Genomic DNA, 51,347 nt, shown 5'->3' on the forward strand with positions numbered 1-51,347 from the left:
TCACTTCATGGGTGTCGGCGTTGTGCACGACGGAAATTGAGGGGTCTTCCTCCACCAGCTTGTTCAGCGCCTGCCCGAGCTTGACGTCGTCCTTGCGCTCTCTCGCCGCAATCGAGATGGCGAGCACCGCAGGATACGGCACGACCTCGACGAGGCGTTTCGGATTGTCCTTGCCGGAGGCCAGCGTGTCGCCGGTTCTGGCATTGTCGAGCTTGCCGAAGGCTACGGTTTCGCCGGTTTGAGCCGCCCCGCGCTTCTCGAAGGCCTGGCCCATCATCTTGAACACGCCCGAGACGCGTCCGGCGTCGCGATCCTGCGAGTTGAGCGTTACACCATCCCCGACCTGACCGGCCAGCACGCGCGCAACCGTCATCTTGCCGCCATGGGATGTGTTGATCGACTTCAGCGCGTAGGCTGCCACCTCGTTTCCGCCGGCCTTCACGCCGAGCCGCTTCGCCGTCGTCTCCACATCCGGCGCCTCATGCCGCAGCGCCTTCAGCAGCCGCAGCACGCCGTTGGTGCGGGTAGCGACGCCGATCAGAACCGGGCAGACCTGCCCCTCGCGCAATTCCTTGGCGAGATCGTCGAACACCTTGTCGCGCGGCGGCGGAATGTCCTCCAGCAATTGCTCCATCAATTCGTCGTCGTGATCGGCGAGCGTCTCCAGCATGGTGAAGCGCGCCGTCTTCTCGCGCTCAAGATCTTCGCCCGAAAGCTCGATCACTTCGGATGCCGTGTGCTCCTTGTAGACATGCGCCCGCTCCAGCGCGAGATCGACGAATCCGGTGATGATGTCGTTCTTCCAGATCGGTATCTGCCGCAGCAGAAGCGGGATGCGCGATGCCGGCTGCAATATCTGCAATGTTTCGCGCAGCCGCTTGTCGGCCTTGTCGATCTTGTTCAGGAACAGGAAATGCGGAATGTTCTGATCTTCCAGTTCGCGCAGCACGAGCTGCAATTGCGGCACCTTCTTCTCGTCCGCCTCGCAGACCACGACCGCGGCATCGACCGCGGGCAAGGCGGCGCGCATGTCGTGGATGAATTCGATCGAACCGGGGCAATCGATGAAGGTAAAGCTTTCGTCCATGAAGGTCGTGGTCGCGACCGACAATTCCACGCTCATGGCGTGATGGCGCGCTTCCTTCGAATTGTCGCCGACCGTCGTGCCGGCCTCGACGCTGCCCTGGCGCTGGATCGCGCCGGTGCGCGCCAGAATCGCCTCGAGCAGCGTGGTCTTCCCACTCTGGAAGGGGCCCACCAATGCAATGCACCGGGGACCCTTCGGCCTATTGCCGTTGGTTCTGGTGCCGTTGGCATTCGCTTCCGTCATCGACGCCTCCCTTTGCCGGAAGGGCGCGATGCATTCCGAGAACCGCGTTGCATGTCTTCGGCATCACGCCCGGTTTGGGCGCCTGACCCGAAGGGCCGGTCATTCCGGCCACAGTCAGACGCCGGAAGGCCTATGGTCTGCGCACTTTGCGGCGAAGGCAAGGGCAATCGGAAGCCTTATCCCGGACCCCGTGGAGCACCAGCGTGGCGACCGCGCTCAGATCCGGCGCAGGGCAAGCAACGGACAGCCTTCGGCAAGCTCGTAATGTCCGGACGGCAGAAACCGCGGACCGGTGAAATGCGCGGCGGGTACGACGTCGAGCAATTGGTCCCGCGAGGAAAAACTGTATCGCGCAGTGGAACCGTCGTAGAAATCAATCGTGTCGATATGTCCGCGTTGCCATCCTGTGCGCCGCACAAGATCCGAACGATCCGGAAACATCGCATTGAATGTATCGAGAATGTGCTGAACCGGGACATTCGGATCGCGGCTTTCGCATGCGAGCGGGGTTGCCGGCAGCCGCATCATGGTGATGACTCCGGACGCCTCAAAACCTCGGAATATCGGGAAACGCGACCTTCCCGGCCCTCACATGCATCCGCCCGAGCTCCGCACAGCGATGCAAGGTGGGGAAAACCTTGCCGGGATTGAGCAGCCCCTGCGCGTCGAAGGCGCATTTCAGGCGCTGCTGCTGGTTGAGGTCGATCTCCGAAAACATTGCCGGCATCAGATCGCGCTTCTCGATGCCGACGCCGTGCTCGCCGGTGAGGACACCACCCACCTCGACGCATAGCCGCAGGATGTCGGAGCCGAACGCTTCCGCCTTGTCCAGTTCTTCCGGCACATTCGCGTCATAGAGGATCAGCGGATGCAGATTTCCGTCGCCGGCGTGAAACACATTGGCCACCCGCAGGCCGTATTGCTCGCTCATCTGCCGCATGCGCGCCAGCACAAGCGGCAGGGCCGCGCGCGGGATGGTGCCGTCCATGCAGAGATAATCGGGCGAGATGCGCCCGACGGCGGGGAATGCCGCCTTGCGCCCGGCCCAGAACAGCAGGCGCTCGTCCTCGTTCTGCGAAACCCGGCAGGTGCTGGCATTGCAGCTCCTGGCGATTGCATCGACTCTCTCGATGAGATGATCGACCTCGGCCTGGCCGCCATCCAGCTCCACGATCAGCAGCGCCTCGACATCGAGCGGATAGCCGGCCTGCACGAACTGCTCGACCGCATGGATCGCCGGGCGGTCCATCATCTCCATGCCGCCGGGAATGATGCCGGCCCCGATGATGCGTCCGACACAGGCACCGGCATCCTCGGAGCTTGGGAATCCGACCAGCAGCGCACGCGCGGTTTCAGGTTTCTTCAGGATGCGCACGGTGATTTCGGTGACGACGCCCAGAAGCCCCTCCGAGCCGTTGATGACGCCAAGCAGGTCATAGCCACCGGCATCGAGATGCTTGCCCCCGATCCGCACGATCTCGCCTGAGATCAGCACCATTTCGACGCCGAGGACGTTGTTCGTGGTCATCCCGTATTTCAGACAATGCACGCCGCCGGAATTCTCCGCGACATTGCCGCCGATCGTGCAGGCAATCTGCGAGGACGGGTCGGGCGCGTAATAGAAGCCTTTGTGGCCAACCGCGTTCGAGATTCCGAGATTGGTGACACCCGGCTCCGCCACGACCACGCGATTGTCGAAATCGATCTCGCGGATGCGGCTGAATTTCGACATGCCGAGCAGGACGCCGTCTTCCAGCGGCAGCGCGCCGCCGGAGAGCGAGGTGCCGGCGCCGCGCGGCACCACCTTGACGTTGTTGTCATGGCAATAACGCAAGATGTCGGATACCTGCTGCGTGGTCGACGGCAGAACGACGACCAGCGGCAATTGCCGATAGGCCGTAAGCCCATCGGTCTCGAATGGCCGCATCTCGCGCTCGCCTGCGATCACGCCTTCGCCCGGCACGATCGCCTGCATGGCGGCGATGATGGCTTCGCGCCGCAGCAAAACCGCGCGGTCGGGGTCAGGCATGCGCACTGACATGAGTCAATCCCACGTCCGGAAATCCGGCATACAGCTTATCCAATTGCGGTCGCCGCCGCGAGGGCGCAGAATGCTGCGCCGGTGCCAGGCTGATGCCCGCCCCCCGCATTCTAATCTCCCGACGCTGCAATCCGGAGCGCTTCATGATCAAGGATATCGTCGTCAACCTGACGCCGGGGACCGAGGACGACCCCGCCTGCCGCTACGCCATCTCGCTTGCCGAAGCCTTCGACGCGCATGTAACCGGCGTCGCCTTCTCCTATGATCCGCCGTGGCCCCCCGCCATTACCGATCTTGGCGGCGCCGACATTCTCCGCTCGCTCATCGAGCAAAACCGGACGCAGGCGAAATCCACCGCGGCGCAATTCCAGGCTGCCGCAAAGCGGTCGCAGATCTCGGCGCATTCGCTGACACCCGAGGGCTCCCTGTCCGTGGCCACGGAAGCCTTCGCAAATCTGGCGCGGGCGTACGACCTCGCGGTTCTGAAGCAATCGGAATCCGACGACGACGTCACCGCGCAGAACATGATCGAGGCTGCGTTGTTCAATTCGGGACGTCCGGTCCTCATCGTACCCTATATTCAGAAAGCCGGTTTCTCCGTGAAGCGCGTGGTGGTGTGCTGGGACGGCAGCCGCGCCGCGGCGCGGGCCATCGGTGACAGCCTCCCGCTGATCGCCAGGGCCAACAACGTGCAGGTCCTGACCGTGGTGACCGGGAAGTTCGACGAGAATGACGTCACCGGTGCCGATATCGCCGAGCACCTTGCGCGCTACAAGCTCAGGACCGAGCTTTCGCGGCTTCCGGCGCCCGATATCGATGTTGCGAATGCCATTCTCTCGCATGCCGCGGATATCGACGCGGACCTGATCGTGATGGGCGGGTACGGTCATTCCCGGCTGCGCGATTTCGTGCTCGGGGGGGCCACGCGCTCAATCCTGCAATCCATGACAGTTCCGACCTTCATGTCGCACTAGACGCCCTGACCGCCTGGAACCAAATCACCCTTGCTGAATTTGCTTGCGTCCTGCGCACGGCCGTACAGACCGCGACGGCCTGCGTCGGACGACCGGATGTGAGGCGTGAATGTCGTTTTCCTTTGGCATCGAGGAAGAGTATTTTCTTGTCGACAGCGAGACAGGGTCCGTAACGCGCAGAATGCCGGAGCGCTTCCTTGCCGCGGCCAAGGCGGCACTCGGCGAACGGGTGACCGGCGAGTTCCTGCAGTCACAGATCGAGATCGTGACCGCGCCGCAGACCGACATGGCGGCTGCGCATGAGGATCTGCGCCTGCTCCGACGCAGGCTTGGGACGATCGCGAACGATCATGGGCTCGCAATCCTGGCCGCCGGAACGCACCCGACCGCGATATGGGAACGGTCCCGGCAATCGCACGGCGAGCGCTACGACAGCGTGATGGACGACCTGCAGATGATCGGACGGCGCAACATGCTGTGCGGCATGCATGTGCATGTTGAATTGCCGGATCCCGACGACCGTATCGACGTGATGACGCGGATGCTGCCGCATCTGCCGCTCTTCATCGCGCTCTCCACGTCGTCGCCGTTCTGGCGCTCGCAGCCGACCGGGCTGCTGGGGTACCGGCTCGCGGCCTATGACGAGTTGCCGCGCACCGGCATTCCGGAGTTGCTCAGGACCAAGGCGGAGTTCGATGCCTATATCGATGCGCTGGTGCAGGCCGGCGTGATGCCGGATGCAAGCTATATCTGGTGGGCGGTACGCCCGTCGCTCAAACACCCGACCCTGGAATTGCGGGCCCCCGACGTCTGTACCCGCGTCGACGATGCAATCGCGGTTGCTGCCCTCTATCGGGCGGTGACGCGCAGGCTCACGCTTAATCCATCGCAGAACCGCGACATGAATGCGATCACGCGTGCGATCGTGGTCGAGAACAAGTGGCGCGCGCAGCGCTATGGGGTGCGGGGAAGCTTCGCCAGGCTTGAGCGCGATGGGCCGATCACGGTCGCAGAGATGCTGGAGCACGTCATCACCGAGGTGGCTCCGGACGCCAAGGCGCTCGGTTGCCTCGACGCGGTGCTGCATTGCCGGCGCATCGTCGAACGGGGTACCTCGGCCGACCGTCAGCTCGCGATTTTCGAGCAGCATGCCGATAACCCGGAGCTTGCGCTGCGGCGGGTGACGGAATGGCTCGCAGAAGCGACTGTCCTCTGACGCTGCCGGCGCGGTGATCCCGGGTCACCCCTCCTCCGCCGCCGGCAGTGCGACCTGCACCACAACGCCCCGCGCGCGCGCATCGACCACGCCGAGTGCACGCAGCGACAACAGGGTCAGCGCCTGCACCACGTTGCGAGCACCCGCCGCATCATCGTGACTGTCCGGCGCCAGCGGCCCGATCAATCCCTCGAGCAAAGCGCCGAACAGCGCCGCAGCCGCAAGATTCACGTCCTGCGCCGGCAGATGACCGGCCTGCATCGCAGCCGCGATGCGCATTTTAAACTCCTCGGCGAGGGCGCGGCGGAACGCAGTCCGCCCTGCCTCAACCTCGGGTTCCGCAGGATCGGCGATGATCGCCCGGACGAGCCTGCGCTGCCGTAACACGCGTGCGGCAAATGTGGCAATCGCAGCCGCCAGCGCCGACAATGGCCCCGGTGCGGACCTGCCGGCCTTGCGGATGGCAGCAAGCTCGCGCTCGGACATCGCCGAAACCAGCGCGGTGACCAGCTCGGCCTTGGATGGAAAATACCGGTAGACCGTGCCGGTCGCGATCCCGGCGCGCTGCGCCACGGAAGCGATCTGCACTGCCACCATGCCGCCCTCGGCCGCTGCCGCCACCGCGGCAGCGATGATGGCCTGATGGCGGGCGGCCTGTTTGCGAAGAACCTGCGGCGTGCGCCGATAGGGCATAAATGGAGTGAATCATGATTCACGCCATGTAGACAAGCGGCGTGGGTGCCGCCCCAATCCGCGCCGCGTATTCAGCGACGATGCCCGATCGCCTTTTCCCGGATCGCCTCCAGGGTCGTTGCCGGGGTAATCGCGCTGGGATCGACCCTCAGATGGATGATGGCGGGCTGGCCGGACGCGCGCGCTGCAGCATAGGCCTTCGCAAAATCCGCGGTTTTCTCCACCGTCACGCCGAAGCCGCCGAAAGCGCGGGCATAAGCTGCGAAATCCGGGTTCTTCAGCGCAGTGGCCACCACGCGGCCCGGATATTCACGCTCCTGATGCATGCGGATGGTCCCGTACATGCCATTGTCCACGATCGCGATCACCACCGGCAGATCATATTGCACGGCGGTCATGAATTCCTGCCCATGCATCAGGAAGTCGCCGTCACCGGCAAGACAGAACACGTTGCGCTCCGGGTGGAGGCGCTTCATCGCGATTGCGGCCGGTACGCCGTATCCCATCGAACCGGATGTCGGTCCGACAAAGGTGTTGAAGCACCGCAGACGATAGAAACGATGCAGCCAGCCTGAGAAATTTCCGGCCCCGTTGCAGAGAATGTCGTCGGCTGAAAGATTGTCGCGCAGCCACACCATGATCTCGCCGAGATTGACCGCGCCTGGCACCTCGGTCGCCTGTTCGCTGAAGGCGATGTAATCGGCGTGCGCGGCACGGGTCTCGTCCGACCAGCGGATCGTGTTGGGAGCCTGCAGTCCTTCCAGTGCGGCGGCGAAGGCAGTCGGGGAGGCATTGATCGCCAGACTGGGGCGGTAGACCCGCCCGAGTTCGTCGACACCGGGATGCACATGAACAAGCGGCTGCCGGGGCTGCGGAATCTCGAACAGCGTATAGCTCTGGCTCGGCATCTCGCCCATGCGGGAACCGACCAGAACGACCAGATCGGACGCCTTGATCCGCGCGACGAGCTTCGGATTCGGGCCGACGCCGAGATCGCCGGCATAATTCCGGTGGGTCTGGTCGAACAGGTGGCCGCGCCGGAAAGTGGTCGCCACCGGGACATCAAAGCGCTCGGCGAAGCGTTGCGTCGCCGCCCAGGCTTTCTGCGACCAGCGGCTGCCGCCGAGGATCATGATCGGGCGCTGCGCGGACCAGAGCATCTTCTGCAGTCTGGACATGTCGGTAAGGCCCGGCCAGGTCTCGACCGGCTCGAAGGGCGGCGCGTCGGCAACCACCGCGCGCTCGGTCAGCATGTCTTCCGGCAGCGCGATCACCACCGGTCCCGGCCGGCCATTGGTCGCGGTATGGAAAGCACGCGACACGATTTCCGGGATGCGCGCGGCATCGTCGATCTCGGTCGCCCATTTCGCCATCGTGCCAAACACCGCGCGGTAGTCGAGTTCCTGAAACGCCTCACGTTCGCGCATGTCGCGCGCCACCTGACCCACGAAAACGATCATGGGAGTGGAATCCTGCATCGCGATATGGATGCCGGGCGACGCATTGGTGGCGCCGGGCCCGCGCGTGACGAAGCAGATGCCCGGCCTCCCGGTCGCCTTGCCCGCCGCTTCCGCCATCATCGCCGCGCCGCCCTCCTGCCGGCAGACGGTGAGCGCGATGTTGCGATCATGGAAGGCGTCGAGCGCGGCGAGATAGCTCTCGCCGGGCACGCAGAAGGCATGCTGAACGCCATGCGCGACGAGCTGATCCACAAGGATTTCGCCGCCGGTTCGCGATCCGTCATTGCTGCGCATGGCGTTTCTCTGCAATCAGCGGATGATGGGCGCGAACTTCGCGGGAATCATCAGCTTGGTGACCTGATTCTCAAGGTACCCCGCCTCGCTGTTCAATTTGAGATAGTTCCGCCATTCCGGATCGGCAGCCATCGCCGCGCGTTTTTTTTCGCGGTCGGTCGCGTTTTCATAAGCCCAAATATGCACGATGGTATTCAAATCACCGCTCTCGGCGAACATATAGGCAACAGGCTTGCCGAGATGCCGGGTCTGGGCGGCGTATCCATGCTGCTCGTAGATATCGAGATGGGGTTGAACACAACCCGGCCTAATACGATAGGTTCGATGATCGATGAGCACTGTGATTCCTCCGCCAGATAGCAAGAGCGCCCGCGGGCGCGACGGCGGCATTCTCAGCGCAGACGCGTCCGGGTCAAGCCCGACGCAGTGACAGGTTCGCACACCGATCATGCCAGACAGCCACAGCAAAAGTTCGCAGGATGCGGTATTCGCGTTCCTGTCCGATCCGGCGGCGCATGGCGGCGCCGAAGTGACGCGCATCGACACGCACGGCGCGGCGGTGTTCCTCGCCGGCGACCGCGTGCTCAAGGTCAAGCGCGCCGTGAAGTTTCCGTTCCTGGACTATTCGACGCCGGAAAAGCGCAAGGCGGCTTGCGAGGCGGAGTTGCGGGTGAACCGGCTGTTCGCGCCCAACATCTATCGCGGTGTCGTGCCGATCAGCAAGGACGGCTCCGGCCGGCTCTCGATCGGTGGTGGCGGCGAAGCCGTCGAATGGGCGCTGGAGATGCACCGTTTCGACGAGAATGCAACGCTCGACCGGCTGGCGGAGAAGGGCGGCATCGACAACGCGCTGGCCGATGCGCTCGCGCGGACCGTGGTGGCGGCGCATCGACAGGTGCCTTCGGTCGAGGCCGAACCATGGATCGAGGCGCTCGAGAGCTATATCGGCCAGAACGAGGAGGCCTTCGCGGAATTTCCGGGCCTGTTCGCACCGAACAAGGTCGAAGATCTGATCGAGGCGAGCCGACGGGCCATTGCGCAATTGCGGCCAATGCTGCGTCGCCGCGGCGACATGCTGCTGGTGCGGCGCGGGCATGGCGACCTGCATCTCGGCAATATCGCGATGATCGACGACAGGCCCACATTGTTTGACGCGATCGAGTTCGATCCCCTGGTCGCATCGGGCGATGTGCTCTACGACCTTGCCTTCCTTCTGATGGACCTGGTCGAGCGCGGACTGTCGGACGCGGCCAATATCGTTCTCAACCGCTATCTCGCCGAAACCGGCCGCATGGACGATCTCGATGCGCTCGGCACCCTGCCCTTCTTCATGTCGATGCGCGCTGCGATCCGCGCCAAGGTGACGGCGGCGAAGCTTGAACATGCCGAAGACAAGGACAAGGCCGGTATTGAAGCGAGTGCGAAGGCGTATTTCGAGCTTGCGGTGCGGCTGATGGCGCCTCCGCCACCGATGCTCGTTGCCGTCGGAGGCCTGTCCGGCACCGGCAAGTCGGTGCTTGCGCGTATGATGGCGGCGGATATCCCGCCGGTGCCGGGCGCCGTCATCCTGCGTTCCGATACCATGCGCAAGACGCTGTTCAACTATGCCGAGACCGAAAAGCTCCCGGAACAGGCCTATACGGAGGCCGTTACTGCAAGAGTTTACGCAGCACTCGGCGAGCGTGCCGCGCACGTCCTGCGAGCCGGGCATTCGGCGGTGGTGGACGCAGTATTCGCAAAGGCAAGCGAGCGCACGAATGTCGCGGCAATCGCGGCAGACGAAGGCGTTCCGTTCCGCGGATTATTCCTGACCGCCGATATGGAAACCCGCATCGCCCGCGTTGGCGCCCGCGTCGGCGATGCGTCCGATGCGGATGCCGATGTGGCGCGCAGGCAGGCCGGTTACGATCTTGGCGCGATCGACTGGGTCGAGGTGGATGCTTCGGGAACGCCGGAGGAGACCCTGGCGAACGCGAAAGCGGCGCTGTCGTCCGTGGCCTGAAAGGCAACCATTTCCTTGTTCTGCCTTTCGAATGCGGGCATCACTATGCGACAGAAGCGCCTGCGACGACCGGATCGCGCTTTCGCGGACGAACACCGAACTGGATCACCACCCGGTCGCGCGCATGGCAGCGACGATTCCGATCCCGCAGGCGAGCGCCAGAAACTCGTTGCGCCGCCAGATCATCATGAGAGCCACGGCCGCCATCGCCACCGCCGCGGACAATCCCTCCTTCAGCACGACCGGCACGATCAGGGCGGCCACTACCGAGCCGGGCAGCGCTTCCAGCATGCGCATGACCCGCGGCGTCAGCGTCACCTTGCCCATCATCCAGAATCCGGCAAAGCGCAGGAAGACCGTGACCGCGGCCATGGCCGCGATGACGGCGAAGACGCCATGCGGCAGCGGTTCATTCATCGCCGAGCAGGCCTCCGGCAATGGCGCCCGCGATGGTGCCGGCGATGATATACCAGAAGCCCGGAACCACGAGCTGAACCGCGATCGCGACCAGTCCGGCAATCGCCCACGGGGCCGATCGGCGTGTGCTCTCGAACATCGGCGCCAGCAGCGCCACGAAATAGAGCGGCAGGATCATGTCGACACCATAGGGGCGCGGGTCGGACAGGAGCTTGCCGAATACCTGGCCGACCGCAGTCGACGGCACGAATGTCAGCCAGATCGCGAATCCGCCGCCGAACACGAAGCCCGCATCGGCGCCGCCTTCGCGGCGATAGCGCAGCGTCGACATCCAGTTGCTGTCGGTGAGGATGTAGAGCGCAGGAAAGACCTGCAGCGGCGGCGCGCCGGCCAGCCAGGGCCGCATTGATGCGCTCATCAGCAGCATGCGCAGATTGATGACGAAGGACGTGAAAGCGATGGTCAGCACCAGTGCCGGCGTGATTTGCGGCGACCAGAGTTCCATCGATGCAATCTGCGACACACCGGCGAAGACGATACCGCTCATCAGCACGGCATCCAGCAGCGACAGCCCGCGCTCGGCGGAAAGCGCCCCGAATGCCGCACCGAACAGCGCTACGCCCGGCAAAGCCGGGACGATCGCCATCGCGCCCTGGCGGACGCCTTCAAGGCTCCAAGTGGGCGCAGGACCGCCATCGCTGGGTTCGGATTGCATGGAGGTCATGCCGGGAGTGGGGGCTTGCGCTCTAGCAAAGCCGCCCCGGCTGGGCAATCTTGGCGGCTGCAATCCACCCCTGCCCCAGCCCCTTCATGCTCCGTCCCATGCCCCGCGTCGCGATTGCGACGGCCGGCCTCACCGCGATGCTCAACATGTATGCACCGCAGGCGGTGCTGCCATTGATGTCGGAGGAGTTCGGCGTGGGACCGGCCGCCATCAGCCAGATCATGACCGTGAATGCGCTCGCGGTCGCGATCACCGCGCCGTTCACGGGCGTCATCGCGGACGTGCTGGGGCGGCGCTTCATCATCGCGGTCGCGATCGCGCTGCTGGTGGTCCCATGCGTGATGATGGGCTTTTCGCAGAGCCTGGAGGCGCTGCTGTTCTGGCGATTCGTGCAGGGGCTGCTGCTGCCGCCGATCTTTGCGGTGTCGGTCGCCTATATCGGAGCCGAATGGCCAACGAGCGAAGCGACGGCAGTCAACGGCACCTTCATCGCCGCGACCGCGGTCGGCGGCTTTGGCGGACGCATGGTGACGGCAGCGCTGGCCGAACCGGTCGGCTGGCGCAATGCGCTGCTCGCCGATGCCGGCATCACGGCGCTGTGCGCGCTGGTGGTGATTGCGCTGTTGCCGCGCGAACGCAGCTTCGTGCACGGAACGACGCTCGCGACCTCGCTTCGCCAGATACTGGCGCATGTGCGCAACCCGCGCCTGCTCGCGACCTTCGGGGTCGGCTTCGGCATCATGTTCAACTTCCTGTCGGCCTTCACCTATCTCGGCTTCCGGCTTGCGGCCCCGCCCTTCAGCCTCTCGACCGCCGCGATCGGCGCGGTATTCGTCACCTATCTGATCAGCATCGTCACTGCGCCGTTCACGGGCCGCCTGGTGTCGCTGTTCGGCCGTCGCAGATTCGGACTGATCGCGCTTGCGGTCTGGATGGGTGGCATCCTGCTGACGCTCGCGCCGTCACTCCCGGTGATCATCGTCGGTCTGTTCATGATCACGGGATCCGGGTTCTATGTGCAGGTCTGCTGCCAGAGCTTTGTCGCGACCAACGCGCGCGAAGGCAATTCGTCCGCGGTCGGCCTCTATGTCACGTCATTCTATATCGGCGGCAGCTTCGGCGGGCTGATCCCAGGCCTGCTCTGGAGCAGCACCGGCTGGCCCGGCGTCGTAGGACTGATCGCAGGCATGCTGCTGATCATGGCCGGCTTCGTCCGCTTCGCCTGGCGGGAGGCGTGAGACCCGCCCGTCAGACGGCAGCAGCGCTCGGGTGCCAGCACGGCGCGTAGCCGTTTGCCAGCACAGCGACGATCGACGGCGGCGTGAGAGCATCGACAGAACCCGACAAGGGGCGCGCGCGCCTTTCGACATATCCGGCGGGTGACCAGCGCAGCAACACGCCGCCTTTCACGGCAAAGGCCGCGCCCTCGATCGCAATCATCGTACCATCCGCAAGGGCTGCGATATCGTGCCGGTGAATTCGCTTGGCGCGGCCATTGATCCGCTCTTGGTGAAGACTTCTGTCCATCTCCGCCGCGCGCGGACGCTGGCCGAACGCGCGTTGCCATGCATCGGCGAAAGCATCCGCATCCGCTCGCCGGCACTCGAAACACGGCCGGTGCCCGGCGGCCAACGCGGTCACCTCGTCGAGGAAGAACAGTTCGGTGTAGCTGTCGCCCCAGACACTGCGCCTCCGCCCCTTGAAATCGAGGGCGCAGCAAATCCACTGCTTCGAGGCGAAGCGGCGCGCCGTCAGTCGCCGCGCACCATCGTGAATGCGTCCGCCGCGATTGCCCATGAACATGCCACGGACGGGATCGGCAACAAGATCGCCGAACGGCGTGACACGGGACTGAAGGGGACCGATTTTTCTACTTTTGATTGAATTTATCAAGTTAAACGCTAAGATTGTATTGAGCCGTACAGCGTGAGGCACCCCCCCATGGCCGATTTTTACCAATTCCTCGCGAGCGTGGTAGCGCGGCTCGATCCAAACACGCCCGCAAGCAGAGCCGATATCTATGTTCGATCGCGCGATGCGCTGGAGACGCAACTGCGCCAAAGTTCTTTCACCCATGCGCAACTTTCAGCCCAAATGAAGCTGCTGGACGACGCGATCGATCGCATCGAGTCCGGATACCGTATCGAATCGAAGGCCGTGGTGGAAGAAGCGGGCGTGATCTCGAGTCCGACACCCCGCGTTGATCAAGCCCGGCTTGAACACAGCAACTCGGAGTTGCGCGGCAATGTCCGCATGCCATCGCCCGATGCGCCGAACGGCGCAACCCTCATTGATGCGGTGAGCGAGCTTGCAGCCGGCGCGCCGGTCGCAAAAGACACTGGCGCGCCAGTCCAGAGCGCCGCGGCAAACGGCAATGCCATGGCCGCATCCGAATTAACCGATGCGATCGAAGGCATCGTCCTGCACTATTCCCAGATCAGCTGGCAGGGACGCATCCGTGTACATGGCGAAGCGGAGCCCTATTACTTCGACAGGAAGTCCGTTCAAGGCCAGCAGCACCTGATGAAGGACGAGCGGGTCCGCTTCTCACCCTCCAAGGGGCCACGCAGACCTCGCGCCAGGAACGTCGAACTGATCGGAGAAACGCCATGGGTGCGCGGCGAGGTCAAATGGTGGGACCTCGAAAAGGGTTTCGGGATCATCGCGTCCAAGGGCAAGGATTTTTTCGCCCATTACAGCGATGTGTGTATGGGCATGGGCGGCGAACGCTACCTTGACGAGGGCGAAGCCGTGATCTTCCGCCCTACCATCGAAAAGAAGCAGGGAGAGACGCGCGACCGCGCAGCCGATATCACCGTCTTCACACCGCGCCACCCGTGCATGCGCTTCGCGATCATGCGGAGCCTGAAAGAACTCATCCCGCACCTGGCGGAGATGGCCGTGGACGAACCATGGGAATACAGTACTCGGCGCCACAACGAAGACACCGAGGCGACGGCAGCCATCACCGATTCCGAAACGCGCGCGAAGGAAGGGCGCACTTACCTGGTCCTCGAGCAATACGTCATCTACACCCTCAACCGCCTCGTTGAGGAGAACAAGATCGTAATCGATGGCAAGTTCGCCTATGCCAATATCGGATTGCAGACCAAGGAATTCTATGCGGACATTGTCGCGCAATTTACAAAGTATACGGGCGCCGCGCCGCAGGAATGGGAGCTGAAGGAGTTTGTAAAAGCGTCCAATGTCCAGATCGCCCGACTTCCAAAGCGTCCCGAACTCGCCGAGTATATCACCAATCCGTCGCACCTGATCTTCGACTGCAAGGCTTCGCTCGCAATCGAAGCCGAGCACATCATTCGGGACAACCGCAAGCGCCTTGAAAGCATCGGAATTCAGCCCGGAAGCGCGCTGCGTGAAATCAACGATGCCAAGAATGTCGCAATCGATCGTGTTCGCCGAAATTACAAGATCGCGATTCCGTCCTGGCGCCGCGGACAGATCCAGCTCTTGCTGCCGCTTTGCCTGAAGGCCGATTACACCAATCCAGAACTGGCGCTGGTGGTGAACCGCGCTGGTGACAACTATCACGCACCAACCGCGCTTACGATTGCCCAGGCCTATACAAATGCCCGGCTCATCGCTCGGCCCGATCCGGAGTGGCTGCGACCTTAACGAGATCGCCGAACGGCGTGACACGGGACTGGAGGGGCATCGGCTGTCTCTACAGGCACGCAGCCGGCGAATCGCCGGCCATGCGGATTGATTTCGCCACCGACTGCAAGGTCTCGAGAAAATTGCGAACCACCGGCGGCTGCACCGGGGTTTGCCGCAGAAGCGCCCCGACCGGCGGCAGGGCGTCATCCAGCCTGACCTTCAAGATGCGGAGAAGACCGCGTTCGGCATAGTCATTCGCAAGCCCCGCCGGCCAAATGCTGAGAAAGTCGGTCCGGCGCAGCAGTGCCTCCACGGCAATGAAGGACGAGGACTGAACTTTCGGCGTCGGCGGCTGCAATCCTTCGCGCACGAACATGCCGTCGATCTGCGCTTTGAGAAAGGCATCGGTCTGCGGGTAGATCCAGGATTCGGACACGACCTTGCGCAGGGTAAGCGCCTTCTTTCGCAATACCGGATTTTGCGGCCCGCACACCACGCAGATGCGTTCGTGGTAGAGCGGCATATGGACCAGATCGTCCGCCGGCGGCTTCTCCGGCACGCGCCCCAGCAGACAGTCGATCTCGCCGCGCCGCAAGGCGAGCAGCATCAGCTCGCTGGTGCCCTCCTCAATCGAAATCACGGTATGAGGAAATTTCGCAAGCATCGTCATGATCGTGCGCAGCAAAAGCTGCGGGATCGCCACCGGATAGACACCGACCCTGATCCGTCCGCGATTGCCACCCGCCTGATCCAGCAATTCGTCGCGCGCGTGATCGATCTCGGCAATCACCGCAGCGGAGCGGCGAACCAGGATGTTACCCGCCGGAGTAGGCACCACGCCCCGGTTGGTCCTCGTGAACAGTTTCGCGGCAAACATCGTCTCCAGCTCGACCAGCAACTTGCTCACGGCCGGCTGCGTGAGCCCCAGCACGCGGGCGGTCCGATGCAGGCTGCGCGTCTGGTCGAGCGTCACCAGCAGCAGCATGTGGCGCATCCGCAGACGATCGCGAAGCGTTTGCCCGGCCATGAAGCGCCTCCGCGCCTGTTGCGATAACCTCCGGTTATCACAAATCCCCAAAAGGTCAGCAATTGATCTTTGCCCGCCAATCCGTCTGATTTGGCCGGACCGCGAAAGCAAGGGAGCCATCATGCCGCTGAAAATCCGCCGTCTCTCCTATGCACTTGGTGCCGAAATTATCGGCGCCGACCTCACCAAGCCGATGAGCGAGGAAGCTTTCGCCGAGATACGGCATGCGTTTCATGAGCATCTGGTCCTGCTGTTCCGCGATCAGGTCCTGACACCCGAGCAACATATTGCGTTCAGCCGCCGGTTCGGCGAACTCGATGTCCACCCATTCAGCCGCTACAATCTGCCGGGCTACCCGGAAGTCCTGCAGATCACCAACCATGTGATCGACGGAAAGCCGTCGGACACCAGAAATACCGGGCGGCAATGGCATTCGGATCTGTCATTCACCACGCGCCCTGCGCTCGGCTCCCTGCTCTATTGCAAGGAGGTCCCCGAGGTCGGCGGCAACACCATGTTTGCCAACATGTACATGGCCTACGAGACGCTGTCCCCGGGTCTGCGCGAGATGCTCGACAGGCTCTGGGCCGTGCACGACATGTCGATGGGCAAGGACATCGCCAATCGCGATCCCGCCTTCATGGCGGAAATGAAGAAGAAGAATCCGCCGGTCGCGCAACCGGTCGTGCGGATACATCCCGAGACCGGGCGCAAAGCGCTTTATGTAAGCGAAATGGTGACGAGTCATTTCGAAGGATGGACCTTCGACGAAAGCCGCCCGCTGCTGAACTATCTGTTCGCGCATTCGGTGCAGCCTGAATTCACCTATCGGCAGCAATGGCGACCGCACGACCTTCTGATGTGGGACAATCGCTCCGCCATGCATCTGGCCGTCGCGGATTTCGATCACTCGACACCCCGCCACATGCTGCGAACCCAGATCAGCGGTGAGGCGCTTGGCCGCGTGGCCGGTCAGCCGGCGGCGCAATCCACTTCCGCGGCGGCCTGACATGACCTCACCCTTCACAATGCAAGAACCACGTCGCTTCGCCACTGCGGCGACGCTCGCCGCGGCCCTCACATTCGGCCTTGCAACGCAAGGTCTGGCACAGGTACCGGAGCCGCAACAGCCTCCGAAGCAGGTCCGGCTCGTCGTTCCCTTTGCACCCGGCGGCGCGGTCGACGCGCTGGCCCGCGTCCTGTCGCAGAGCTTCGCGGAAGACCTGAAGCAGACGGTCATCGTCGAGAACAAGCCCGGTGCCGGCGGCAATCTTGCCGCGGAACTTGTGGCCAAGTCAGCGCCGGACGGATCGACGATCCTGCTCGGGACCAACGGCACGCATGCGACGAATGCCGCCCTGTTCAAGTCGATCCCGTTCGATCCGGTGGCGGACTTCACTCCGATCGGCCTTGCCGTGTCCATACCCCATGTCGTCGTCGTGAACGCCGACCTTCCGATCCGCTCGATCGCCGAACTGATCCAATACGGAAAGGACAAACCCGATGCGCTGCTCTTCGGCTCGGCTGGCAACGGCAGCTCGCTTCATCTTGCCGGAGAGCTGTTCGGCTCCATGGCGCAGATTCAGCTGCGTCATGTGCCCTATCGCGGCGGCGCGCCTGCGGTAATCGATCTGATCGCAGGCCGGACATCGCTGATGTTCGGTGTCGTGCCGCTGGTCCTGCCCCATATCAAATCGGGGAAACTGAGGGCACTGGCGGTGACCGGGAAGAACCGGATCACCCAGCTTCCGGACGTGCCGACCGTCGCGGAGGCAGGACTGCCGGGCTATGAGGCAACGGCGTGGATCGGGCTGCTGGCACCTGCCAAGACGCCGCAACCGATCGTCAATGCCGTCAATCAGGGCCTGCGAACCGCAATCACCAGAAGCGATGTGAGGAAGAGTCTGGAAGCACAGGGATTCGAGATCGATCCCGGGACACCGGAGGATTTCGCTGCCTTTATGCGAAACGAAACCGCAAAGTGGGGCGAGGTGGTGCGGCGGTCGGGTGCGAGCCTCAACTGAGGCCACACGCCTTTCGACGCGCCAAATCGCGTGAGTGGTTCTGCAAATGCATCGGAGTTCACGGCGCGCCGCGCAGCGTCTGCGTCAATGCGCGGTTTGCTGCCAGACCGGCGGCTTTCGGATCAGGAGCGGCCCGTAGCTCGCCGCGAAGGCGCCGAAGGCGAGCACCCACAGCGTTGCCGCGCCATGCAGCAGGCCGATGCTGCCGGTCATGGCCGCGGCGATCCGCATCAGCGCAGCGGCGAACAGGCACAGATAGATCGCCTGCGTCACCGGCGAGGCGGCAAGCGGCTGCTTGGTGTGGCCCAGACTCGCGCGCGTCATGACCGCAATTGTCATCATGCCGATCGCTCCCGCGGTCCAGGCGTGGATTCCGGCACTTGCGGGCGCTATGTCGGGCCAGACGATGGCCGCGCCGGTCAGCAGGAAGCCCGCGGGTACGAAGGCATAGGCGACATGCAGCACCAGCACGAGCCGGTCGCGCCAGGTGCGGTCACCGGCCCAGCGCGCGAGCCGCACAATGTGCAAAAGACCCGCGGCGATCAGGAGCGCGCCGCTCCACAGCGCGGACGGCGCCACGATCCACGAGACGAACGCGATCGCCGACACCGCAAGCGTCACCATGTCGTAACGGCCGAACGGTATCGGCAAGCGGCCGGGATTCTCGCGCACTAGCCAATTGTTAGTGAAGCTCGGAACGATGCGGCCGCCGACCAGACTGATGAGCAAAATCACCGCCGCGATCCCGACGCGAGTGCCGTAATCGGCGGCTCCGGTCCGGATGATCTCGACATGAAACGCGATATTGCCGAGCGCCAGCACCGAGACGATCACGAGGACCCGGAGGTTGCGCCAGTTCCGGCCGGCGATCACCTCGCGTGCTGCGACGCCCAGCAGAACCAGCAGAAAGGTGGCATCGATTATCGCCGCGGCCGGAAGGCCGACCCCGGCGGTCGACACCATGGCGACGCGCCCGGCGATCCACAGCGCGAACAGGGCGGCAAGCGAGGCGCCGCAGACCGGCAGCCGCCCGGTCCAGTTCGGGATAGCGGTCAGTAGGAAACCGGCCACGATTGCTGGAACATAGCCGTACAGCATCTCGTGGACATGCCAGTCGAGCGGTGCGATCGCCGAAGGCCATTGCCAAGCCTCTGGCCACGCGCCGGAATGCAACGGAATCCAAATCAGAATCGTCAGCGCCGCCCATACGGCGCCGCCGACGAAGAACGGACGGAACCCGTAAGAGAACAGCGCGGGGCCGGCATAATTGCGCCGGCGCTCAAGGGCGGCCGGGATGCTCATGGAAATAGACTAGCAGTCGCCGGCAGGAGCGACTTGACCTAAGTCATGCGCCCAAAACAGTCGTCCCCGCGACAGCGGGGACGACTCAAATCTAGCCCTGCGGCTGCGGCGCGATATCGCCGGCCGGCGGCTCGGGCCGCGGGCGCGTCTTGCCGGCCGGCGGCACGGCGGACGCGCGCGGCTGCGACGGCTCGGTGAAGCCCTCGCGCACCGGCGGCTTGCCGTCGAGCAGATCCTTGATCTCCTCGCCCGACAGCGTCTCGTATTCAAGCAGACCCTTGGCCAGCGTCTCGAGATCGGCGCGCTTCTCGGTCAGAATCTGGCGCGCCTCGGAGAGGCCTTCTTCGACGAGACGACGAACCTCGACGTCGATCTTCTTCGCGGTCTCCTCGGAAATGTTCTGCTGGCGCGACACCGAATGGCCGAGGAACACCTCTTCCTGGTTTTCGCCATAGGCGACGGTGCCGAGTTCCTTCGAGAAGCCCCAGCGCGTCACCATCATGCGGGCGAGCCGCGTCGCCTGCTCGATGTCGGATTGCGCACCCGAGGTGACCTTGTCGTGACCGAAGATCATCTCCTCGGCGATACGGCCGCCCATCATGATCGCAAGCCGCGAAGTCATCTGCTCGAAGCTCATCGACAGCTTGTCGCGCTCCGGAAGCTGCATGACCATGCCAAGCGCGCGGCCGCGCGGAATGATGGTGGCCTTGTGCACCGGATCGGTGGCCTTGACGTTGAGAGCGACGATCGCGTGGCCGCCCTCGTGATAGGCGGTGAGGAGCTTCTCCTCCTCGGTCATCACCAGCGACTTGCGCTCGGCGCCCATCATCACCTTGTCCTTGGCGTCCTCGAATTCGTGCTGGGTGACCATGCGCTTGTTGCGGCGCGCCGCCATCAGCGCCGCCTCGTTGACGAGGTTCATCAGGTCGGCGCCGGAGAAGCCGGGCGTGCCGCGCGCGATGGTCTTGAGATTCACGTCCGGCGCCAGCGGCACCTTGCGGACATGCACCTTCAGGATCTGCTCGCGGCCGACCACATCCGGGTTCGGCACAATGACCTGGCGGTCGAAGCGGCCCGGACGCAGCAGCGCCGGATCGAGCACGTCGGGGCGATTGGTCGCGGCAATCAGGATGATGCCCTCGTTCGCCTCGAAGCCGTCCATCTCGACCAGCAGCTGGTTCAGGGTCTGCTCGCGCTCGTCGTTGCCACCGCCGAGGCCGGCGCCGCGATGACGGCCGACCGCGTCGATTTCGTCGATGAAGATGATGCAGGGCGCATTCTTCTTGGCCTGCTCGAACATGTCGCGCACGCGCGAAGCGCCGACGCCGACGAACATCTCGACGAAGTCCGAACCGGAAATCGTGAAGAACGGCACATTGGCTTCGCCGGCGACGGCGCGCGCGATCAGCGTCTTGCCGGTGCCGGGAGGTCCGACCAGCAGCACGCCACGCGGAATGCGTCCACCGAGGCGCTGGAATTTCGAAGGGTCCCGCAGGAATTCAACGATCTCCTGCAGGTCCTGCTTGGCCTCGTCGACCCCTGCGACATCCTCGAAGGTCACCCGGCCATGCGCTTCCGTCAGCAGCTTGGCGCGCGACTTGCCAAAGCCCATCGCCTTGCCAGCACCGCCCTGCATCTGGCGCGACAGGAAGATCCACACGCCGAACAGCGCAATGAACGGCAGCCACGACACCAGCAACTGGACGAACCACGGCACCTGCTCCTGCGGAGAGCGCGCGGTGATGGTGACGCCCTTGTCGTAGAGCCGCTTCACCAGCGTCGGGTCGCTCGGGGCGTAGGTGCTGAAGGGCTTCAGGTCGGTGAAGGTGCCGTGAATTTCCTGGCCCTGGATGACGACGTCGCGCACGCGGCCGGCATCGACCTCGGTGAGAAGCTGCGAGAAGGAAATATCCTGCGCCGCCTGGCGCTGGTTCGGAGACTGGAACAACGTGAAGAGGGCAAGGACCAACAGGACGATGATCACCCAAAGGGCAAAGTTCCGAAGATTTGCGTTCATCACGTGTCCTTGTTGAACCGCGCCGGTAAAGCTACGGCTGGCATCCTACGGCTGGCATCGTCAGACGGCGGGAAAAGGCTTCAATGGCGCTTCCCCCGCCGGTCCAATGTATGTCTGCGGTCTGCGCCTGCCAAGAGAACCACCCCCGGTCCGGCGGCGAATCCATCCACCCCGGGGGCGATCATTCTAGCGTGTCCCGGCCTCTTCGATTGCGCCAGTTTTCCGCGTGGTTAAGGCCGGAATACGGCGTTTGGCAGCCTTTTCCGACCGCAGCCGGCGCGCAGGAGCACGCTCGACCGTCAGTTTCGTTCTCGTCAGCGAAATCATTGCCCCGGCCAGCGTCCGGCGAAACGGGCGGGGCGGCGTCCCCGCCAGCGCTGCGTCCGACAGCGGCCCGGACAGCGCCGCGAACAGCTTTTCGAGCTTGGCCAGTTCGATGGGACCTTCGTTCCCGGTCCAATCGATCATGCTGGCGAGCAGCCTCAGCGCGATCTCCTCGCTCAGGCCGGAAAATTCAATGGCATCGACCGCCACCGGTCCCCTGACCGGCCACGGACCAGGAGCAAGTCGCCGCAGGGCGGCGTCCAGAACCTCGGCGATGACCCGATCGGCCCGACTCATCCGCTCTGCGAGCAGCGCGAGCCGCTGCGTCGACAGCCCTTCCGCGGCAAGCGCCGGCATCAGCTTCCGCAGCCTTGGGCGTGCGAACCTTGGATCAAGGTTCGACGGGTCCTCCGAGAACGGGATCGCCGCGGCCGCGAGGGTTGCAGCGAGACGCGATTTGGCGATCGACAGCAGTGGGCGAAACAACGTGATCTTCGTTCGGCCATGCGCGAGCAACGAGCCGGCCGCCATGCCGCGGAGACCGGACGGCCCGCTGCCCCGCAGCAGCCGGAACAGCACGGTCTCAGCCTGATCGTCGAGCGTATGCGCGGTCATCACAATCGCGGCGCGCACGTCGCGCGCAACCTCTGCAAGCAGACGATAGCGTTCGTTGCGGGCGGCTTCCTGAATGCCGGTTTTCGGCTTGGCGCCGCGCCAGTGCACGGTTCGGTGCTCGACCTTGAGCTTGCGCGCGAGCGTGGCAACCGCGCGGGCCTCCCGCGCGGATTCCTCACGCAGACCATGATCGACTGTGACGGCGACGAGTCTCGGCGGATCCTCGAGGCCGTCGCGCCAGCGCGATGCGAGCCACAGCAGCGCCGTGGAATCCGGCCCGCCCGATACCGCAATCACGATCGCGGGCTGATCCGCAAATGGCGCAAACAGCTTGCGCGCCTCGGCGAGCGTGACCGGCCGCTCAGCAGCGGGCACGCTTCTGTTCCCGCTCGACCGCCTGCTTCACGGCGACCGACGAGCGCGGATACTTGCGGCCGACCTCCGCGAAAGAGGCGCATGCCATTTCCTTCTGCCGAATTGCGGCGAGCGACTGACCGAGCCGCAGCAGCGAGTCGGGCGCACGCGCAGCGGTCTCGTATTTGGTCGTGACCACGAGAAAGGCTTCGGCAGCGTCCTGGTATTGGCGGCGATGAAACAGACTCTCGCCGAGCCAGTAATTAGCATCGGCCGCCAGCCGGTCGCTCGGAAAGCGCTGGAGGAAATCGCGAAAAGTCTGTTCGGCCGACGGATAGTCCCGCTGCCGGATATATCCCACACCCAGATCGAAATAGTCCTTTGGCGAATTGCCCGGCGGCTGCACGGCCGCGACGCCGGTGCCGCTCATCTGCCGCTGCGGCGGCGGGGGCAACGCAATGCCGCGCCGCGACGGGTCGTTTGCCGCCATCGTCGACAAATCCATCGGGGCGCCCGGCGCCCGGCCGTCGTCCTCGGCAGGCGGCGCCGAAGGCTGACCGGGCGGCAGCGCGCCGAGCGGACGCGGCGCGCCCGGCGCCGCCGGATTGGCGTTCGGGTCGAAGGCGTCGCCGCGCCGCCCGCCGGGATTGGGCGTCGCGACGAAGTTGGGATTGTCGCGCTGTGCATAGCGCGGATCGTCATCCGCATCCGGCAAGTCGCCATCGGAGCGGCGACCCGGCAAGGGCATCGGCATTGGCTGCTGTACCGGCGGCTGCACCTGCTGCATCGCCGGCCGCTGCGGCTGCGCGGCGCGCGTGGGATCGGCGCCGCCGCGCACCTGCTGTTCGAGCTGCTGGTTGCGGTATTGCAGCTGCTCGACCTGCCCGGTGAGCTGACGGATCTGGTTTTCCAGCGCCTCGAGCCGCATCACGATGTCGGAGGCCGACACTTGCGCGGCCGCGGGCATAATGACCGCGAGCACGAAGGTCAGGACGATGACAGGCAAATGCGGCTTCGAACGCATAAGGCAACTCTGCGAGGACGGGAGACCTGAGAGCATAGCATAGTCTTCGTCGCGTCGAAATTATGACTGATTTGATTCACCCGCCGTTAACCAGCGGTCTCCGCCGGACTGGAAGCGGGTGCTCTGGTCTTGCGCGAGGCCAACCATTCCTCGAAACGCTGGATCAGCACGAACAGCGAGGGCACGAACAGCACCGCGAGGCAGGTCGATGCAATCATTCCGGTGAACACCGTGAGCCCGATCGATTTGCGCGCGCTGGCCCCGGCGCCGGTCGCCAGCACCAGCGGCACCATGCTGATGATGAACGCGAATGACGTCATCAGGATCGCGCGGAAACGCGCCTGCGCCGCATCGACCGCCGCTTCGAGGATGGTCTTGCCGTCGCGCAACCTGTGTTCGCGCGCAACCTCGACGATCAGGATCGCATTCTTGGCGGCAAGGGCGATCAGCAGCACGAGGCCGATCTGGGTATAGAGGTTGTTGTCGACATTCAGGCCCTTCAGCGCCAGCACCGGCCCGACCAGCGCAAGCGGCACCGAGATGATGATGGAGACCGGCGCGTACCAGCTCTCGTATTGCCCTGCCAGCACCAGATAGACCAGCAGCATGGCGAGCGCGAACACGATATACATCTGGTTGCCGACCGATTTCTCCTGAAACGACATCGCCGTCCATTCGAAATACGAGCCGGACGGAAGCGTCCGGTTCGCGATCTGCTCCATCAGCGAAAGCGCCTCCCCCGAGGAGAAGCCGGTAGCGGGCAGCCCGATCACGGTCGAAGCCGGATACAGATTGTAGAGCGTGATGAGCGATGGACCGACCGATGGCGTGATTTTCACCAGCGTACCTACCGGCACCATGTCGCCCTTGGTGCTGCGAACCGACAGCCTGTCGATATCGCTCTGCTTCACGCGAAACTGCGAATCCGCCTGGACATAAACCTGGAATGTGCGGCCGAACTTGTTGAATTGCGCAACATAGCTCGAGCCGAGATAGCTGGAGATCGCCTCGAATACCGCGTTGACCGGCACGAACAGGGTCTGTGCCTTCACGCGGTCGACCTCGACCGTGAGCTGAGGCACGTCGGCGCGGAACGAGGTCTGTACGCGCTGCAGACCGGTCTGCGATTGAGCATTGCCGACGATCTGGTTGGTGATGGCCTGCAGCTTGCTGAAGTCGAACGAGCCGTCGCGCAATTGCACCATCATGGTGAAACCGCCGGCATTGCCGATGCCCTGGATCGGCGGTGGAGGCAGGACGTTGATCTTCGCCTCCATGATCTGATCGTATTCCCTGCTCAGCCGCTCGAATAACGGCCGCAATTGCTCGTCCTTGCCGCGTTCGCTCCAGTCTTTCAGGATGATGTAGATGACGCCGGAGCTTGCGAGCGTCGCGTTGTTGTCCAAGGCGGAGACACCTGCGATCGACAGCGTGTTTTCGACGCCGGGAACCTTGCGTGCGATATCGGCGGCCTTTTGCAGCGCGTTGTTGGTCCGCTCCAGCGACGCCCCGTCCGGCAGTTGCACGGTTGCGAGCAGATAGCCCTGATCCTCGATCGGAAGGAATCCGGTCGGAATCCGCGACAATCCATAGCCGGCGGCCCCGATGATCATGAGCGCGACGACACCAAAGACGGCGGCGTGCCGCACCATCGCGCCGATCAGCCGCACATAGGCCCGCTCGCATGCGAGATAGCCGCGGTTGAACACGCGGAAGGCGACATTGCGCTTCTCCGGCGGGACCGAAGGGCGCAGCCAGAGCGCGCATTGGGTCGGCTTCAGGGTCGCGGCGTTGATGGCGCTGAGCAGCGCGGTGGCGGCGATCACCAGCGCGAATTGCGCATACATCTGCCCGGTCAGTCCGGGCAGAAAAGCGGCCGGGATGAACACCGACATCAGAACGAGCGTGATGCCGATGATCGGGCCGAACAATTCGTCCATCGCCTTGATCGCGGCGTCGTGCCCGCTCAGCCCGCGCTCGATATTGTGCGAGGCGCCCTCCACCACGACGATGGCGTCATCCACGACGATGCCGATCGCCAGCACGATCGCAAACAGCGTCGAGAGATTGACGGTGAAGCCAAGCGCCCACATGCCGGCGAATGCGCCGATGATGGTGACCGGCACGGTCGTCGCCGGCACCAGCATCGCGCGCCAGTCCTGCAGGAAGATCAGAATCACGATCAGCACCAGCACCGCGGCCTCGATCAGCGTGCGGTACACCTCGTCGATCGAGGCATTCACGAATTTTGTGGTGTCGAACGGAATTTGATATTGGATACCCGGCGGGAAGGCCTTGGCGAGTTCCGCCATCTTTGCGTCGACCAGCGTCTTCACCTGCAGCGCATTGGCGCCGGGTGTCTGGAAAATGCCGAGCGCGGCTGCGGGCTCGCCGTCCTGCGTGAAAATCTGGCTGTAGGTCTGCGCACCGAGTTCGACACGACCGATGTCCTTGATGCGGATGAACTGGCCGCCGGCCCCGGTACCGGTCTTGACCACGACGTTCTCATATTGCTCGACCTCGTTGAGACGGCCGGATATGTCGATGGTGTACTGGAAATCCTGGCCCGCCGGCACCGGCGGAATGCCGACCTGCCCGGCCGCCACCTCCTGGCTTTGCGACCGCAGCGCGCTGATCACGTCCTGCGGCGTGAGATCGAAGCCATAGAGCTTGTTCGGGTCCATCCAGATTCGCATCGAATACTGGCCGGCGCCGAACACGGTGACGTTGCCGACACCGGACACGCGCGACAGTTCGTCGCGCAGATTGATGGTGCCGTAATTGGCGAGATAAAGGCTGTCGCGACTCTTGTCCGGCGAGGTCAGCGTCACGAACATCAGGATCGCGGTGGACTTCTTCTGCACCGTGACGCCCTGCGCCTGCACCGCATCCGGCAATTGCGACAACGCGCTCGAAACGCGGTTCTGCACCAGCACCTGCGCGAAATCGAGATCGGTGCCGATCTTGAACGTGACGATCAGGTTATAGGTGCCGTCCGCCGCGCTGGTGGACTGCATGTAGATCATGTCCTCGACGCCGTTCACCTGCTGCTCGATCGGCAGCGCGACCGTGTCGATCACAACACGCGCGCTCGCGCCCGGATAGCGGGTGGTGACCTGCACCGTCGGCGGGGTGACGTTCGGATATTGCGAAATCGGCAGATTGATCAGGGCGACCAGGCCGACCACAACCATCAGGATTGCGAGGACGTTGGCGAGGACCGGACGCTCGATGAAGAATTTTGAGATCACCCGCGGTCCCCGGTTCAGGATTGCTTCGGCGGCGTGAGGGTCTCGACCTTCGGGTCGACCTTCTGGCCCGGGATGGCGCGCAGCAATCCGTCGACCACCACGCGATCGTCCGGCTTGAGCCCGTCGAGAATGACACGCATCGTGCCGACAATGTGGCCCGCCGTGATCTTGCGCTGCTCGACCACATTATCGGCATTGAGCACAAGCAGGTAGCGCCCGCCCTGGTCGGAGCCCATCGCAACATCGGGCACGAGAAATCGCTCCTGTCCCGGACCTGGGACCCGGACCCTGACGTAATAGCCCGGCAGCAGCGCAGCATTCGGATTGTCAAGAATGCCACGCACCGCGAGCGTACCGGTGCCGGCGGTCAGGGTCGGTGCGGCATAATCGAGATGGCCCTTGTAGGGAAAGCCGGCATCGGTCTGCAGCCCGACCTCGACCGGAATGCTGCTCACGTCGTTCGAAGTCATCCCCATCTTGGCACGCTCGGCGCGGATTCGCTGAACGTCCTGTTCGTTGATGTTGAAATTCACCCAGATCGGATCAACCTGCACGATGGTTGCGAGCTTGGTCGGGGTATTGTTGGCCCCGACATATTCGCCGACCGAGATCAGGCGCGCGGTCACGATGCCGTCGAACGGCGCGGCCACCTGGGTGTAGCTGTAATTGATCTTGGCGATTTCAGTGTTGGCCTGCGCCTGTTCCACGTTGGCCTTGTCGTTGTCGCGCTGCGCCAGCGCCTTGTCGTAGTCGGCCTGGGTGGACACCTGGCGTTTGAGCAGGTCGGTCCGGCGCTGCAATTCCGCTTCGGCCTGGACAAGGACCGCCTTCGCGCCGTCCTCCGCGGCCTTCGCCTGCTCCCATTTCACCTTGTACGGCTCGGGCTCGATCTCGAACAGCAGGGTGCCCTTCTTTACCAGCGCGCCGTCCTTGTAGTGGATTGCGGTGACGAAGCCCGGGATGCGCGCCACGAGATCGACGGTGTTCACCGCGGCGAGCGTGCCGGTCTCCTCCAGATAGCCAATGACATTCTGACGCAGCGGACTGGCCACCATGACCTGTGGCGGTGGCGGTGCCACATAGCGATTGGGCTCTTCGCACCCGGCGAGGAGGACGGTGGCGGCAAGTACGAGCGCGGGGATGATTCGGGTTTGCACTGGCATGACGAACTAGAATCCCGCGCCATCGGAACTTTGGCAAGCGGCAAAAACAAAACCGGCGCCCCCGGGGCGCCGGTTCAACAACATGTCATGTCACAGGCTTAAGAACTCGCGTTCAGCACCGTCACCGCGCGGCGATTCTGCGACCAGCACGAAATATCGTCGCAGACCGCAACCGGACGCTCCTTGCCGTATGAAATCGTTCGCATGCGCTGCGGATTGACGCCGCGCGAGGCGAGATATTCACGCACGGTCTGCGCCCGGCGCGCACCCAGGGCAATATTGTATTCGCGGGTGCCGCGCTCGTCGGCATGACCTTCAATGGTGAAGGTGTATTGCGAATAGCGGTTCAGCCACTGCACCTGCTTGTCGAGGGTCGCGCGCGCCTGTGGCGTCAGTGTCGACTGGTCGGATTCGAAAAATACGCGATCACCGACATTGACCACGAAATCCTGCTGGCTTCCCGGAGCGGCGACCCCGCCGGCGCCCGCCGTCTGATCACCCGGCTTGTTCGCGCAGGCCGAAACCGCCAGCGCCGCCGCAAGCATGCCGACAAGTCCGAGCGCGCGCGCGAAGCGGCGCAGGTTCAAAAAGCGCAGACCCAAAGGGCGCATATCCAAGAGGCGCAGGGATTGTCTCACAGCATTCATCCCGGTGGCTCCATTCACAACGTACCGGAAAGGTCTAAGCCGGGATCGTTAAGCGAACCTTCCGTCAACCTTGACGGCGCCTTGCAAAGCGCCCCGAAATGCGTCCCATTGCCGCAAACCATTGGTAATGGTTACTCATGTCTTAACGCCGAAAATGCGGCGAATCGACCGCAACTTTCGACCCTTGGCGGATCCCGCGAGCGCGAACAGCGTGGCTGCTCCGCTCGACCATGCGAACCGAGACGCTCGCCCGCCGCGCAAATCAGGACAACAGCGGAGACCAGGCCGGATCTGATGCAAAACTAGGCGTCGGGATTCGCTGCTCGTTGCGGCCGGTGATATCCACCGAAAACAGCGAAGGCCCGCTCTGCCCGCCGCCTTCGCGGAAGAACATGATCACCCGGCCGTTCGGCGCAAAGGTCGGCCCCTCGTTGTGGAACCCCTCGGTGAGAATGCGCTCCCCGGAGCCGTCGATGCGCATGAGACCGATCGAAAAGCGGCCGCCGCCCTGCTTGGTGAAGGCAATGGTATCGCCACGCGGCGACCACACCGGCGTCGAGTACGAGCCTTCGCCGAAACTGATGCGCTGAGCCTGGCCGCCGGTCGAGGCCATGACATATATCTGCTGCGATCCGCCACGGTCTGACTCGAAACAGATGCGGCTGCCATCCGGCGAATAGGAGGGCGCGGTGTCGATGGCCGGCGACTGCGTCAGCCGCGTGGTGGCGCGCGAACGCAGATCCATCACGAACAGGTTGGAATTCGAGCCCTGCTGCAGGCTCATGATCACCCGCTGGCCATCGGGCGAGAAGCGCGGCGAGAACGTCATGCCCGGAAAATTGCCGACGATTTCGCGCTGGTTGGTTTCGATATTGAGCAGGTAGACCCGCGGGTCGCCCTGCCCGAACGACATATAGGTGATTTCCTGGGTCGAGGGCGAGAAGCGCGGCGTGAGCACCAGATCCTCGCCGCGCGTGAGATAGCGCACATTGGCGCCATCCTGATCCATGATCGCGAGCCGCTTGACGCGTCGCTCCTTGGGGCCGCTCTCGTCGACAAAGACGATGCGGGTGTCGAAATAGCCCTTCTCGCCGGTCAGCCGTTCATAGATGGCGTCCGAAATGATGTGCCCAATCCGGCGCCAGTTTTCCGGCGTCGTGGTGTATTGCTGGCCGGCCTGTTGCTGACCGCCGAACACATCGTACAGCCGGAAGCGGGCAGCGAGACGGCCGTCGCCCTGACGGACCACCTGCCCGGCGACCAGCGCCTGCGCCTTGATGGCGCGCCAGTCCGGATAATTCGGCGGCACATCGACGCCCCGCAGCCGCTCGATGAACGCCGCCGGGTCGATCGGCGCGAACAGCCCGGAGCGGCGCAGATTGTTGGTCACCACGGCGGACACGTTGCGTGCGGTCTCGGTGTCGGCGGCGTTGCCGAAGAAGTCCGGGATCGCGATCGGCATCGGCTGGAAATTGCCCTCGGTGATCTGCAGCCGCACCTGGGCCGCCGCGTCCCGCACACGCAAGGTCGATGCCGCACCGAGCGCGCCCGCGCCGAGCATCAACATGCCGCGCCGGGTCAGGCCCAAACGATGAAATGTCTTCGTTTCAGTCATGATCGCTCTGTTCAAAAACCAAACATCGTCCGTTCGTCGAAATCGACATCGATCTCGCGCCAGGTTTCATAGGTCTCCCGGCGCAGCATGTTGAAGGGCTGGCTTACCAGCACCGCGCGCACGGCGCTGTCGCGAAATGCCTCGAAGGCCGGCCCGCTGCCGCGCGACAGCACTTGCGGCGGACCGGAGAGCCGCCCGTCCGGCAGCAGCCGGATGCGCATGCTGATCACGACCTTTTCCGCCACCGGAGGCACCGACCAGTTCTGTTTCAGCCGCGCGCGGAGCGCGTCAAGCTCGTTCTGCGTCAGGGTCGCCGCGGTCCCGGCAGGAATGCCGAGCGAGGCGGTGCGGTTGAGCGTCTCGCCGGTCGTCGCCTGACGCTGGGAATCGCGCTTGTCCAGCAGGGCAGCGATGCGATCCGGATTGAACGCAGGCTGCTTCTTGGGCGCCGGCTTTTTCGGCGGCGTCGGAACCGGCTTTTGCGCCTGCTTCTTCTGTTCCTCTTTCTTCTTGGCCTCGTCCTTTTTCAGCGCTTCGGCGATCGGATCGGGCTTTTCCTCCGGTTTGGGCTCTGGCTTGGCATCCGCCTTCGGTGCCGGCTTGGGCGGCTCCGGCTTCGGTTCGGGCTTGGCTTCCGCCTTTTCCTCCGGACGCGGCGGCGGGGTCTGCTCGTTCCTGGTCGCCTGCAATTCCTTCTTCTCGGAAATCTTGGCGGTGTGATCTTCGGCCTGTTTCTGCTCGCCTACTTTCTCGACCAGCGGCTTTGGCGCATCCTGCTTCTTTGCGGTCTTGGATCCCGCCGTGAGCTGGCTGAATTCGGTCGGCGAGATGATGTCGACGGGGAGCGAATCCGACGGCATCGACTCGAGCGGAGTCGTCGCGAAGGTCAGCACCGCCCACAGCAAGACGGACGCATGCACAACACCCGATATGGCGAGCCCCGTCCTCATGTTTCGTGGGCCGTCAGGTTCCCTGTTCGACCTCGGTGACGAGCGCGACCCGGCGGAAACCCGCCGCCGACAGCCGACCCATCACGCGCATGACTGTACCGTAATTCACGTTCTTGTCGCCCCGCACATAGATGCGTTCCTCGGCGCCGCCGCGCGCGTCGGTGATCGCCTTCAGCTTGGGAACCAGTTCCTCGACCTTGATCTCTGAATTCATCAGATAGACCTCGCCCTTGGTATTCACGGTGACCGTGAGCGGCTCCTTGTCCTGGTCGAGGCTCTTGGCCTGGGTCTGCGGCAGATCGATCTGCACGCCGACCGTCAGAAGCGGTGCCGAGACCATGAAAATGATCAGGAGCACAAGCATCACGTCGACCATCGGGGTGACGTTGATCTCGGACATGACCGGCTTGCGGCGATGCCGCCGCCGGCCCTGAACGCCCTCGCTGCCACCGCCCGCACCCATGCGTCAGGCTCCCCGCTCGTCGATCTGACGCGACAGGATGGCCGAGAATTCGTCGGCGAAACCCTCCAGCCGATGCGCCTGCTTGTTCACCTCGGCCACGAACTTGTTATAGAAAATCGTCGCGGGAATGGCGGCAACAAGGCCGATCGCGGTGGCGAACAATGCTTCCGCGATACCGGGTGCGACCACCGCCAGCGACGTGTTCTTCGAGGCCGCGATCGACTGGAAGCTGTTCATGATGCCCCAGACGGTTCCGAACAGGCCGACGAACGGCCCGGCGGAACCCACCGTCGCGAGTACCAGAAGGCGGCGCTCCAGCCGGTCGATCTCGCGGGTGATGGTGACATCCATCACCTTGTCGATGCGCTGCTGCAGGCCCGCGAAGGACCGCGCGTGCCCCTCGAAGCTGCGCTTCCATTCGCGCATCGCGGCGACGAACAGAGCGGCCATGGAGTGCGTGGGCTTGGCGGACAGCGAGCGGTACAGTTCTTCCAGCGATTGACCGGACCAGAAAGCCTGCTCAAAGCGGTCCATGGCGCGCTTGGTCCGCGCGAACAGAAGAAACTTGTCGATCGCGATCGCCCAGACCCAGATCGAGCAGGCCAGCAGGCCGATCATCACCGCCTTGACGACCCAGTGCGCCTGCAGGAACAGGCCGAGGATCGAAAGGTCGGCGGCCACCGGCAAAGCCGACTGTGCAACGTCGGCTGGGTTCATGAAGGTCTCTCCGGTTCGCGTGTCCACGTTTTCGGCGGCCCGATGAACCGTCGCACCATGCCGGACCAAACCGGAAAACCCAAAGCTGCGCCCGTTTTCACAGACGCGGCACACAGGTCCGATTGTCACGAAGACGACGCCGTCCACCACCCGGCAAGACGACGAAATCCCCGTGAAACTTGGCCAAACTAGGGCGCGGCCGGGCCACCCGCCCCTAACCAGCGCCCATTGTGGTTAAGGTTTGGTTACAGTCCGAAGACGAATCCCGCCGTCGGCCTTCACCAAAATCCCGCGCAGGCTCCTGGAACTCACGGATGGCCAACCTCATCATTTTTGCCGCCAATTTGCTTCCGCTGGCGGGCGTGTGGTTCTGGGGCTGGGACGCGTTCCAGGTGCTGATGCTGTACTGGGCGGAAACGGTGATTGTCGCGCTGTGGACCCTCGCCCGGATCGCCACCATGCCGGATCCGGACGGCCGGAACGGCACCGGCCGGATCATCATCAATGCCGGCAAGACGGTTTTCTTCGCGCTGCATGCCGGCATCTTCATCGGCGTGCATCTGGTGTTTCTGCTGACGCTGTTCTCCGGCGACTGGGAGAGCCGGATGGATCATCCGCTCGGCTTCCTCGATGCGCTCTATATCGAGTCCGGAGCCTGGGTGGCGCTGGTCCTCGCCTTCGTCGCGGGGCTGATCGGGTTTGTGACGGCAACGCCGCAGCCGACCGTGGTGACCTGGTTCCTGAGCCGGATCGGCGGCCGGCGCGCATCCTTCGTCCCCGAAAAGACCGATCCCGACAAGGATCATCTCAACCCGGTGATCAGCGGTCTGTACACCCGCATCATCGTCATGCAGGTCGGCATCATCTTCGGCGCCTGGCTGACGGATATTTTCGGCAATCTCGGGCCGCTGGTGATCGTGATCGTGCTGAAGTCGGTCATCGAACTGGGCATCTGGACGCCCTGGAAACCCACGGTCGAAAAAAATGCCAAAAGCGGCGACCGCCCTGCCCAATAGAAAGCACCCGCCGGAATGCGGCGGGCGCTAGCAGGCAGAACAAGCGCGATGGCAATTACGCCTGAGACGTTTGCGATGACGGCGGTGTGATGTCCGGACGGCCGCGACGGTCGGCCATGAACTGGTCGAACTCGGCCTTGTCCTTGGCCTCCCGCAGCCGCGCCAGGAATTCCTGGAATTCGCGCTGCTCCTCCTCGAGCCGGCGCAGGGTCTCGGCACGATATTCGTCAAACGCGCGGTTGCCCGAGGATGGGGGCGACCAGAATCCGCCGCCGCCATGCATCTGGGTGCGGACGCGGTCCATCTTTTCCTGCATCCGGGTCATTTTGCCCTGCCAGCGTTCCATGCCGTAGCGACTGCAAGCCATCCGACCGCTCCATATGGTGAAGGCCAGAAGGGCGAGACCGAGAGGCCACCACACGATGAAGCCGAGGACCGTCAGCAGGATCCAGGCCGGTCGGCCGTAGTCGTCGATCTTGTCCGTGAGTGTTATCGCGTTCATCGCATCCTCATGGCGATATGTGAATGTTAATAACATTTACATAACGGCGGCATGCCGGGGTGTCAAGGGCGTCTGCCGGAGCGTTACCTCGGATGCAGGCCGAGGCCACTCAGATAGACAAGGACTCCCGCTTCCAACAGGTCCTCTGGCGACATTGGCAGCGCACGCTGCGACCCGTCGCCGCGTGCGAACAGCGAGGCGATGCCGTGCGACAGCGCCCAGATATGCAGCGCCATCATCAGTGCCGGCGGCCGCTTGTCCTTTGGCAGCAGCACGGAAATCGCCTCGCAGGCAGAGCGCATCACCGCGAAGGCGCGGTCGCCGGCCGCGCGGAGTTCCGGATTGGCGTCCGGCGGAACTCCCGCTTCAAACATCGCGGAATAGAAGGCCGGTTCCGAGCGCGCAAATGCCAGATAGGTCTTGCCGAGACGCTGGAAGGCGGTCTGCGGATCGGGCCTGGCGTTGTCCCAGGCCTTCGTGAGGCGTTCGGTGAACTCGTCGAAACCGCGGCGCGCCACGTCGGCAAGCAGTTCCTCGCGATCGCGATAATGGCGATAGGGCGCGGCCGCGCTGACACCGGCCCAGCGGGCCGCGTCGGCAAAGGTAAAGCCCGCCGGCCCCTTTTGCGCGATCAGGTCGAGTGCAGCCCGCACCAGGGCTTCCTTGAGGTTGCCGTGGTGATAGCCGCGTTCCGTGCCGGTGCCACGCTTCCAGACCATGTGAAGGGCATTAACATGCGTCGGCAGGCGGCGTCGATGGTCTCCGAACGCCGTCGCACAAGCCCGGACAGTGGAATTTACACCTTCCTACTCCGCCGCTTCGCGATGAGCGCGCGCAAGGCGAACCAGCGCGTCGTCGTCCACGGTCTCGATCGGCTGGAAATCCCGGTGCGCGATGAAGTCCGGCCGCGTCGGCGTGCGGATGTAGTTCGAGACCGCGTTCAGCGTCAGATACACGATCTTGCGCGGATAGGGCGTGATGTTGCCGGCCGAGCCATGCACCAGGTTGCCGTGGAACATCAGCATGCTCCCCGGCTTTCCGGTGGGCGCGACGATGCCGCCCTCGTTGACCAGTCGCGTCACCGTTTCCTCGTCGAGCGTCCACAGCGGATACGACGTGGTTTCGACATCGTGCGAGGCTTTCAGATCGCCTGCGGTCTGGCTGCGCGGCACCAGCATGAGAGGACCGTTGATCGGCATCACTTCGTCGAGGAAGACCGCGATGTTCATCGCGCGCGGCTCCGGCATGCCGTCATCGCGTTTCCAGGTGCCGTAATCCTGGTGCCACTGCCACACCGCGCCGGTGAACGCGGACTTGGCGTTGATCTTGTACTGGTGCATGTAGACCTTCTCGCCGAAGATCTGCTCCACCGGCTCGATCATGCGCGGATGCGCGCCGAGCAGCCGGAATGCTTCGTTGTAGAGGTGAGCGGCAAAGGCGGTGCGCGGCGCGCCGCTCTTTTCGCGCCACACTTCGGGACGCTGCTGCTCGTAGATCGCGATCGCCTCGCGACGCAGCAGATCGACCTCCTCGGGATTGAAAAGTTCCGGCAGCAGCAGCCAGCCTTCAGTGCGGAACTGGTCGAGTTGCGCCTGTGTCAGTCTCACCGCTTCCTCCTGATGATTGCTTTCTTCTTTTTGTGATGAGCGAGTACCGGGGCAATTCCCTCCGCGGAACGAGCCATCCATGATACCTCAATCCGGTCGTGGACGCACCAGGCCGTCGGAACTGCGGCACGACCCGCTTATCTGACGCTGGTCCGCAGCCGTTTCATCGCCCGAACGAACACTTCCTTGTCGCCGTTGGCGCGCGAGAGCACGAGCGCACCCTGAATGCCGAGCAGAATGTCCTCGGCGCGCTGCTTCGCCTGTGACCGCGGCAACCCGCGCCGCCGCAGCGCGCCCGCGAGCGCGTCCTCCCACGCCTTGAAATAGCTGCGCACGGCGTTGCCGAACCGGTCGCGGGCGGAGCCAAGTGCAAACACCCCGACAAGGCAGACCCGGCCGCCGGATTCGAAATAGCGGTCGACCGCGTCGAACATCTGCGCGAGTTCCTTACCGTTCGTGCCGTCGCGCAGCGGCGCGAAGACCTCGCGCTCGAACCACCGGTCGATGTGCGCCAGCACTTCTTCCGCCATCTGTTCCTTCCCCCGCGGGAACAGATTGTAGAGGCTGCCCTTGCCGAGACCCGTGGCCTGCGTGATCAGCGCGAGCGAAGCGCCCTCGTAGCCATGCACACGGAACACCTCGGCCAGTTGTGCAATCAACGCATCGCGTGCGCTGTCCTTCGTCTTGCGCTGGGTCTTCGCCGGCATCAATACGGTTCGGCGGCGAGCCCGTGAACGTTGTCTGGACGCGAACCCGGCGCATCCCAGAAGAAGCGTCGCTGCTGCTGTTCGATCGCGACATCGTTGATCGAGGCCTCGCGGCGTTTCATCAGCCCGGCCTCGTCGAACTCCCATTGCTCGTTGCCATAGGAGCGAAACCATGCCCCGGTCTCGTCGTGCCATTCATACTGGAAGCGCACTGCGATCCTGTCGCCGTGGAAGGCCCAGAGGTCCTTGATCAGGCGATAATCGCTTTCCTTCGCCCATTTGCGGACGAGGAAATCCACGATGGCGTCGCGCCCGACGAAGAATTCCGAGCGGTTGCGCCAGGTCGAATCCGGCGTATAGGCGAGCGACACGCGCACCGGATCGCGGGAATTCCACGCATCCTCGGCCATGCGGACCTTCTGCCGCGCAGTCTCCTCGGTGAAGGGCGGAAATGGCGGACGCGACATGACGCTTCTCCTGACGCTCAAAACCGGCGCGAGATTTGTACCGATCGGTACAAACGGGAGTCAAGCGTCCCGTGCCCGCCCGCCGGGAATGCGCCAGTCACCTGAATTTCAGATGTCCGGCATTCGCCGGGTTCGGCCTGACCTGCTTGACGTGTCGTTCGATCGCAGCGGCCGAATCCGGCGGGAAGAGACCCGTCGTGTCGAGTTCCAGCAATTCCGGCACATCGGGCTTCTGGAGCCGGCCCGAGGACATGAACGCAGCGAGCGCACGCGGATCCGTGAGCTTTCGGCCCACCCGATCCGGACTCTGCAGACGGCGCATGTTTTCCTCCAACCCGCCCCCAAGAACGACCGGTATCAGGACGGCATTTCTCTTGACCGCGAGATCAACGACGTGGCGCCACGCTTCGATCTCGCGAGGGGCATTCACGCACAACGCATTCGTCATGACAAAGGTCTCGCTCGCCGGACGATTGGCAAGAACGTCGTAGGCTGCAATCCGCACGGCTTCATAAAGCGGCCATCGCTGCGGATCCTGCAGACCGGCGCAGCGGATCGCAACATCATGCAGCAGGTGATTGTCGACCAAGCGTGCCCCCAGCCGCTCTGCAAGCACGCGGCCTATGGTCAGTTTCCCGATCCCAGGCCAGCCATTGAGATGGATAATCATCGGATAGCCCAAATCTCTCGGCTCGCGCCCCGCTGCGAGACATGGCCTAGCCTGCCGCCGCGTCCTGGTCCGCCTTCATCGCGATCCGCAGCGGCTTCGGAATCGGCTTCGCCCGCCCGCCCGAGATGAAGGCGACCCGCACATCGGCCTGCACCAGCAATTCGTCGCCGCGCATTACCCGCTGGCGGATGGTGACGGACGCGCCCTTCACCTCGTTCGGCTCGCTGACGACGGTGAGGATATCATCCATCTTCGCAGGCTTCAGGAAATCGAGCGTCATCGCGCGTACCACGAAGGCGAAGCCCGGCGCCTCCTGCTCCGTCTGCTCGAACAGCACGCGGTGATCGGCGCCGATCAGACGCAGATAATTGGTGCGCCCGCGTTCCATGTAGCGCAGGTAATTGGCGTGATAGACGATGCCGGTAAAGTCGGTGTCCTCGTAATAGACGCGCACGATAAGGGTGTGGCGCCCGTCACGCAATTCGCCGTCGAGAGGGATGGAGGTCATGGAAGGATAGACCGGCCTTGTTCGTCTTATCGGGTCTGACGCTGGCCCGCCTGCTCAACGATCGGATCGACCCGGTAGAGAGCGCCCTCCGCGGCATCGGTGATCACGTAGACTAGTCCGTCCGGTCCGATCCGTACATCGCGGATACGTCCGAGCTCTTCATGCAGCAGGCGCGTCTCTCGCCACCGCTCGCCGTCGCCGTCGCGTTCGAGCCGCAGCAACGCCTGTCCGGCCAGCGTTCCGACCCAAAAAATCGGCGTGGTCCCGCCTCCGTCGATCGCCAGCCCGGACGGCGCCTGTGCGGGCGGCTCGCCAAAAACATGCGCCGGCTGCTGCATCCCTTCCTTGGCCCTGCCCTCTCCGACCGGCTTGCCGTCATAACCGATGCCATGGCTGATGACCGGCCAACCGTAATTGCGTCCACGCTCGATCAGATTCAGTTCGTCGCCACCCATCGGCCCGTGCTCAACCGCGTAGAGGTGACCACGCTCCTCGTCGAAGGCGAGGCCCTGCGAGACCCGATGGCCGTAGCTCCAGATTTCCGGCTTTACGTCCTTGCGGCCGTAGAACGGATTATCCGGCGGCACGCTGCCGTCGGTGCGAATCCGAATGACCGTGCCGAGATGATCATCGAGACGTTGCGCGCGCTCCTGTTCCCAGCGGTCACCGACGGTAAGAAACAAGTGACCGTCCAGCGTGATTGCAATGCGACCGCCATATTGCTCGTCCCTCGCAGAGGCGCTGCTTTCGAAGATGACTGTCTTCGCCATCAGGCTCGCATTGTCATGGCTCAATCGCGCGCGCGCGACCCGCACCGTCGATCGCCGCTCGTTGCCGTAGGCATAGGAAAAATAGATCAGCCGGCTCCGGCTAAAGTCGGGATCGACGGCGACATCAAGGAGCCCCGCCAGCCCGCCGTTAAAAATCGCCGGTGCGCCTTTGACTTCGCGCGCAGTCCCGTCCGGGCGAACGTGCTGCAGCCGGCCGACCCGCTCGGTCAGCAAGAGCGAGCGATCGGGCAGGAAGGCGATCGACCACGGGAACTCGAACGTGCCGCCGATCCGCACGGCCTCATATTCGACCGATTCCGTTTCGGTATCGTCTGGAACGGGGCTCGTACGGGCGAAGCCCTCGACCGGAATCAGCAAAGGTGCGCCGGCAATCGCCATGGCGGTCGCAAGCCGCACAATTCCGCGCCACGCGTTCGAAGTTCCTGCAAGCAGCATGAGTTCCCCGCATCGAAGTGTTGCGACCGCATAAACGCCGAAGCGCGCCGATGCTTGCACTCAATTGGCTGCATGCGACAATTCGTGGCAATCCGATGTGAACGCGAGATGGCAGGCGCGAGGTTCAATCCTCCTGGCCGAACAACCCGAATTGTGCCGGATCGCGCGCCGGTTCGGCAAGGCCGAGATGGCGGAAGGCATGCCCGGTCAAGAGCCGGCCGCGCGGGGTGCGCTGCACGAAGCCCTTCTGGATCAGGAACGGCTCGATGATGTCCTCGATCGCATCGCGCGGTTCCGACAACGCGGCGGCAATCGTCTCGACGCCGACGGGTCCGCCTCCATAGTTGAGCGCGATTGTGCTGAGATAGCGGCGGTCCATCGCATCGAGCCCGGCGCCGTCGACTTCCAGCGCGCGCAGTGCCGTGTCGGCGACCGCGCGATCAATGGCGGCATTGCCCTGCACATCGGCGAAGTCGCGCAGCCGCCGCAGCAGGCGGCCGGCAATCCGCGGGGTGCCGCGCGCGCGCCGCGCGATCTCGTTCGCTCCATCCTTGGTGATGGCGACGCCAAGCACGCGGGCGCCGCGCGTCACGATCTGTTCCAGTTCGGCCTCGGTGTAAAAATCGAGTCGCACCGGAATGCCGAAACGGTCACGCAGCGGATTGGTGAGCAGCCCCGCGCGCGTGGTGGCGCCGACCAAAGTGAATTTCGACAACTCGATCTTCACCGAGCGCGCGGCCGGCCCCTCGCCGATGATCAGGTCGAGCTGGAAATCCTCCATCGCCGGATAGAGGATTTCCTCGACCTGCGGATTGAGCCGGTGGATCTCGTCAATGAAGAGGACGTCGCGCTCCTCGAGATTGGTGAGCAGCGCAGCGAGGTCGCCGGCCTTCGAGATCACCGGACCGGAGGTTGCGCGGAAATTGACGCCGAGTTCGCGCGCGACGATCTGCGCCAGCGTGGTCTTGCCGAGACCCGGGGGGCCGACGAACAGCACATGGTCGAGCGCCTCGCCCCGCGCCCGCGCCGCCTTGATGAAGATTTCGAGATTGGCGCGCGCCTTTTCCTGCCCGATGAATTCGCCGAGCTTCTGCGGACGCAGCGAGGCTTCGGCAAGATCGTCGTCGCGGCGCTCCGGCGTGAGAAGGCGAGATGTGGTCATCGCGTAGCTCTCAAAGTTCTGATCGCGCTAGCAAGCAGCCAGCAGGCTGTCATCGCAGCGACGGACGGAATCAGAAGTCTCAGAGACCCAGTCAAGGCGCGTTCGATGGACATACGCATGCCACCCTGAAAGTAGAAAAATCCGGCCAGTATGATTGGAGGAAGAGCCGCCGACACAAGCGCGCTGAGAAAACCAGCGTATTTGAACACTAGTCCGATGACGACAAAGATCACGACTGCAGGGACAGCAATTTGGAGCCCGAGAAGATACGCCCAGAACCAGGCCGTTCCGTCAGTAAGGACAGTCACAGGCAGCGCCTTGTAAGCCGGCGAATTCAGCAGCCACTCATAGCCAATCAACGCGACGAAACCGACAGCGGGTCCAACCATAAAGCAAAGCGAGATGAACGGCGACCGGAAGAAACCTGCTTCGTTGGTGTCGAACCGCGAAGTCGTCACTTCTTGCCCCGCCAGTATTTGTTCGGCAGCAATTCGGAGATCGACATCACCGACGGCTCCGGACCGTTCGGCACGATCACCCGCGCCTTCGGATCGTAGTCATGGATCAGTTCGCGGCAGGAGCCGCAGGGCGACACCACCTTGATGGTCTGGTCCTCCTCATGCGGACGCGGATGGCGGACCGCGACGATGGTATCGATGCCCTGGTCGCCGGCCTCGGTGATCGAGCGGCCGATCGTGATCGCCTCGGCGCACACCGCCATGCGCCCGAGATAGGCGTCGATATTGACCCCGGTGATGATGCGGCCGTCGCGCCTGCGCATGGCGGCGCCGACCTCCTGCCACTCATTGCGATAGCGCGTCTTGATCGCCTCGCTCGCGGCGGCGATCAGATCGCTGTCTTCCTTGCTCAAACTCGACACGCCAGCACCTTTGAATCCCTGCGCGCTATTTCGATAATTCCTTCAGCCCGAGGCGGATCAGCTTCGCAGTATCCGCGCCCTCACCCGCATCGCGCGCCGCCGTCGCAATCGCCGCCGCCGCCTGCGGCTGACCATAGCCCAGATTGACCAGAGCCGAGACCGCATCCCGGCTCGGCCCGGGCGCGCGGCCCTCATCCATGTCTGCCGACAGCCGGACCACCGCCGGGTCCAGATCGGTGAAGGCCGGCGTCTTGTCCTTCAGTTCGGTGACGATGCGCTCGGCGACTTTCGCACCGACGCCCGGCGTCCGCGAAATAGCGGCCTTGTCGCGCAGGGTGATCGCATTCGCAAGCTCGGACGGGCGCAGCGTCGACAGCACCGCGAGTGCGACCTTTGCCCCAACCCCCTGCACGGTCTGCAGCAGCCGGAACCATTCCCGTTCCAGATCGCTGGCGAAGCCGAACAGACGGATCTGGTCCTCGCGGACATGGGTCTCGATCGACAGCGTGGCAGGCTCGCCCGCAGCCGGCAGCGATTGCAGCGTGCGCGCAGAGCAATGCACCTGATAGCCGACGCCATGGACGTCGACGATCACGTAATCTTCACCGTAGGAATCGATGACACCTTTGAGCTTGCCAATCATCGCCGGATCGGTTGCGAATCGTGTTGCAGCATTAAAGCATGGATTCCCTGGCCCCTGAGGACGGTTTCAATGACCGATTTCGCAGCCCTTTTCAAAGACCAATGGTCGAAGCTCGATCCCGACACCGCGGCGGTGCTCAACCGGATTTATGGCGGCGCGGATGGCGAGACGCCGATTTTCATGCGCAGCCCCGAAGGCGCCCGCGAACTGATCGACCGGCTGCTGCCGTTTTACGTTTCCGCCGGGGCACCCGCAATTGCGCATATCGAACAGCGCAAGATTGCGGCGGCGAGCGGAGATATCCGTATCCGGCTCTACGATCCGGGCACATCCGCGCCCGCGCCGGCGATCGTGTTCCTGCACGGCGGCGGCTTCGTGGTCTGCGACATCGACGTCTATGATGGCGTGGCACGCCAGCTTGCGAAGCGGTCCGGCATGCGGATCGTAAGCGTGGATTACGGGCTCGCCCCCGAACATCCGTTCCCGGCCCCGCTCCATGACTGTATTGCGGCGATCCGCTGGGTGGCTGCGAATGGTGCGGACTGGGGCATCGACCCGAAGCGCATCGCGGTTGCGGGCGACTCGGCCGGCGCCAATCTCGCGCTCGCCGCAACCATTGCTTTGCGCGATGCCGGGGATTCTCCCGTGCGCGGTACCGCCTGCTTCTATGGCTGCTACGCGCCGGACCTGAACACGGAGTCTGAGAAGGATTATGGCGGCGGCCCCTATCTGATCATGGCCCCCGAGATGGCCTGGTACTGGAATCACTATCTATCCGGAAGGCAGGACCGCACCAACCCGCTGGCGGCCCCGCTCTATGCCGACCTCGCCGGACTGCCTCCACTGTTCGTCACCGCGAGCGAATACGATCCGCTGCGCAATGATTCCGAACTGCTGGTGGAGAAGCTGAAGGCGGCGGGCGCGGATTTCGAATTCCGGCTGTGGCCCGGCACCGTACATGCCTGCGTCAACCTGATGGGCTGGATTCGCGCCATGAGCCCGCGTGTGGATGAGGTCTGCGCATTCCTGAATCGGGTGACGACAAAGGCCTGAACCAAACCGGACTCCGCGCGTTACGACCTTCGTTTTCCAGGCAGGATGACATGGTCACAACCGGACGGGATCTGCGCACGGGCCGTTCAATCTGGGAGGGCCGCCGCGCCGTCAGGGTCCGGCACGCACCGTTGCGCAAGGACATGACGACCGACGTCCTGATCGCCGGCGCCGGCATTACCGGCGCGATGATCGCCGACGCATTGGCCGAGGCCGGGCTCGCCGTGACGATCGTGGACCGCAGGGACGATCCGGTGAAGGGATCGACGGTCGCATCGACCGCGCTGGTACAATACGAGATCGACACGCCGCTCTCCATGCTCTCGCGCAAGATCGGCAAGGCCGATGCGATGCGGGCCTGGCGACGCTCACGTCTTGCGGTTGATGCCGTCGCGGCGCGTTTGGCCGATTTGCAATTGCCCGATGTGGTCCGCCGCGACAGCCTCTATCTCGCCGGCAATGAGCTCGACGCGGACGGGCTGGCGCGCGAGCAGGCTGCGCGGCGCGCGATCGGATTGCCGGACCGCCTCCTGTCCCGCAAGGAGTTGAAGACGCGCTTCGGAATTTCCCGGGCCGCAGCACTGCTCGGCTACGACAATCTCGTCATCGATCCCCGCAAGGCGGCGCATGCGCTGCTGGCATCGGCGGTCGGGAATGGCGCGCGCATATTCGCACCGGTCTCAATCGACCATCTCGACTGCCATTCGCGCAGCGTGACGGCGCATACCGACACCGGCCACACGATCCGGTGTCGCCATCTCGTATTGGCGACCGGCTACGAGGTTCCAAAGAGCGTGCCGGCGCGCGGCCACAAGATCATTTCCACTTATGCGATCGCGACCGTGACGCAACCAAAACGGCTGTGGCCCGAGCAATGCATGATCTGGGAAGCTTCCGATCCCTATCTCTATCTGCGCACGACGCCGGACGGACGCATTATCTGCGGCGGTGAGGACGAAGACTTCGTCGACGAGGACAAGCGCGACAAGCTACTCGCGCGCAAGACCCGCACGCTACAGCGAAAGCTCGGCAAGCTGATCCCTGGGGCCTCGACCGAAATCGACTTCGCCTGGGCCGGCTCTTTTGGGCAAACCGATACCGGATTGCCGATCATCGGCGAAATCCCAAAGATGCCGAATTGTTTCGCCGCTCTGGGTTATGGCGGCAACGGCATCACCTATTCGCGTATTGCCGCCGATGTGATCGCGGGAATGGTGGCCGGTCGCCCAGATTGCGATGCCGACCTGTACCGGTTCAGCTAGCCGCTACGATTTTCAGCATCGCGCTCCGACGGTGATGCGCATGGGTGACCGCGATCGCGAGCGCGTCGGCGGCGTCCTCGGTGCGCGGATCGGCCTTCGGCAGCAATACGCCGATCATCATGCGAATCTGCGACTTCTCGGCATGACCCGCGCCGACAACGGTCTTTTTCACCAGGTTGGGTGCGTATTCGGCGACCTTGAGCCCTGCCCGCGCCGGGATCAGCATGGCGATGCCGCGCGCCTGGCCGAGTTTCAGGGTCGAGGCACCATCCCGATTGACGAACGTGGCCTCCACCGCAGCCTCGTCCGGCGCGAACCGCTCGACGACGCGCAGCAATCCGTCGTGAATGGCGACCAGCCGCGCCGAGAGTTCGGTGCGCTCCTGCGTCTCCACCGATCCGCACGCAACGAATAGCAGCCGATTGCCCTCGCACTCGATCACGCCCCAGCCTGTGCGGCGGAGCCCGGGATCGATGCCAAGAATGCGAATCGTTCGCTGCATGCCGCGTGATTGATAGCACGGATGCATGGAAGGCCCGCGCCGGTGGACGTCGCTCCGTGGCCGTTCGCCTGATATGAGGCCGGCGCAGCCGGACCCCGCATGTGAGCAGCTTTTCCGCAACCGTCGCGAGCCTTGTCGCCGATCCGCGTTTTGCCGCGGCGGTCGGCGTCGCGCTGATCGCGGGCCTTGTGCGCGGCTTTTCCGGATTCGGCTCGGCGCTGATCTATGTCCCCCTGGTCGCTGCGATCTACGAGCCGCGAATCGCGGCGCTGACCCTGCTGATCATCGACTTTGTCGCAAGCGCCCCGTTCACGGTGCCGCTGACCCGGCAATGCAACTGGCGCGAAGTGGCGCCGGTGTCGATTGCCGCCATCTGCACCATTCCGGTCGGCGTTGCAGCGCTCGAGTATCTCGATCCCGTCACCCTGCGCTGGTTCATCGCCATTCTGGTCGTGACGCTGCTGCTCGCGCTCGCTTCCGGCTGGCGCTATCGCGCACGGCCGAAGCTGCCGGTTTCGGTGGGAGTAGGCCTCGTCGCAGGCGTCGGAGCAGGCGCGGCGCAGATCGCGGGGCCGGCCGCAATCATCTACTGGCTCGGCGGCCCGAACTCCGCCCATGTCATCCGCGCGAATCTCATGGTCTATTTCGCGATCCTCGCGATCGTGTCAGCGGCCGCCTATTATGCACGTGGATTGTTCACCACGGACGTGCTGGTTCTGTCGCTGCTGCTCGGTCCGGTCTTCATCGTGGCGCTGGCGCTCGGCGCCTACCTGTTTCGCGGTGCGTCCGACCAATCCTATCGCCGCGTATCCTATGTCATCATCGCGCTGTCGGCTCTTGTGAGTCTGCCGCTGTTTGACGAAGTGTTCCGCTAGGCCCGAAGTCCGCCCGCTCGCGCAGCCATGAGGCGGCGACGCCGAACACCAGACCCCAGAACGGCGCGCCGATCAGGAAGATCGGCACATCGGCGACCGTCACCAGAAAGCAGACCAGCGCGCCGAAGCTGAATTTTTCGCGGAAGGAAGCCTGGAACGCCGTCTGCAGGATCGGCAGCATGGCAAGGCCGGCCAGCGTCGCAATGAAGGCGGGCGGTGTTGCAAGCAGCAGGCGGGTGAAGAACGGCGCCATCAGACCGAAGGCGATCGAGACCAGACCGAAGAAGATCGCGCTGGAATATTGCCGGGGCTTATCCCCCGAACCGGACAGGATCGCGTTGACCGGGCCGGTGAGGCAGGTCGAGACGGCGCCGAACAATCCGGTCAGGATCGAGCCGACGCCGCAGCCAAAGGCGATCGCGTTGGTCGGCGGCCTGTGTCCGTTCGCGGTCAGGACGCCGATGCCTTGCCCGTTCTGGACGACGAGCACCGTGATCGCGAGCGGGACGACGAGTTCCACCATGGCCGCCCATGAGAATTGCGGCACGAACAGCTTCGGTTCGGCGAAGCTGAAAATCGCACCAGCGGGCGCGTTGAAATTGCCGAGCCACCACACCGCGGCGGCGCCCGCGATCAAGGCGCCGATCAGGGGCGGCAGCAGGCGCGCCACGACAGGCACGATCGACAGCAGCACAAATGCCGCCGTCATCGGCGCCGCAATCAGGAAGCCGTCGCGGAAAGCGAAAATCAGATCCACGCCGAACCGCAGGAACACGCCCGCGACCATCGCCATCACGATCGGCATCGGCACCATTTCCATCGCGCGGCGCACGAACCCGGTCAGGCCGAGAACCAGCATCAGCAGCCCGGTGGCGAGGAAGGCACCGATCACTTCCGGGAACGTCATGTGGGTCAGCGCGGGTCCGACCAGCACGGTGCCCGGAATGCTCCACAGAAACACGAGCGGTTGGCGATAGAGCACCGAAAACACGATCGTGATCAGCGCGTTGATCAGGAACGCGGCGAAGATCCAGGACGCGATATCGGCCTCCGGCAATCCGCCCCGCGACCCGACCGAAAGGACGATCGCAAGCGGACCCGTCGACGAGAACAGGAATGCGACGATGGCATTGGAGAAATAGAGCGGCCCGAAATCGGACCACGGCCGGCGCGGCAGCGGCAGGGCCGGCTTTTCAAGCGGCATTACGGTGTCCCGAATGCAGGGCGATCGACCCAGCCGCCCGAGCGGCTGACCGGCCATTTCATCACGCGCTCATCTTCGACATGAGCTGCTCGGACACTTCGAAATTGGCGTAGACGTTCTGCACGTCGTCGCTTTCCTCCAATGCCTCGATCATGCGCAACAGCTTCTCGCCCTGTTCGTCATTGACCGCGAGCGTGTTCTGCGGCTTCCAGACCAGCGCCGACTTGCGCGGCTCCCCGTATTTCGCCTCCAGCGACCTGGAAACCTCGGCAAGCGAATCCTGAGCGGTATAGATTTCATGCCCGCTTTCGCTCGAGGCGACATCCTCCGCACCGGCCTCGATCGCGGCCTCCAGCATCTCATCCGCGCTTGCCACCTTGGCGTCGAACTCCACGACGCCGACGCGGTCGAACATGAACGAGACCGCCCCGGTTTCCGCCATGTTGCCGCCGTTCTTGGTGAAGGCGGCGCGCACATCGCCCGCGGTGCGGTTCCTGTTGTCGGTCAGCACCTCGACGATCACGGCGACACCGCCCGGCCCATAGCCTTCGTAGCGCACCTCGTCGTAATTCTCGGAATCGCCGGCCTGACTCTTCTTGATCGCGCGCTCGATATTGTCCTTCGGCATGTTTTCGGCGCGCGCCGCGATGATTGCGGCGCGCAGACGCGGATTGAAATTCGGGTCCGGCAGACCGAGTTTCGCCGCCACCGTGATTTCGCGGCCGAGCCTGGAGAATATCTTGGAGCGGATTTTGTCCTGCCGCCCCTTGCGGTGCATGATGTTCTTGAACTGGGAATGACCTGCCATGGACCCGGACCGCAAATTCGATTGACGCGGGCGGGTTATAGGCCGGCTGGCGAGTCCATCACAAGCCCGTCATTTCAGGTGGTAGGGACGTTTTGAATTTGGCTCGAAGCGAGGGTCGACGCGGCGCGAACCGGGACCGCGACCCTGAATTTGACCCGGCTCCCGGGCGCGCGCGGAACGGTGCGGGACCTACAGCACCGTTTGCATCGGCGCCGGGAAGTAGCGATAGGCATCGCCATGTCTGGCAACATAGCCGAGCCCCGGCCAGGGGAAGTGATAGGACACGAACGGGAGCCGGTCGGTCGCCAGCATGTCGAATGTCCTGAGACGGCTCGCCACGCCCTGCGCGCCGTCGGTATCGTAGGAAAAGGCCGCGCGCGGCTGCTGCATCGACACGATGTGATGGTGCGCAACATCGCCGGTATTGACCAGCGTCTTGCCACCGGACGTGATCGCGAAGGCCAGATGTCCGACCGTATGACCGGGCGTCGCGATGGCACGGATTCCCGGCACCACTTCCTGCCCGTCCGTGACGAAGGCGATGCGCTCGCGATTCGGGATCAGATGCCGGCGGGTTCCGCCGACCAGGGCTTTCATCATGTCCCCCATCGCGGCCTTGCCTTCGTCGGTCCAGAAATCGAAATCGGCCTGCGACAGAGCGATCTGCGCGTTCGGGAAATTCGGTTTCCCATCGGTTGCCATCAATCCCCAGCAATGGTCGGGATGCGCGTGCGTGAGCGCGACCACGTCGATCTCCTTCGGATCGATCCCGGCCGCCCGCAGGTTGGCGATCAAGCGTCCGCTCTTCGGACCGAACATGGTCGATCCGCCGTCACCGGTATCGAACAGAACCAGCTTTTCTCCGGTATTCACCACGACCACGTTCTGATCCATCTCGACGGCATCGGAGGGCAGGTAATTGTCGTGCAGTATCTTGGTGAAGTCCGCCTTCGAGATGCCCGCAAAGATATTGTCCTGGAGCGCGCCGAGACCCAGCGGACCGTCCGAAACCACGGTGACCTCGAACGACCCCAGTTTGTAGCGGTAATAGGCGGGCGCCTGCGTGTTCAGCATCGGCGCCTTCGCCAACGCCGTGCCATGTGGAAGAACCGCCGCGGCGAGCGTGGAAAGACCCGCGATCGCCGACCGCCGGGTAATCGTGTGCGATATCATATGCTGCGATCCCTGCTGGCGCCAATTGGCTGGCGCCGACTGATGCCATTGAGCGAGCGGACGCGTCAATTATGTGACGGTGATATCACGCGACATCTCGGGCAAATGCGGCGACCGTCATGATCCGGAAACGACAGCAATGTCAGGGCCTGTCGCCCCCGGCCGCGCCGCCACCGAGCCAGGCGTCGTTCTCCATGACGATCCGGCACGGGTCGGCGGACTTGTAGCGATCCTCGCACGCCTTGAGGGCCGCCTTGCGGGCGACATCGAGCGAGCCCGCGCCGAATTGCGTGAAGTGATGTTTGCCGTCCGCGGTCTGGGCCATCACCTTGTAGGTCGGGGCGGCGAGATAGCGGTCGAGGAAGCCGCGCTGGCGGCTTTCCAGCCGCAGCAACTTCATCAGGTCGGCGATGTGATCGCGGCGAGCGGCGGGCAAGCCGTGGAAGCGCAGAAATGCGTCCATCTCCATCAGCCATTGCAGCTTGCCGGCAGCGGCGTTGAAAAGGCTGTGCCCGTCCTTGCCGAATTTCGGGTACATCACGAGCTTGATATCGCCGCCGCCATCGAGAAAGACCGTTTGCAGGCGTTCGACCAGTTCCGGACCGAAGAAACTGTCATTCCTCGCATAGATCCAGAGATTGGGAATCCGGCTGACCAGGCCGAAGTCGCGAAAGGCATTCACCAGGACGTCTTCCTTCGGACAATCGGGCATGCGCAGCCCGCCCGAAATGCTGATGACGCCTCGCAGATTCTTCGGGTTACGCGCCGCGAGCGCCACGACGGCGGCGCCCCCCGCCGATACGCCGATCGCGATGGCGCGGGACGGGTCGGCATCCGGGCGCCTGGTCACCGCGGTCAGAGCGCCCTCGAGGTCGTCGGCATCGGCCGCAAATCGGTCCGCGAAGCTCGTGGTGCTGCACGACACCGCCGCGGCCATTGGTCCGTCGGACTGACCGAAGCCGCGCCGCATGACGACGACCGCGAGCCAGCCGCGCCGCGCAAGGTCGCGAGCCGGTCCGATATAATCGGACGCCTTGCTTTCCAGCATGTCGGTCAGATGAGACGACTTGCCGTGCGTGATCAGCGCGACCGGCAGTTTCCTGCCGGCAAGATCGGACCGCTTCACGATCAGTCCTTCGAGCCGGACGCTGCGGTTCTCGAGCGTCGCGCGGAAGAACACCCGTTCCACTGCGAACTCTTCCGCGGCTGCCTGCGCCAAAGCCGCAGGCGCAAGCAGAGCAAGACCGAACAAGGCGATTGCGACTGCCGTGAGACTTCGCAAGGCGCGAAGACGCAGCGGCAGTCGCGGATTGTGGTCAACACGCATCGGTTCGCATCCGGACAGAGACAGGTTAGAGGTTCCGACCGTCTGCGGCCAGCATGAACGGCAACTTATTGAACCGCCCGATCGGCCGGGCCGGCAGCCACCCGCTCGGGAACGGTCGGGCCAACCCAGGTGTCGTTCTCCATCACCACCTTGCAAGGCTGCGCGGACTTGTGACGCTCCTGGCAGGTCTTCAGCAGGGCGCCGCGAGCCAGTTCGAGCGACGAGGCACCATATTGAGTCATGTAGTCGTTGCCGTCGGGGGTCTGCACCATCACCTTGGAGGTCGGCGCCGCCAGATACTGGTCGATGAAGGCGGCGTGGCGCGGCTCAAGCTTCGTCAGCTTCAGCAATTCGGCGATCTGATCTCGCCGGGTGGCCGGCAGATCGTGAAAGCGCAGGAAGCCGTCCATTTCCATGAGCCAGCGCAGGCGGCCGTTCGGGTCGCCGAAAATTTCGTGGCCGTCCTTGCCGAACTTGTCATACATGACGAGCTTCACGTCGCCGCCGCCGTCGAGATAGGCCGACTGCATGCGCTCGACGAGGCTGGGATTGAACAGGCTGTCATTCTTCGCGTAGATCCAGATGCTCGGCACCCGGCCGGTCGACCCGTAATCCTTGAAGGCACTGACCAGCGCCTCGTCCTTCGGGCAGGAAGGTGTCTGCAAGCCGCCGGAGACGTTGATCACCCCGCGCAGGTTCTTGGGATTGCGGGCCGCAAGCGCCATCACCGCGGCGCCGCCGGCCGACACACCAATCGCGATCGCGCGTTCCGGATCCGCATCCGGCCGCCGGGACGCAAGCTCCAGCGCTCCCTGCAAATCGTCGGCATCTGCCGTGAAGAGATCGTTGAAAGACTTGCTCTCGCAAGTCATGTTGACCGGCATCGGTCCATCCGATTGGCCAAAGCCGCGCCGGATCACAACGACCGACAGATAGCCGCGGCGCGCAAGATCGCGCGCATACGGCGTGTAGTCGCTCGCGCGCAGCGCCAGCATGTCGGCGAGGTTCGCGGACTTGCCGTGGGTGATCAGTGCGATCGGCAACCGGCCCGTCAGATCGGCGCGCTTCAGCACGAAGCCTTCGAGCCGGACGGACTTTCCGTCGATGGTGGTGCGGAAGAAAGTGCGCTCGCTGACGAATTCGTCGGCGGCGGTCTGTGCCTGGGAAGGCGTGACCACAGTGAGAGCCAGCAGGCACCCCGAAAAGATGGCGCCGGCAGCGGTACGGATCGAGCGTTGACCAATCGTGCGCATGGCGGCGCGTCCCTGTGCGCCGCTGCCCCCGACCCGACCGTGGGGTCCGGATTACGCCTGAAGCCAGAAGCGCGGCAGGGCTTCCTCCAGGCGCGCGCCAAGCCGGACAGCAGCCACACGCGTGGCCAGCCCGGATGCGTCTTCGGTCTCGATCGCCAGGCCACACAGGGTCGCGGGACCCGTTGCGGCCTCGAACTTGGTCGCAGGAATTCGTCGCAGGAAGCGCGACACAGGTTCGTC

50 protein-coding genes and 1 pseudogene are annotated in these 51,347 nt (G+C 63.9%); 11 read left to right on the forward strand and 40 right to left on the reverse strand.

What is annotated here, in order from left to right; translation table 11 throughout:
* The 3 genes from AB7F49_RS20125 to AB7F49_RS20135 form a co-directional block, all read right to left on the reverse strand.
* The coding region (locus AB7F49_RS20125; RefSeq protein ID WP_428525580.1) for an elongation factor G at window positions 1–1,330 on the reverse strand (1,330 nt) is incomplete at its 3' end.
* A 216-nt stretch (window positions 1,331–1,546) separates the two neighbouring features.
* Window positions 1,547–1,858 carry a hypothetical protein gene (locus AB7F49_RS20130; RefSeq protein ID WP_428525582.1) on the reverse strand — a complete coding sequence of 104 codons (312 nt, stop codon included), beginning with the start codon at window positions 1,856–1,858 and terminating at the stop codon, window positions 1,547–1,549.
* A gap of 19 nt (window positions 1,859–1,877) precedes the next feature.
* A complete protein-coding gene (locus AB7F49_RS20135; protein WP_428525584.1) occupies window positions 1,878–3,371 on the reverse strand; it encodes an FAD-linked oxidase C-terminal domain-containing protein in 1,494 nt (497 codons plus the stop codon).
* A gap of 143 nt (window positions 3,372–3,514) precedes the next feature.
* Here AB7F49_RS20135 and AB7F49_RS20140 point away from each other — a divergent pair, with 143 nt between their 5' ends.
* Both AB7F49_RS20140 and AB7F49_RS20145 read left to right on the forward strand, forming a co-directional pair.
* The gene (locus AB7F49_RS20140; RefSeq protein WP_428525586.1) at window positions 3,515–4,345 is read left to right on the forward strand and encodes a universal stress protein; all 831 of its coding nucleotides are present in this window, start codon (window positions 3,515–3,517) and stop codon (window positions 4,343–4,345) included.
* Between the two features lie 109 nt (window positions 4,346–4,454).
* Window positions 4,455–5,561 carry a carboxylate-amine ligase gene (locus AB7F49_RS20145; RefSeq protein WP_428525588.1) on the forward strand — a complete coding sequence of 369 codons (1,107 nt, stop codon included), beginning with the start codon at window positions 4,455–4,457 and terminating at the stop codon, window positions 5,559–5,561.
* A 24-nt stretch (window positions 5,562–5,585) separates the two neighbouring features.
* On the opposite strand, the gene AB7F49_RS20150 is transcribed toward AB7F49_RS20145, so the two are convergent.
* The 3 genes from AB7F49_RS20150 to AB7F49_RS20160 all read right to left on the reverse strand — a co-directional run bounded on the left by AB7F49_RS20150 (window position 5,586) and on the right by AB7F49_RS20160 (window position 8,347).
* A complete protein-coding gene (locus AB7F49_RS20150; protein ID WP_428525590.1) occupies window positions 5,586–6,254 on the reverse strand; it encodes a TetR/AcrR family transcriptional regulator in 669 nt (222 codons plus the stop codon).
* Between the two features lie 71 nt (window positions 6,255–6,325).
* Window positions 6,326–8,008, reverse strand: a complete 1,683-nt coding sequence (locus tag AB7F49_RS20155) for a thiamine pyrophosphate-binding protein (RefSeq protein ID WP_428525592.1) — start codon at window positions 8,006–8,008, stop codon at window positions 6,326–6,328.
* 15 nt (window positions 8,009–8,023) lie between these two features.
* A complete protein-coding gene (locus AB7F49_RS20160; protein WP_428525594.1) occupies window positions 8,024–8,347 on the reverse strand; it encodes an NIPSNAP family protein in 324 nt (107 codons plus the stop codon).
* A gap of 109 nt (window positions 8,348–8,456) precedes the next feature.
* Here AB7F49_RS20160 and AB7F49_RS20165 point away from each other — a divergent pair, with 109 nt between their 5' ends.
* The gene (locus tag AB7F49_RS20165) at window positions 8,457–10,010 is read left to right on the forward strand and encodes an AAA family ATPase (protein ID WP_428525596.1); all 1,554 of its coding nucleotides are present in this window, start codon (window positions 8,457–8,459) and stop codon (window positions 10,008–10,010) included.
* A gap of 105 nt (window positions 10,011–10,115) precedes the next feature.
* Here the strand turns inward: AB7F49_RS20165 and AB7F49_RS20170 are convergent, their stop codons facing one another.
* A complete protein-coding gene (locus AB7F49_RS20170) occupies window positions 10,116–10,427 on the reverse strand; it encodes an AzlD family protein (protein WP_428525598.1) in 312 nt (103 codons plus the stop codon).
* Window positions 10,420–11,142, reverse strand: coding sequence for an AzlC family ABC transporter permease (locus AB7F49_RS20175; protein ID WP_428525600.1), 723 nt, complete (start codon window positions 11,140–11,142; stop codon window positions 10,420–10,422). Before AB7F49_RS20175 ends, AB7F49_RS20170 begins: the two co-directional genes overlap by 8 nt.
* Window positions 11,143–11,237: 95 nt before the next feature.
* On the opposite strand from AB7F49_RS20175, the gene AB7F49_RS20180 reads away from it, so the two are divergent.
* The gene (locus tag AB7F49_RS20180; protein WP_428525602.1) at window positions 11,238–12,389 is read left to right on the forward strand and encodes an MFS transporter; all 1,152 of its coding nucleotides are present in this window, start codon (window positions 11,238–11,240) and stop codon (window positions 12,387–12,389) included.
* Between the two features lie 10 nt (window positions 12,390–12,399).
* Here AB7F49_RS20180 and AB7F49_RS20185 read toward each other — a convergent pair whose 3' ends face one another.
* A complete protein-coding gene (locus AB7F49_RS20185; RefSeq protein WP_428525604.1) occupies window positions 12,400–12,954 on the reverse strand; it encodes a hypothetical protein in 555 nt (184 codons plus the stop codon).
* Window positions 12,955–13,092: 138 nt separating this feature from the next.
* Between AB7F49_RS20185 and AB7F49_RS20190 the strand changes: the two genes are divergently transcribed.
* The gene (locus AB7F49_RS20190) at window positions 13,093–14,787 is read left to right on the forward strand and encodes a DUF3825 domain-containing protein (RefSeq protein WP_428525606.1); all 1,695 of its coding nucleotides are present in this window, start codon (window positions 13,093–13,095) and stop codon (window positions 14,785–14,787) included.
* 49 nt (window positions 14,788–14,836) lie between these two features.
* On the opposite strand, the gene AB7F49_RS20195 is transcribed toward AB7F49_RS20190, so the two are convergent.
* Window positions 14,837–15,796 carry a LysR family transcriptional regulator gene (locus AB7F49_RS20195; protein ID WP_428525607.1) on the reverse strand — a complete coding sequence of 320 codons (960 nt, stop codon included), beginning with the start codon at window positions 15,794–15,796 and terminating at the stop codon, window positions 14,837–14,839.
* Window positions 15,797–15,917: 121 nt separating this feature from the next.
* Here AB7F49_RS20195 and AB7F49_RS20200 point away from each other — a divergent pair, with 121 nt between their 5' ends.
* Together AB7F49_RS20200 and AB7F49_RS20205 are read left to right on the forward strand one after the other, a co-directional pair.
* Window positions 15,918–16,805 (forward strand): TauD/TfdA dioxygenase family protein, encoded by an 888-nt coding sequence (locus AB7F49_RS20200; RefSeq protein ID WP_428525609.1) that lies wholly within the window; start codon window positions 15,918–15,920, stop codon window positions 16,803–16,805.
* Between the two features lies 1 nt (window position 16,806).
* Window positions 16,807–17,820: a tripartite tricarboxylate transporter substrate binding protein gene (locus tag AB7F49_RS20205; protein ID WP_428525611.1), complete on the forward strand. Its 1,014-nt coding sequence runs from the start codon at window positions 16,807–16,809 to the stop codon at window positions 17,818–17,820.
* 84 nt (window positions 17,821–17,904) lie between these two features.
* Here AB7F49_RS20205 and AB7F49_RS20210 read toward each other — a convergent pair whose 3' ends face one another.
* The 11 genes from AB7F49_RS20210 to tolQ all read right to left on the reverse strand — a co-directional run bounded on the left by AB7F49_RS20210 (window position 17,905) and on the right by tolQ (window position 32,262).
* Entirely contained in the window at window positions 17,905–19,122 is a 1,218-nt protein-coding gene (locus tag AB7F49_RS20210) for an NnrS family protein (RefSeq protein ID WP_428525613.1), read from the reverse strand.
* 91 nt (window positions 19,123–19,213) lie between these two features.
* Window positions 19,214–21,139, reverse strand: coding sequence for an ATP-dependent zinc metalloprotease FtsH (gene ftsH, locus AB7F49_RS20215; RefSeq protein ID WP_428525615.1), 1,926 nt, complete (start codon window positions 21,137–21,139; stop codon window positions 19,214–19,216).
* A gap of 186 nt (window positions 21,140–21,325) precedes the next feature.
* On the reverse strand, window positions 21,326–22,453 hold the full coding sequence (tilS, locus tag AB7F49_RS20220) for a tRNA lysidine(34) synthetase TilS (protein WP_428525617.1): 1,128 nt from the start codon (window positions 22,451–22,453) through the stop codon (window positions 21,326–21,328).
* Window positions 22,440–23,456, reverse strand: coding sequence for a tol-pal system protein YbgF (ybgF, locus tag AB7F49_RS20225; RefSeq protein WP_428525619.1), 1,017 nt, complete (start codon window positions 23,454–23,456; stop codon window positions 22,440–22,442). The genes tilS and ybgF overlap by 14 nt, the downstream gene beginning before the upstream one ends.
* A gap of 86 nt (window positions 23,457–23,542) precedes the next feature.
* Window positions 23,543–26,707, reverse strand: coding sequence for an efflux RND transporter permease subunit (locus tag AB7F49_RS20230; protein ID WP_428525621.1), 3,165 nt, complete (start codon window positions 26,705–26,707; stop codon window positions 23,543–23,545).
* A gap of 14 nt (window positions 26,708–26,721) precedes the next feature.
* Window positions 26,722–27,870, reverse strand: coding sequence for an efflux RND transporter periplasmic adaptor subunit (locus tag AB7F49_RS20235; protein WP_428525623.1), 1,149 nt, complete (start codon window positions 27,868–27,870; stop codon window positions 26,722–26,724).
* A 98-nt stretch (window positions 27,871–27,968) separates the two neighbouring features.
* Window positions 27,969–28,415, reverse strand: coding sequence for a peptidoglycan-associated lipoprotein Pal (gene pal, locus AB7F49_RS20240; RefSeq protein ID WP_428525673.1), 447 nt, complete (start codon window positions 28,413–28,415; stop codon window positions 27,969–27,971).
* Between the two features lie 364 nt (window positions 28,416–28,779).
* Entirely contained in the window at window positions 28,780–30,084 is a 1,305-nt protein-coding gene (tolB, locus tag AB7F49_RS20245) for a Tol-Pal system beta propeller repeat protein TolB (protein ID WP_428525675.1), read from the reverse strand.
* A 59-nt stretch (window positions 30,085–30,143) separates the two neighbouring features.
* Window positions 30,144–31,082 (reverse strand): protein TolA, encoded by a 939-nt coding sequence (locus tag AB7F49_RS20250; protein WP_428525625.1) that lies wholly within the window; start codon window positions 31,080–31,082, stop codon window positions 30,144–30,146.
* Window positions 31,083–31,095: 13 nt separating this feature from the next.
* Window positions 31,096–31,545, reverse strand: a complete 450-nt coding sequence (tolR, locus tag AB7F49_RS20255) for a protein TolR (protein WP_428525627.1) — start codon at window positions 31,543–31,545, stop codon at window positions 31,096–31,098.
* Between the two features lie 3 nt (window positions 31,546–31,548).
* The gene (tolQ, locus tag AB7F49_RS20260) at window positions 31,549–32,262 is read right to left on the reverse strand and encodes a protein TolQ (RefSeq protein WP_428525629.1); all 714 of its coding nucleotides are present in this window, start codon (window positions 32,260–32,262) and stop codon (window positions 31,549–31,551) included.
* A gap of 314 nt (window positions 32,263–32,576) precedes the next feature.
* Here tolQ and AB7F49_RS20265 point away from each other — a divergent pair, with 314 nt between their 5' ends.
* Window positions 32,577–33,278, forward strand: a complete 702-nt coding sequence (locus tag AB7F49_RS20265) for a DUF6498-containing protein (protein WP_428525631.1) — start codon at window positions 32,577–32,579, stop codon at window positions 33,276–33,278.
* A gap of 55 nt (window positions 33,279–33,333) precedes the next feature.
* On the opposite strand, the gene AB7F49_RS20270 is transcribed toward AB7F49_RS20265, so the two are convergent.
* The 12 genes from AB7F49_RS20270 to ruvA all read right to left on the reverse strand — a co-directional run bounded on the left by AB7F49_RS20270 (window position 33,334) and on the right by ruvA (window position 41,650).
* On the reverse strand, window positions 33,334–33,780 hold the full coding sequence (locus tag AB7F49_RS20270; RefSeq protein WP_428525632.1) for a DUF2852 domain-containing protein: 447 nt from the start codon (window positions 33,778–33,780) through the stop codon (window positions 33,334–33,336).
* Window positions 33,781–33,863: 83 nt separating this feature from the next.
* On the reverse strand, window positions 33,864–34,499 hold the full coding sequence (locus AB7F49_RS20275) for a TetR/AcrR family transcriptional regulator (protein ID WP_428525634.1): 636 nt from the start codon (window positions 34,497–34,499) through the stop codon (window positions 33,864–33,866).
* A gap of 87 nt (window positions 34,500–34,586) precedes the next feature.
* Complete coding sequence (locus AB7F49_RS20280; RefSeq protein WP_428525636.1) at window positions 34,587–35,387, reverse strand: phytanoyl-CoA dioxygenase family protein; 801 nt, start codon at window positions 35,385–35,387, stop codon at window positions 34,587–34,589.
* Between the two features lie 137 nt (window positions 35,388–35,524).
* On the reverse strand, window positions 35,525–36,094 hold the full coding sequence (locus AB7F49_RS20285; protein ID WP_428525638.1) for a TetR/AcrR family transcriptional regulator: 570 nt from the start codon (window positions 36,092–36,094) through the stop codon (window positions 35,525–35,527).
* Window positions 36,094–36,561: a DUF1348 family protein gene (locus AB7F49_RS20290; RefSeq protein ID WP_428525640.1), complete on the reverse strand. Its 468-nt coding sequence runs from the start codon at window positions 36,559–36,561 to the stop codon at window positions 36,094–36,096. The genes AB7F49_RS20285 and AB7F49_RS20290 overlap by 1 nt, the downstream gene beginning before the upstream one ends.
* Window positions 36,562–36,658: 97 nt before the next feature.
* Window positions 36,659–37,231 carry an AAA family ATPase gene (locus tag AB7F49_RS20295; protein WP_428525642.1) on the reverse strand — a complete coding sequence of 191 codons (573 nt, stop codon included), beginning with the start codon at window positions 37,229–37,231 and terminating at the stop codon, window positions 36,659–36,661.
* Between the two features lie 46 nt (window positions 37,232–37,277).
* Window positions 37,278–37,739: a tol-pal system-associated acyl-CoA thioesterase gene (ybgC, locus tag AB7F49_RS20300; RefSeq protein ID WP_428525644.1), complete on the reverse strand. Its 462-nt coding sequence runs from the start codon at window positions 37,737–37,739 to the stop codon at window positions 37,278–37,280.
* A 26-nt stretch (window positions 37,740–37,765) separates the two neighbouring features.
* Window positions 37,766–38,965, reverse strand: coding sequence for a PQQ-dependent sugar dehydrogenase (locus AB7F49_RS20305; RefSeq protein WP_428525646.1), 1,200 nt, complete (start codon window positions 38,963–38,965; stop codon window positions 37,766–37,768).
* Between the two features lie 124 nt (window positions 38,966–39,089).
* Entirely contained in the window at window positions 39,090–40,127 is a 1,038-nt protein-coding gene (gene ruvB / locus AB7F49_RS20310; RefSeq protein WP_428525648.1) for a Holliday junction branch migration DNA helicase RuvB, read from the reverse strand.
* A complete protein-coding gene (locus AB7F49_RS20315) occupies window positions 40,124–40,585 on the reverse strand; it encodes a hypothetical protein (RefSeq protein WP_428525650.1) in 462 nt (153 codons plus the stop codon). Before AB7F49_RS20315 ends, ruvB begins: the two co-directional genes overlap by 4 nt.
* Window positions 40,582–40,998 (reverse strand): cytidine deaminase, encoded by a 417-nt coding sequence (locus tag AB7F49_RS20320; RefSeq protein ID WP_428525652.1) that lies wholly within the window; start codon window positions 40,996–40,998, stop codon window positions 40,582–40,584. Before AB7F49_RS20320 ends, AB7F49_RS20315 begins: the two co-directional genes overlap by 4 nt.
* A 34-nt stretch (window positions 40,999–41,032) precedes the next feature.
* Window positions 41,033–41,650, reverse strand: a complete 618-nt coding sequence (gene ruvA / locus AB7F49_RS20325) for a Holliday junction branch migration protein RuvA (RefSeq protein ID WP_428525654.1) — start codon at window positions 41,648–41,650, stop codon at window positions 41,033–41,035.
* Between the two features lie 69 nt (window positions 41,651–41,719).
* Between ruvA and AB7F49_RS20330 the strand changes: the two genes are divergently transcribed.
* Window positions 41,720–42,703 carry an alpha/beta hydrolase gene (locus tag AB7F49_RS20330; protein ID WP_428525656.1) on the forward strand — a complete coding sequence of 328 codons (984 nt, stop codon included), beginning with the start codon at window positions 41,720–41,722 and terminating at the stop codon, window positions 42,701–42,703.
* A gap of 50 nt (window positions 42,704–42,753) precedes the next feature.
* Window positions 42,754–43,965: an NAD(P)/FAD-dependent oxidoreductase gene (locus AB7F49_RS20335; RefSeq protein WP_428525657.1), complete on the forward strand. Its 1,212-nt coding sequence runs from the start codon at window positions 42,754–42,756 to the stop codon at window positions 43,963–43,965.
* Here AB7F49_RS20335 and ruvC read toward each other — a convergent pair.
* Window positions 43,958–44,467: a crossover junction endodeoxyribonuclease RuvC gene (gene ruvC, locus AB7F49_RS20340; RefSeq protein WP_428525659.1), complete on the reverse strand. Its 510-nt coding sequence runs from the start codon at window positions 44,465–44,467 to the stop codon at window positions 43,958–43,960. The two genes, AB7F49_RS20335 and ruvC, sit on opposite strands and share 8 nt — an antisense overlap.
* Before the next feature lie 101 nt (window positions 44,468–44,568).
* Here ruvC and AB7F49_RS20345 point away from each other — a divergent pair, with 101 nt between their 5' ends.
* Window positions 44,569–45,342 (forward strand): sulfite exporter TauE/SafE family protein, encoded by a 774-nt coding sequence (locus AB7F49_RS20345; RefSeq protein WP_428525661.1) that lies wholly within the window; start codon window positions 44,569–44,571, stop codon window positions 45,340–45,342.
* Here AB7F49_RS20345 and AB7F49_RS20350 read toward each other — a convergent pair.
* From AB7F49_RS20350 to AB7F49_RS20375, 6 genes and pseudogenes are all read right to left on the reverse strand, one after another.
* Window positions 45,287–46,546: a benzoate/H(+) symporter BenE family transporter gene (locus AB7F49_RS20350; RefSeq protein WP_428525663.1), complete on the reverse strand. Its 1,260-nt coding sequence runs from the start codon at window positions 46,544–46,546 to the stop codon at window positions 45,287–45,289. The two genes, AB7F49_RS20345 and AB7F49_RS20350, sit on opposite strands and share 56 nt — an antisense overlap.
* Before the next feature lie 61 nt (window positions 46,547–46,607).
* Window positions 46,608–47,354 carry a YebC/PmpR family DNA-binding transcriptional regulator gene (locus tag AB7F49_RS20355; protein ID WP_428525665.1) on the reverse strand — a complete coding sequence of 249 codons (747 nt, stop codon included), beginning with the start codon at window positions 47,352–47,354 and terminating at the stop codon, window positions 46,608–46,610.
* Between the two features lie 189 nt (window positions 47,355–47,543).
* Window positions 47,544–48,527, reverse strand: coding sequence for an MBL fold metallo-hydrolase (locus tag AB7F49_RS20360; protein ID WP_428525667.1), 984 nt, complete (start codon window positions 48,525–48,527; stop codon window positions 47,544–47,546).
* Window positions 48,528–48,669: 142 nt separating this feature from the next.
* Window positions 48,670–49,854 (reverse strand): dienelactone hydrolase family protein, encoded by a 1,185-nt coding sequence (locus AB7F49_RS20365; protein WP_428525669.1) that lies wholly within the window; start codon window positions 49,852–49,854, stop codon window positions 48,670–48,672.
* Between the two features lie 65 nt (window positions 49,855–49,919).
* A complete protein-coding gene (locus tag AB7F49_RS20370; RefSeq protein WP_428525671.1) occupies window positions 49,920–51,107 on the reverse strand; it encodes an alpha/beta hydrolase family protein in 1,188 nt (395 codons plus the stop codon).
* A 51-nt stretch (window positions 51,108–51,158) separates the two neighbouring features.
* Window positions 51,159–51,347: pseudogene (locus AB7F49_RS20375) on the reverse strand (metallophosphoesterase); the annotation flags it as partial.

Source organism: Pseudorhodoplanes sp. (assembly GCF_050250235.1).
GTDB lineage: Bacteria > Pseudomonadota > Alphaproteobacteria > Rhizobiales > Xanthobacteraceae > Pseudorhodoplanes.

Bases quoted from the DNA above. Each gene is read 5' to 3' on its own strand.
- AB7F49_RS20130 (WP_428525582.1), bottom strand. From the start codon at position 1,858: ATGATGCGGCTGCCGGCAACCCCGCTCGCATGCGAAAGCCGCGATCCG.
- AB7F49_RS20135 (WP_428525584.1), bottom strand. From the start codon at position 3,371: ATGTCAGTGCGCATGCCTGACCCCGACCGCGCGGTTTTGCTGCGGCGC.
- AB7F49_RS20140 (WP_428525586.1), top strand. From the start codon at position 3,515: ATGATCAAGGATATCGTCGTCAACCTGACGCCGGGGACCGAGGACGAC.
- AB7F49_RS20145 (WP_428525588.1), top strand. From the start codon at position 4,455: ATGTCGTTTTCCTTTGGCATCGAGGAAGAGTATTTTCTTGTCGACAGC.
- AB7F49_RS20150 (WP_428525590.1), bottom strand. From the start codon at position 6,254: ATGCCCTATCGGCGCACGCCGCAGGTTCTTCGCAAACAGGCCGCCCGC.
- AB7F49_RS20155 (WP_428525592.1), bottom strand. From the start codon at position 8,008: ATGCGCAGCAATGACGGATCGCGAACCGGCGGCGAAATCCTTGTGGAT.
- AB7F49_RS20165 (WP_428525596.1), top strand. From the start codon at position 8,457: ATGCCAGACAGCCACAGCAAAAGTTCGCAGGATGCGGTATTCGCGTTC.
- AB7F49_RS20170 (WP_428525598.1), bottom strand. From the start codon at position 10,427: ATGAATGAACCGCTGCCGCATGGCGTCTTCGCCGTCATCGCGGCCATG.
- AB7F49_RS20175 (WP_428525600.1), bottom strand. From the start codon at position 11,142: ATGCAATCCGAACCCAGCGATGGCGGTCCTGCGCCCACTTGGAGCCTT.
- AB7F49_RS20180 (WP_428525602.1), top strand. From the start codon at position 11,238: ATGCTCCGTCCCATGCCCCGCGTCGCGATTGCGACGGCCGGCCTCACC.
- AB7F49_RS20185 (WP_428525604.1), bottom strand. From the start codon at position 12,954: ATGTTCATGGGCAATCGCGGCGGACGCATTCACGATGGTGCGCGGCGA.
- AB7F49_RS20190 (WP_428525606.1), top strand. From the start codon at position 13,093: ATGGCCGATTTTTACCAATTCCTCGCGAGCGTGGTAGCGCGGCTCGAT.
- AB7F49_RS20195 (WP_428525607.1), bottom strand. From the start codon at position 15,796: ATGGCCGGGCAAACGCTTCGCGATCGTCTGCGGATGCGCCACATGCTG.
- AB7F49_RS20200 (WP_428525609.1), top strand. From the start codon at position 15,918: ATGCCGCTGAAAATCCGCCGTCTCTCCTATGCACTTGGTGCCGAAATT.
- AB7F49_RS20205 (WP_428525611.1), top strand. From the start codon at position 16,807: ATGACCTCACCCTTCACAATGCAAGAACCACGTCGCTTCGCCACTGCG.
- AB7F49_RS20210 (WP_428525613.1), bottom strand. From the start codon at position 19,122: ATGAGCATCCCGGCCGCCCTTGAGCGCCGGCGCAATTATGCCGGCCCC.
- ftsH (WP_428525615.1), bottom strand. From the start codon at position 21,139: ATGAACGCAAATCTTCGGAACTTTGCCCTTTGGGTGATCATCGTCCTG.
- ybgF (WP_428525619.1), bottom strand. From the start codon at position 23,456: ATGCGTTCGAAGCCGCATTTGCCTGTCATCGTCCTGACCTTCGTGCTC.
- AB7F49_RS20235 (WP_428525623.1), bottom strand. From the start codon at position 27,870: ATGCCAGTGCAAACCCGAATCATCCCCGCGCTCGTACTTGCCGCCACC.
- pal (WP_428525673.1), bottom strand. From the start codon at position 28,415: ATGCTTGCGGCGGCGCTGGCGGTTTCGGCCTGCGCGAACAAGCCGGGT.
- tolB (WP_428525675.1), bottom strand. From the start codon at position 30,084: ATGTTGATGCTCGGCGCGGGCGCGCTCGGTGCGGCATCGACCTTGCGT.
- AB7F49_RS20250 (WP_428525625.1), bottom strand. From the start codon at position 31,082: ATGAGGACGGGGCTCGCCATATCGGGTGTTGTGCATGCGTCCGTCTTG.
- tolR (WP_428525627.1), bottom strand. From the start codon at position 31,545: ATGGGTGCGGGCGGTGGCAGCGAGGGCGTTCAGGGCCGGCGGCGGCAT.
- tolQ (WP_428525629.1), bottom strand. From the start codon at position 32,262: ATGAACCCAGCCGACGTTGCACAGTCGGCTTTGCCGGTGGCCGCCGAC.
- AB7F49_RS20265 (WP_428525631.1), top strand. From the start codon at position 32,577: ATGGCCAACCTCATCATTTTTGCCGCCAATTTGCTTCCGCTGGCGGGC.
- AB7F49_RS20270 (WP_428525632.1), bottom strand. From the start codon at position 33,780: ATGAACGCGATAACACTCACGGACAAGATCGACGACTACGGCCGACCG.
- AB7F49_RS20275 (WP_428525634.1), bottom strand. From the start codon at position 34,499: ATGGTCTGGAAGCGTGGCACCGGCACGGAACGCGGCTATCACCACGGC.
- AB7F49_RS20285 (WP_428525638.1), bottom strand. From the start codon at position 36,094: ATGCCGGCGAAGACCCAGCGCAAGACGAAGGACAGCGCACGCGATGCG.
- AB7F49_RS20290 (WP_428525640.1), bottom strand. From the start codon at position 36,561: ATGTCGCGTCCGCCATTTCCGCCCTTCACCGAGGAGACTGCGCGGCAG.
- AB7F49_RS20295 (WP_428525642.1), bottom strand. From the start codon at position 37,231: ATGATTATCCATCTCAATGGCTGGCCTGGGATCGGGAAACTGACCATA.
- ybgC (WP_428525644.1), bottom strand. From the start codon at position 37,739: ATGACCTCCATCCCTCTCGACGGCGAATTGCGTGACGGGCGCCACACC.
- AB7F49_RS20305 (WP_428525646.1), bottom strand. From the start codon at position 38,965: ATGCTGCTTGCAGGAACTTCGAACGCGTGGCGCGGAATTGTGCGGCTT.
- ruvB (WP_428525648.1), bottom strand. From the start codon at position 40,127: ATGACCACATCTCGCCTTCTCACGCCGGAGCGCCGCGACGACGATCTT.
- ruvA (WP_428525654.1), bottom strand. From the start codon at position 41,650: ATGATTGGCAAGCTCAAAGGTGTCATCGATTCCTACGGTGAAGATTAC.
- AB7F49_RS20330 (WP_428525656.1), top strand. From the start codon at position 41,720: ATGACCGATTTCGCAGCCCTTTTCAAAGACCAATGGTCGAAGCTCGAT.
- AB7F49_RS20335 (WP_428525657.1), top strand. From the start codon at position 42,754: ATGGTCACAACCGGACGGGATCTGCGCACGGGCCGTTCAATCTGGGAG.
- ruvC (WP_428525659.1), bottom strand. From the start codon at position 44,467: ATGCAGCGAACGATTCGCATTCTTGGCATCGATCCCGGGCTCCGCCGC.
- AB7F49_RS20350 (WP_428525663.1), bottom strand. From the start codon at position 46,546: ATGCCGCTTGAAAAGCCGGCCCTGCCGCTGCCGCGCCGGCCGTGGTCC.
- AB7F49_RS20355 (WP_428525665.1), bottom strand. From the start codon at position 47,354: ATGGCAGGTCATTCCCAGTTCAAGAACATCATGCACCGCAAGGGGCGG.
- AB7F49_RS20360 (WP_428525667.1), bottom strand. From the start codon at position 48,527: ATGATATCGCACACGATTACCCGGCGGTCGGCGATCGCGGGTCTTTCC.
- AB7F49_RS20365 (WP_428525669.1), bottom strand. From the start codon at position 49,854: ATGCGTGTTGACCACAATCCGCGACTGCCGCTGCGTCTTCGCGCCTTG.
- AB7F49_RS20370 (WP_428525671.1), bottom strand. From the start codon at position 51,107: ATGCGCACGATTGGTCAACGCTCGATCCGTACCGCTGCCGGCGCCATC.